This is a genomic window from Nocardia sp. JMUB6875 (assembly GCF_041154655.1).
In the GTDB taxonomy this organism is placed as follows: Bacteria; Actinomycetota; Actinomycetes; order Mycobacteriales; family Mycobacteriaceae; genus Nocardia.
Window position 1 is genome coordinate 1 of sequence record NZ_BAAFGR010000040.1, and the last position, 51,464, is coordinate 51,464.

Below are 51,464 nucleotides of genomic sequence, written 5' to 3' on the forward strand. Positions count from 1 at the left end.
GTGGGCAGGGCGTCGCCGGGGGTGGAATCGGCGAGGCCGGGCTGCGGGTTGGACTGCGGCGCAGTGGGATTGCCCGGAGTGCGGGTGTCGTTCGGCTTCGGCGCGGCTGACTGCGTCGAGGTGCCGTCCGCGACCTTGGCGGGCTGGTCGCTCGTATTCGAGCAGGCCACGGCCAGGACCAACGGGATGGTGCCTACGACGATCGCCCGCCGAGCCACATTGCTCTTGAATTCACGATTCCGACGAGGCACGTCGAAACACCCACCTTCCGAACATATTTCGTGTCACCGGTCCGGGGACCGGGCATTGCTACCGGTAATTCGCATGGGCCTCCGGCCGAGCTTGCCCGCATCCCGGGCGCGTCTGCGTCGTCGCAGGTCAGCGCCTCGAAGAGGGGGTGCGAAGTTTGCCCGGCCGGAGGAAAACGCTTGGGGGAGCGGTTAGAACGCGCCGCCGATGGCCGCGCCCGCGATGCCGCCGCCGACACCGCCGAGGACCGCCATCGGAATGCCGACCGCAGCCGCACCGAGGGCAGCGCCGCCGACCGCGCCGACAGCGGCACCCACGCCGAGGCCGATGAGCGCGCCGCCGCCGATGACCGGGATGGCCTCGGGCGCGGCGATGGCGGCGCCGATGCCGCCGGAGGCAGCGCCCGCGGCAGCCGCCGTGGCCGCCACGATGCCGACGCCGATCCCGGCGCCGATGGCCGCGCCGACACCGGCGCCGATGATGCCGCCGCCGATGCCGCCGCCCAGCGCGCCGGCCGCGGCGCCCGGGATGCCCAGCAGCGCGGCGCCGCCGACGGCCCCGGCCGCGGTCATGCCCGCGATCTTGTCGGAGCGCGACGGGTCGATGCCGACCGAATTCAGCGCGGTGGACAGGCCCGCCTCGGCATCGGCGGAGAAGCCGTTGACCGGGTTCAGGATCTCGTCCGGCAGCTGATCGGGGGCCGGGGTGTAGAAGTCGCCGACGCGCACGGTGCGCGGCGGGGGAGCGATGGGCGCGACCGGCTCGACCGGTTCGGGCGCGTGCAGCGACTGCCAATCGATGGCGGGCGCGGGCGCGGTGTCGGCCGGAATCGGCCGGTGATTCTCCGGCACCACGTAGTCGACCTGCGGGGACGACTGCGGCGGGGCCGGTTTGACGGTGGTTCCGGGCTGGGCCGGGGACGAGCTGGTGCCCGGCTGCGCGGGGCCGGTCGTCACTCCGGGCTGCGGAACGGCCTGTGCGGCCGCGGCGCAGGCGATGGCCAGGGCCAGCGGCAGCACGCCGACGGCGGGACGGATGGCGTGTCGCAGCACGCCGGTATTCATTTCACGATGCCGACGAGCCACGCCGAAAACACCACCCTCATCAGATTTTCCCGACTTCCCCCCCGTGTGACCCCCGATGGGCTCACACTTCGCCGGATGTTAACTGATTGAGAGCTTGTTGCTCTAGTCCCTGTTCGACGTTCCTATGCCTTGACGGTGAATCTCGAGACATATCGCACACTTTGCAGGTAGAAGGCTTTTTGCCTCTACCCGCAACATCAATTCTCTGATTTGCCGGACGTTGTCCCGCCTCGCATGAGTTCGGCCAGCGCCTCCCGATCGGTGACATCGAGCTTGATGCACGCCCGGTACAGATGCCCTTCCACGGTCCGCACCGACACGGTCAGCCGATCCGCGATCTGCCGGTTGGACAGCCCGGCCGACACCAGATTCGCGATCTCGCGCTCCCGGGCGGTCAGCGGCAGCGGCTGCGCGGACTGCCGCAGCGCCGGGGTCGAGGCCCCGCCGCAGGCGGCGGCCAGCCGGTTCGCGGTGGCCGCCGATTCCAGCAGTCGCCGCCGGTCCCCGCTGCGCTCGTGCGCGGAGGCCGCCTGCGCGGCCGCGTCGGCAGCCGAGAGCAAGGCCCCGATGCTCTCGAATTCCGCTGCGGCGGCGTCCAATCCGGGCCCGTCGTGGGCGGCGACCGCCACCGCGTGCCGGGCCTGCACCTGCACCAGGCGCCCGTCGATGCGGGCCGCCAGATCCGCGAGCCGCCCGGCCACAGTGTGATCGCCGAAGCGGGCGGCGGTGTGCAGCGCCATGGCCTCGATGGCGTGCTGATGGGTGCGCGCGGCAAGATCCGCGGCCCCGAGCGCCAGCCGGACGGCCGGTGTCGCGGTGCCCTCGGCCGCGGCCTGCATGGCGCGCGCCAGTTCGAGTAAGGGTTCGTAGACGGCGCTGTGCCGTCCGCCCCGGAAGGTCGCCGCCGCAATGGCTTCCGCTGCCTCGGTGGGTCGGCCGAGCGCCGAATACGCCTCCGCCAGGCGCAATTGCGCGGGGAACATCCAGGCCGCCGCGCCCTCGGTGGTGAGGGCGGCGAGTGCCTGTTCGAGATTGTCGATGCCCTGCGGGAATTGGCCCTGGGCGACGTCGACGGTGCCCTGCAGGATCTTGGTCATGCCCCAGGCCAGATACTGGCCGGGCGAGGAGTAGCTGAAATTGCTTCCGGCGCAACGCCGTGCGGCCTCCAGCTCGCCGGTGAAGGTGAGCGCCAGCACTTCCGCGTGCGTCAGCGTGAAGCGGTTGAGCGCGTCCACATGCTCCTCCACCTTGTGCCCGCGCTCGGCGTATCGGAGCGCGGCCTCCCCGCGTCCCATCATCGCCAGGGCGAGTCCGCCGCCGAAGGCGGCCCACCACACCGCCCACGGTGGGGCTTCGGAGCTCGCCATCACGGGTTCGGCGAGGGCGAAGGCGTCGTCCATCCGATTCTCGTTGACGGCCACCGCCGAGGCCAGGCCGTCCAGTGTCGCAACGACTTTCGGATGTTCCGCGCGCTGCCGCACGGTCTCGAGAACCTCGTCGGCGCGGTCGGCGTCACCCATGGACCACAGCAGGTTCGACACCCGGGTGCAGCCCCAGCGGGCCAGTTCCGTCTCGTTCAACTGGTCGGGATCGAAGCCCGCCAGTGTGCGTTCGGCTTCTATCCGATGTCCCTGCCACAGCAGTGCCCGGGCCAGCAGGTCCGCGGCCTCGACGCCGCCGCGGCGTTCCACCGCCGCCCGCGCGAACCGTTCTCCCAGTGGCAGATTCGCCAATGAGATGGCGTCCGCCGCGGCGGCCAGGAACAGTTCGAGATCCGCCGATTTATCACTGTCCAAGGCCAATTCGGCCAAGCGGATGCGCTCGGACGCGGAGTTGATGGGCCGGTCCCGGAGCGCCGAGTACAGCCGCCCGCGCAGCCGCCGCGCCGACGCGATCCCCAGCCGCCGCCGGATCACCTCGCCGAACAGCGGGTGGTTGTACCGCACCAGCAGCTGATGACTGTTCTCGACAATCCTTATGAGCCCGCGGGTTTCGGCCGATTCCACCGCCTCCTCACCCGCGATCTCCGACAGCACATCCAGATCGATGGGCTCGCAGAACGTCAGCAGCTCCAGCACCCGCAGCACGGATTCCGGCATCTGCTCGACCCGATCCTCCAGCAGCGCGGCCAATTCCGAGGTGACCGCCGCGCGCCCGCGCAGCTGCCACACCCCGTTGACCTGCCGCAGCGTCCCCGCCTCCAGCGCGCCCTCGACCAGGTGCCGCAGGAAAAGCGCGTTGCCCCCGGAGGATTCCCACATCAGGTTGGCGGTGAAGCCCTCGAGCTGCCCGCCCAGCATCGATTCCACCAATTCCACGCTCTGCCTTTGCGTGAACGGCTTCAGGTCGATGCGCAGCAGGTGCCCGTCCTTCCACAGCGAGGTCACCGCATCGGGCACCTGCACCCCGCTGCGCACGGTGCACACGATGTGGGCGGCGCGATCGATGGCCAGCTGCAGCAGCAGTGTCGCCGACAGTTGATCGAGCAGGTGCGCGTCGTCGACGCCGATGATGGTGTGCCCGTCGGCGAGCAACGCCTCGCGCGCCGCGGCCATGAAGGTCACCGGATCGTGGGCGGTGTACACCCCCACCATGTGCGCGAAGACCCCGAGCGGAATGCTCCGGGCGGATTCGGTCCCCGCTACCCATCGAATGTTTCCGCCGACGGCGGCGGTGGCCAGCCGCGCCAGCGTGGTTTTGCCGACCCCCGCGTCGCCGGTGAGCACCGCCCCGACGAAGTCGTCGCCGGTGAGCGCCGACCTGATCGATTCGAGTTCGCTCTCCCGTTCGACCATCGGCCAATTCCGAGCCATGGCTCAACTGTAGTGCGCCACGGCTCCTGTAGCAGGGTTAACGAAAGGCCCGGAACCTGCGGCTTTTATTCGTTGACCAGCCGCAATCCGGGTTGGCGGGCCTGTCGGCGGTCGACCAGCCAGACCATGACGGTCTGGTCGGCGGCCGGATCCAGGGTCTCGATCTCGACCTCCACCTCGCCGCGGAGCGGGTGCTGAATCCTCAGGACGACGGTTCGGAAATCGGTGAGCCGGTGTTCGCGCCAGCGTTGCTCGAATTCCGGATAGTGGCCCAGCCGGATGATGACGGCCTGCACATTCTGGTCGTCCGGGAATCGGGTGACGGCCGCGCGCAGCGACGACGCGACCATATCGGCGGCCGCGTCCCAGTTCAGGAAGGCCTTCCGGGCGCCGGGATGGGCGAAGACGTAAAGCGCGAAGTTGTTGTGCGTCTCCGCGTCGAACAGGCCGAGGGGTTCGGCGAAATCCCGGAAGGATGGGTTGCCGGCCAGCAGGTTCTGCCAGCGGCCGAGCACGAAGGCGGGGGTCGGTTGCAGGGCGTCGATGACCGCCTGAATGGTTTCGGAGACCTGCTCCCGGGCCTGTCCGGACGACGGGCAGGGCGCCTTCTGCTCCAGGCTCAGCGCCAGCTTGCCGAAGTGGTGCCGCTCGATCTCATTGAGCCGCAACGCATCCGCGAGGGCGGCCAGCACGGCCATGGAGGGGTTGGTGTCGCGTCCCTGTTCGAGTCGGGCAAGATAGTCGGCGCTGACCCCGGCGAGCGCGGCCACTTCCTCGCGGCGCAGTCCGGGCGTGCGGCGGCGCCGCCCGGCGGGCAGGCCGACGTCTTCGGGTTGCAGCTGCGCGCGGCGCGCGATCAGGAACTCGGCGAACTCGGATCTTGACACCTCTCCATAGTGCCTGGTCCTGGTTCCGTTATCCGCGCCCTGCCAGTACCCGGATAACCACGGCCTGGTTAAGCGGACCGCAGTCCACTTAATCTTCTGGCATGACGACTTCCGAGCAGACCCTCGCCCCCGGCGCCTGGACCCTCGACGCCAACCACTCCTCGGTCAGCTTCACCGTGAAGCACCTGGGGATTTCCAAGGTCCGCGGCCGCTTCAACCGCTTCGAGACCGGCTTCGTCGTGAACGACGCCGGCGAGGCGGCCATCGAGGCCACCATCTACTTCGATTCCTTCGACACCGGCAACGAGATGCGCGACGGCCACGTCCGCACCGCCGACATCCTCGATGTCGCCAACCGCCCGCACCTGACCTTCCGCGTTCCCGAGCCGGTCAAGCTGGCCGAGGAGTTCGAGGTCACCGGTGAGGCCACCATCGGCGGCATCACCAAGCCCGTCACCCTCGACGTCGAGTGGGGCGGCGTGCAGGTCTTCCCGCAGGACAACAAGGCGCACGCCGGTTTCACCGCCACCGGCACCATCAAGCGCAGCGACTTCGGCGTTGCCCCGGGCATGCCGAACGCCATGCTCAGCGACAAGATCGCCATCGAGCTCGACATCCAGCTCGTCGCCCCCGACGCCTGATAGCCACCGGGGCGGTCACGCCCTATGCATCGGAAAAGTCAACGCCCCCTGTGGAATCCACAGGGGGCGTTCGGCTGTCCGGGTAAAAGTCAGTCGGCCCAGACCGATTCGATCGGGGTGCCCTCGTTCGGGGGCGGGGTCGGCACGCCCGACGGAGTGCGCGAGAAGCGCGGCGCGGGCGCGTGCTGCACGACGCCGTCGATCTCGATGAGCCCGGTGCGCGCCTGGATGTGCGGATTCTGTTCCGCCTCGGTGAAAGTCAGCACCGGCGTGGTGCAGGCGTCGGTGTGCTCGAACACCGCCCACCACTCGTCACGCGTCTTGGTCTTGAACTTCTCGGTGAACAGCTTGCGCAGCTGATCCTGGCCCGCCGGGTCGAGCTGGTGCGGCAGGCCCTCGGGCGAGATCTCCAGCCCGGCAAGCAGTTCCGCGTAGAACTGCGGCTCGATGCAGCCGACCGCCATGTACTTGCCGTCGGCGGTCTCGTAGGTGTCGTAGAAGGCCATGCCGGTGTCGAGCAGGTTGGTGCCGCGCTCGTCGGACCACAGGCCCATGCCCTTCATGCCCCAGATCATGTGCGAAAGGGCAAGCGCGCCATCGATCATGGCCGAGTCGATGACCTGGCCCTTGCCGGAATTCTGACGTTCCACCAGCGCGGCGAGAATGCCGAAGACCAGGAACATGGAGCCGCCGCCGAAGTCGCCCACCATGTTCAGCGGCGGGACCGGGCGTTCGCCCTTGCGGCCGATGGCGTTCAGCACACCGGTCAGCGAGATGTAGTTGATGTCGTGCCCGGCGCGGTCGGCCAGCGGACCGTACTGGCCCCAGCCGGTCATGCGGCCGTAGACCAGGCGCGGATTGCGTTCCAGCGCGGCGTCCGGGCCCAGGCCCATGCGCTCGGTGACGCCCGGCCGGAAGCCCTCGATGAGCACATCGGCCTTCTCGATCAGCCCGAGCACCTGCTCGATATCGGCCGGATCCTTCAGATTGGCCTCGACGATGGTGCGGCCCCGCCACTGCGGGCGCTCCATGAAGCCCGGGAACCCGCCCGGCCGCTGCACCCGCACCACGTCCGCGCCGAGATCGGCGAGCAGCAGTGCCGCGTGCGGACCGGGGCCGATGCCGGCCAGTTCGACTACTCGGATGCCCGCGAGCGGGCCCTGCTTGGCGGTGGATGGAGTGCTCACGCCCTACCTCGGTTCGTCGTCGAATCCTGCGCACCGGCTCACAGAGCCGGTGTTGACGGTATGACAATAACGCGGATTCAGCGATCGACGATCGGGAGGGGCAGGGTATCCGGGGGAGGAAGTTTCGGCAGTTCCGAGCGCGGTAGCCGCAGGGTGGGGAGCTCGCCGGAGACCATGCGCGCGGTTTCCGGATCCTCCAGGGCGCGTTCCTTGGCGGGCAGTCCGTAGAAGGCGCGGGCATTGTCTTCCAGCACCTTGTGCAGATCGGAGCCGACCGAGTCGGCGATCAGGGAGATGTCGGAATCCCGGAACGGCCGCCCGGCCCGGGTGCCCGGCAGATCGGTGCCGAACATCAGGGCCTCGGGGTTGACGGTGTGGATCTTGCGCAGTGCCGCACCGACATTCATCGATACCCGCCCGAAGCCGGACGCCTTCACCTTGGCGCCCCGGTCGACCAGGTTGAGCAGATACGGCAGGCATTCGTCGGACATGCCCATGTGATCGATGGACAGCTTGGGCAGCTTGGTGATGACCGGCTCCAGCGAGCCCAGCATGGACCCGTCGATGTAGAGCTCCACATGCCAGCCGGCCAGCTCGTAGGCCCGCAGCGCCAGCATGGTGAGCCCGACGATATCCCCGCCCGCGCGCTTGAGATTGAACCGGATGGCCCGCACCCCGGCGCGGTTCAGATCGATGATCTGCGCGTCTGGGGCGTCCACCGGCAGCATGGTGACACCCACCCAGCCCTCGCCCAGCGCGTCGAGCGCCGCCAGCAGGTAGCTCTGATCGGTGCCCTGGAAGGACCCGCTGACCACGGCACCACCGTCGATATCGAAGCGGGACATCCGCTCGCGATAGTCGGCGATGGTGTACGGGTCGGGCAGGTGGCCCTCGTTCTCGACCAGCGGGAACCGCGGATCGAAGATGTGGAGATGGGCATCGAACACGTGATCAGCATGCCTCAGAACGGTGACATGTGCGGACAACCTTGTCCGCCAGGCGGATTCGCGCTGGTCAGCGCACCTTGTCGAAGTTAGAGCACCTTGTCCGGCTCGGAGGCGGCCAGCATGTCCTCGCGCTCGACGACCTTCACCCGCTCGCGGCCCTGCGGCTCGCCCAGCGCGCGCTCGTGCGCGTCGAGGCGGTACCAACCGGCCCACGTGGTGAACGGGATGCCCTTGCCCTCGAGGAACTCGGTCACGGCCTCCGGCTCCGGCTTGGCGGCCGGGACGAAGTCCGCGGCGTCGTCGAGCAGGCAGGCGATGGTCTCGTTGGCGTCGCCCTTGGTGTGGCCGATGAGGCCGACCGGGCCGCGCTTGATCCAGCCGGTGACGTAGGTGGCGGGCTCGTAGCGGTCCTTGCCGTCGGCGTCCTCGTTGACCAGCACGCGACCGGCCTCGTTGGGCACGGTCCCGGCCTGGTCGTCGAAGGGCAGCGACGGGATGTTCTGCGACAGGTAGCCGACCGCGCGGTACACGGCCTGGATGTCCCAGTCCTTGAATTCGCCGGTGCCCTTGCAGTTTCCGGTGCCGTCGAGCTGGGTGCGCTCGGTGCGCAGGCCCACGACCTTGCCGTTCTCGCCGAGGATCTCGGCGGGGTTCTCGAAGAAGTGCAGGAACAGCTTGTGCGGGCGGTCGCCGACATCGCGAATGGCCCACTGCTCCAAGGTGTTGCAGATCATGTCGACCTGCTTGGAGTGCCGGCGCGCGGCCTCGGAGCCCTCGTCGTAGTCGATGTCCTCGGGATCGACGATGACCTCGATGGTCGGCGAGTGGTCGAGCTCGCGCAGCTCCAGGGGCGTGAACTTGGCCTGGGCGGGACCGCGGCGGCCGAACACGTGCACTTCCAGGGCCTTGTTGGCCTTGAGGCCGTCGTAGACGTTCGGCGGGATCTCGGTCGGCAGCAGTTCGTCACCGGTCTTGGCCAGCACGCGTGCCACGTCGAGGGCGACGTTGCCGACGCCGAGCACGGCGACCTTCTCGGCGTCCAGGGGCCAGGTGCGCGGCACGTCGGGGTGTCCGTCGTACCAGGACACGAAGTCCGCGGCGCCGTAGGAGCCGTCCAGGTCGATGCCCGGAACCTCCAGGGCGCGGTCGGCATTGGCGCCGGTGGAGAAGATGACCGCGTCGTAGAACTGGCGCAGGTCCTCGAGGGTGATGTCGACGCCGTAGTCGATATTGCCGAGCAGGCGGACCTGATCCTTGTCGAGGACCTTGTGCAGCGCGGTGATGATGCCCTTGATGCGCGGGTGGTCCGGCGCGACGCCGTAGCGGATGAGGCCGAAGGGCGCGGGCATGCGCTCGTACAGGTCGATGCTCACCCCGGTGAAACCGGCCGGGGTGTCGGACTTCATCAAGGCGTCGGCGGCGTAAATACCGGCCGGTCCTGCGCCCACGATCGCAATGCGTAGCGGGCGGGTCGCTGCACTCTGTTCGGTCATTCTTCCGCGCACCCTTTGGGTCGAAACTAACTTGCCGTCTGAACTTAGCCGTCGTTCTTAGCTTAGGCTAAGTTGACGCCCTGGCCTCGGCGACCTCCATTGGCCCCCGACGCTGCAGCGTTGCTGCGTTGTCCTGCTATTCCCGCCGGGAGGGCGGAAATTCTGCTGATTCTATCGATGGCGCACGGCACCCCCTGCGCGCGGGCGGTGAAACTGCCGGAATGCCAGGCATGATCTACCCATGAGCGACGCCGAGGAGACAGTGGAGCAGCAGACCCCGATCCCGATCGATCAGAACGAAACCCGGAGCATGTGGCCGTTCCTGGTCGCCGCCGGTGTCATCGCGGTGGTGATCCTGGGCATCGTGATCGCCACGCTGGTCTCCCCGGTTGAGAACAATGTCACAGATCGCGATCGGCTCGCGGTCGCGGCGGGTGAGTTCATCAAGTCCCGTAGCGAGACCGGCAAATACGTTCCGGCCGTGGCCTGCAAGGGATTCGACGAGAACAACTCGCCGCTGAAGATCGCGGGCTCGACCGGCTCGAGCATCAACTTCGACAAGCTGGGCGACCCGGTCGTCGACGGCGACAAGGCCACCGCGCCGGTCACCTACAGCGTCGACGGCGCGCAGTCCACCTCGACTTGGCACTTCGTCAAGGAGAATTCGCGCTGGTTGGTCTGCAATTCGTGACAAGGTCCGAAGTCGCGGCCGGGGTTTGACACGGCGGCAGTTTTTTCGGCACTCTCATCCCAGGTCATGAGTACCAGCGCCAAGCCCCGGCTGGCTGGTCGGCAACCCTCCTCCGCGGTGGGGTGCTCCGGGTGACGACCTGGCCACGCATCGAGCACGCGGTGCGGCAAGTGCGGATTCACAGGAGGTACAGGTGAACTACGCGGGTGACATCACGCCGAAGCAGGCGTGGGAGTTGTTGCGCGACAATCCGGATGCGGTGCTGGTGGATGTCCGCACCGACGCGGAATGGCGATTCGTCGGGGTGCCCGACACCAGCGGCATCGGCCGGCCGACCGCGTTGATCGAATGGGTCGACGCCACCGGCACGCCCAATCCCCGCTTCGTGGACCAGTTGAAGCAGGCGCTCGCCGATCGCCCGCAGGATTCGGACGCGCCGGTGCTGTTCATCTGCCGCTCCGGCCAGCGCTCGATCGGGGCGGCCACCGCCGCCACCACCGTCGGCATCACCCCGTCCTTCAATGTGGTGGACGGCTTCGAGGGTGCGCTGGACGCCCAAGGTCATCGCGGCAGCACCGGCTGGCGCGCCGACGGACTTCCGTGGAGGCAGTCATGATCACCGGTGGCTCTTTCGACAAGCCGCTGCCCGAGGGCGTCGGCCCGGCCACGCAGGCCGTGCGCGGCGGCACCCGCCGTTCCGGTTTCGACGAGACCTCCGAGGCGCTGTTCCTCAATTCGGGTTTCGTCTACGAGAGCGCCGAGGCCGCCGAGGCCTCGTTCACCGGCGATATCGAGCACTTCGTCTACTCCCGCTACGGCAACCCGACGGTGGCCATGTTCGAGGAGCGGCTGCGCCTGATCGACGGTGCGGAAGCCTGTTTCGCGACCGCGTCGGGCATGTCGGCGGTGTTCACCGCGCTGGGCGCGCTGCTGTCCGCCGGTGACCGACTGGTCGCGGCGCGCAGCCTGTTCGGCTCCTGCTTCGTGGTGGCCAACGAGATCCTGCCGCGCTGGGGCGTGGAGACCGTCTTCGTCGACGGCGAGGACCTGGACCAGTGGGAGCAGGCGCTGTCCGTGCCCACCCAGGCCGTCTTCTTCGAGACCCCCTCGAACCCCATGCAGACCCTCACCGATGTGCGCGCGGTCTCCGATCTCGCGCACGCGGCGGGCGCGAAGGTGGTGCTGGACAACGTCTTCGCCACCCCGCTGCTGCAGCGCGGCTTCGATCTGGGCGCGGACATCACCGTCTACTCGGGCACCAAGCACATCGACGGCCAGGGCCGTGTGCTCGGCGGCGCGATCCTGGGACCGCACGACTACATCGACGGCCCGGTGAAAAACCTCATGCGCCACACCGGTCCGGCCCTGAGCCCCTTCAATGCCTGGACGCTGCTCAAGGGCCTGGAGACCATGCCGCTGCGCCTGCGCCAGTCGGTCGACTCCGCCCTGAAGATCGCCCAGTTCCTGGAGTCGCATCCGGCGGTGGCCTGGGTCAAGTACCCCTTCCTGTCCTCGCACCCGCAGTACGAGCTGGCCAAGCGCCAGATGTCCGGCGGCGGCACGGTGATCACCTTCGAGTTGAAGGCCACCGAGAACGAGGCCAAGAAGCGCGCTTTCGAGGTGCTCAACCGCCTGCGCATCATCGACATCTCCAACAACCTCGGTGATGCCAAGACGCTGATCACCCACCCGGCCACCACCACGCACCGCGCGATGGGCCCGGAAGGCCGTGCGGCCGTGGGTATTACGGACGGCGTGGTGCGTATCTCGATCGGTCTGGAAGACGTCGAGGATCTGCTCAACGACCTGGATCACGCGCTTAGCTAGGCTAACGGTCATTGACAGTATGCTGTCATTTTTGACAGCATACTGTCATGTTGAAAACCGTTCATATGGCCGTGTACGACACCTTCTCCGATTGGGAGGTGGGTCATGCGACCGCACACATCAACCGTGAACTCTGGCATCGGGAGCCCGGCACCTGGCAGGTGAAGACGGTTGGCATCACTGCCGATCCGGTCACTTCCATGGGCGGCATGCGGGTCCTGCCCGATCTCGTGATCGACGATTTGAAGCCCGCTGACAGCGCCATGCTGATCCTGCCGGGATTGGCCACCGAGTTCGATCCGGAGTCTCCGATCGGCGCCTTCGCGCGCAAGGCCCGGGAGTTCCTGGCCGCCGGGGTGCCGGTCGCCGCCATCTGCGGCGCGACCTTCGGGCTGGCGCGGGAAGGTCTGCTCGACGACCGCCCGCACACCAGCAATGACCCGGGATACCTTGCCTACTCGGGCTATTCGGGCGCCGAGCACTATGTCGCGAAGACCGCGATCACCGACGGTGATCTGATCACGGCCACCGGCACCCGTCCGGTCGACCTCGCCCGCGAGATCTTCGCCAGGCTCGGGATTTTCGAGCCGCACGTGCTGGAGTCCTGGTACAAGCTCTACGGAAACAACGATCCGGCGGGCTTCTACGAGCTGTACGAGTACGAGCAGCAGCAGGCGGCCGCACGATGACCCGGACCGGGCAGCAGCTCTTCGCCTCGGCGGCGGTCACCTCGTTCAAGCTGAACGGCCAATTCCTCGCCATCGCCGAGGAATTGGCCAAGCCCGCGGGGATCACGGTGGCCTGGTGGCAGGTGCTGGGCGCGGTGTTGCACGAGCCGCTGCCGGTGGCGGGCATCGCGCGCGAGATGGGCATCACCCGCCAGAGCGTGCAGCGCGTCGCGGATCTGCTGGTGGACAAGGGATTCGCCGAGTACCGCCCGAATCCGGCGCATCGCCGCGCCAAGCTGGTCGCCATCACCGAGGCCGGTCACGACGCGGTCCGGCGGATCGATCCGCAGCACGCGGCCTTCGCGAAACGCCTTACGGCGCAACTGGGTAAGCAGCGGCTGGCCGAGATCGTGGACGCGCTGACGGACCTGTCGGCCGCCCTCGAAGCGCTCGAGGACGACGCGACCGACGCGGCCTGACCGGATCCCCGAACTACGCCGAGAACGGATCCTTGGTCTTGCCGACCAGCGCCGCGACCGACGGCAGGATGGTGGTCGGGCGGTACGGGAACTGCTCGACCAGGGCGGGGGTGGAGATTCCGGTGGTGACGAGGATGGTGCGCATGCCCGCCTCCAGGCCCGCGATGACGTCGGTGTCCATCCGGTCGCCGATCATGACCGTGGACTGCGAGTGCGCGCCGATGCGGCGCAGCGCCGAGCGCATCATCAGCGGATTGGGCTTGCCCACGTAGTAGGGCTCCTTGCCGGTGGCCCGGGTGATGAGGGCCGCGACCGAGCCGGTCGCCGGGAGGATGCCCTCGCGGGAGGGGCCGGTGGCGTCCGGATTGGTGGCGATGAAGCGCGCACCCGCCGCGACGAGGCGGATGGCGGTGGTGATGGCTTCGAAGGAGTACGTGCGGGTTTCGCCGAGGACCACGTAGTCCGGATCGGAATCGGTGAGGATGTAACCGATTTCGTGCAGGGCGGTGGTGAGGCCGGATTCGCCGACCACGTACGCGGTGCCGCCCGGGCGCTGATCGTTGAGGAAGGTCGCGGTGGCCAGCGCCGAGGTCCAGATGGATTCGACCGGGATGTCGAGGCCGGTGTGCTTGAGCCGGGCCTGCAGATCGCGCGCAGTGTAGATCGAGTTGTTGGTCAGCACCAGGAACGGGATGTCGTTGTCGCGCAGTTCGGCGAGGAACTGGTCGGCCCCGGGCACCAGGTGGTTCTCGTGCACCAGGACGCCGTCCATATCGGTCAGGTAGGAGAGGATCGGATCTGCGCTCGAGTTGGTCACGCGCACATTCTCCGCTATCCCAGGACCGAGCGCTCATATATTCCTGCTCTTGTCGACCACCCGACCAGTCCGATCCTCGGAATACCGTTCCCCGACCCGGGGTTCGACGTCTTGGGTGTGACCCCTGCCGCACCGCCTCCCGCCGCTGACTATGGTGCGAGGTAAGTCCGTTTGCGGCGCCCGGCGCCGCAGACGACCGGCGGGAGGTTGGCCCGCACAACCCAAGCGCAGCAAGGCGACAGGAGTGCCCAGGTGAAGGACCTCAAGCTCGGATACAAGGCGTCCGCGGAACAGTTCGGCCCGCGCGAACTGGTGGAGCTGGCGGTGGAGGTGGAGGCGCACGGCCTCGACTCCGCCACCGTCTCCGACCATTTCCAGCCCTGGCGGCACAATGGCGGCCACGCCCCGTTCTCGCTGGCCTGGATGGCGGCGGTGGGCGAGCGCACCAAGCGCATCCAGCTCGGCACCTCGGTGCTGACCCCGACCTTCCGCTACAACCCGGCGGTCATCGCGCAGGCCTTCGCCACCATGGGCTGCCTGTACCCGGACCGCATCATGCTCGGCGTCGGCTCGGGCGAGGCGCTCAACGAGATCGCCACCGGCTACACCGGCGAATGGCCGGAGTTCAAGGAGCGTTTCGCGCGCCTGCGGGAATCCGTGGATCTCATGCGCGCGCTGTGGACCGGTGAGCGCGTCGACTTCGACGGCCAGTACTACAAGACCGTCGGGGCCTCGATCTACGACGTGCCCAAGGACGGCATCCCGGTCTACATCGCCGCGGGCGGTCCGCTGGTGGCCCGCTACGCCGGTCGCGCCGGTGACGGCTTCATCTGTACCTCGGGCAAGGGCATGGACCTCTACACCGAGAAGCTGATGCCCGCGGTCGCCGAGGGCGCGGCCAAGGTCGGCCGGACCGTCGAGGACATCGACCGGATGATCGAGATCAAGATCTCCTACGACACCGATCCCGTTCTGGCGCTGGAGAACACGCGCTTCTGGGCCCCGCTGTCGCTGACCGCCGAGCAGAAGCACTCCATCACCGACCCGATCGAGATGGAGGCCGCGGCCGACGCGCTGCCGATCGAGCAGATCGCCAAGCGCTGGATCGTGGCCAGCGATCCGGACCAGGCCGTCGAGCAGATCAAGCCGTACCTGGACGCGGGCCTGAACCACCTGGTCTTCCACGCGCCGGGCCACGATCAGCGCCGCTTCCTGGACCTGTTCCAGCGCGATCTGGCCCCGCGCCTGCGCGCCCTCTGACGGGTCGCACGTCACAGTCGAACGGGCGGTTTTCGGGGACGGACACCCCTTGCGGAATCCGGTCCCGGTATGCCGCCCGTTGGCTGAAAACCTGCCCCGGACCGGGACATATGTCATGTGATTGCAGTCTCGCGGCGGTGGCCGCGGGTATGGCTCGGCCGCAAAACCCCCGCTAGAGCGGGGGTTGACTTACTGATGGCAACTGTGCATAACTCGGCGCGAAAGTCGTGTTGCCAAGCGGACGCCGAAATTAGCCCATAACGGTCGGTAGTCTTCTGCTCATGGCTGCCTCACCGGTTTCCAGCGTCTACATCGCCTCCCCCGAGGGCGACACCGGCAAGTCGACGGTGGCACTCGGTGTCCTTCAGGCACTGGCCGCGACGACCCCCCGCGTGGGCGTGTTCCGCCCCATCACCCGGTCCGCGAACGGACGCGACTACATCCTCGAGCTGCTGCTCGAGCACTCCACCGCCGACGTGGACTACGACCAGGCGGTCGGCGTCACCTACGAGCAGGTGCACGAGGACCCCGACGCCGCGATCAGCGAGATCGTCATGCGCTATCACGCCGTCGCCAAGCAGTGCGACGCCGTGCTCATCGTCGGCTCCGACTACACCGACGTCGCCAGCCCCAGCGAGCTGCGCTACAACGCCCGCATCGCGGTCAACCTCGGGGCGCCCGTGCTGCTGGTGGTGCGCGGAATCGGCCGCACCTCCGACGAATTGGGCCAGCTGGTCGAGCTGTGCCGCGGCGAGCTGGTGGCCGAGCACGCCAAGCTGGTCGCCGTGATCGCCAACCGCTGCGAGCCCGATCAGATCGAGGCCGACGCCGAGGTCCTGAAAAAGGTTGCGGCCGTACCGTCCTGGGCGCTGCCGGAGGTGCCGCTGCTGCAGGCCCCGACCATGGAGGAGCTGCGCGACGCCATCGGCGGCGAAATGTACAGCGGCGACCCGGAACTCATGCAGCGCGAGGCCCTGGAGGTCATCGTCGGCGGCATGACCGCCGAGCACATTCTGGAGCGCCTCACCGACGGCGTCGCCGTCATCACCCCCGGCGACCGCTCCGACGTGCTGCTGGCCCTGGTGAACGCCCATGAGGCGGAAGGCTTCCCGTCGCTGGCGGGCATCATCATGAACGGCGGCATGCTGCCCGAGCCGTCCATCGCCAGGCTGATGGCGGGCCTCAAGCCCAAGCTGCCCATCCTCTCGACCGAGCTCGGCACCTTCGAGACCGCCAAGGCCACCGCGCTCACCCGCGGCCGGGTCTCGCTGTCCAGCATCCGCAAGGTGGACACCGCGCTGGCCGTCATGGAGGAGCGGGTCGATCCGCGAGAACTGCTGCGGCAGATCGAGGTTCCGATCCCGGATGTCGTGACCCCGCAGATGTTCGAGTACCAGCTCATCGAGCGCGCCCGCAACGACCGCAAGCGCATCGTGCTGCCCGAGGGCGACGACGACCGCATCCTGCGCGCCGCCGGCCGCGTGCTGCAGCGCAAGATCGCCGATCTCACCATTCTCGGCGAGGAGGCCACCGTGCGCGGCCGCGCCGCCGAGCTGGGCGTGGACATCGATGCCGCCGAGGTGCTCGATCCCAAGACCTGTCCGCTGCGTGACGAGTTCGCCGAGGAGTACGCCCGCCTGCGCGCCCACAAGGGCATGACGGTGGAGCGGGCCCGCGAATTCATGAGCGACATCTCGTATTTCGGCACCATGATGGTGCACATGGGGGTCGCCGACGGCATGGTGTCGGGTGCGGCGCATACCACCGCGCACACCATCCGGCCGTCCTTCGAGATCATCAAGACCACGCCGGGCGTCTCCACGGTGTCCAGCGTCTTCCTCATGTGCCTGGCCGATCGTGTTCTGGTTTACGGCGACTGCGCCGTGGTCCCGGACCCGACCTCGGATCAGCTGGCCGATATCGCGGTCTCCTCCGCGCGCACCGCCGCCCAGTTCGGCATCGATCCGCGCGTGGCCATGCTCTCGTACTCCACCGGTGAATCCGGTTCCGGCGCGGACGTCGACAAGGTCCGCACCGCGACCAAGCTGGTCCACGACCGTTCCCCGGAACTGTTGGTGGAGGGCCCGATTCAGTACGACGCCGCCATCGAACCCGCGGTGGCCAAGACCAAACTGCCGAACTCCGCCGTGGCGGGTCAGGCGACGGTCTTCATCTTCCCGGATCTCAATACGGGTAACAACACCTACAAAGCGGTGCAGCGCAGCGCCGGAGCGGTCGCCATCGGCCCCGTGCTCCAGGGTCTGCGCAAGCCGGTCAACGACCTCTCTCGCGGCGCGCTCGTCGCGGACATCGTCAACACCGTCGCCATCACCGCCATTCAAGCCCAACAGGAGGCGCAATGAAGGTACTGGTGATCAACTCCGGTTCCTCGTCCATCAAATATCAACTGCTGGAACCGGAATCGGCCGAGGTGGTGGCCTCGGGCGTGGTGCAGCGCATCGGTGAGGACGTCGCCGGCGACGTGGTGACCGTCGAGCACAAGTGCGGCGGTGAGACCTTCGAGTACAAGGGTCCACTCGCCGATCACGCGGCGGGTCTGCATGTGGTGTTCGACCTGTTCAGCGCGTCGGGCCAGGATCTGGCGCAGGCCGATCTGGGCGCGGTCGGGCACCGGGTGGTGCACGGCGGCGAGGTCTTCTACCAGCCCACGCTCATCGACGACGATGTGGTGAAGGCGATCATGGATCTGTCTTCACTTGCCCCGCTGCACAATCCGCCGAACGTCATCGGCATCGAATCCGCGCGGGCGCTGCTGCCGGACGTGCCGCAGGTCGCGGTGTTCGACACCGCCTTCTTCCACAATCTGCCCGCCGCCGCCAAGACCTACGCCCTCGACGCGGAAACCGCTGTCGCGCACGGCATCCGCAAGTACGGCTTCCACGGCACCTCGCACGACTACGTGTCGGGCCAGGTCGCGGCGTTCCTCGGCAAGGATCGCGCCGAGCTGAACCAGATCGTGCTGCACCTGGGCAACGGCGCGTCGGCCTCGGCCGTGCGGGCCGGGCAGGCGGTGGACACCACCATGGGCCTGACCCCGCTGGAGGGCCTGGTCATGGGCACCCGCTCCGGTGATCTGGACCCGGGCATCATCTTCCATCTCATCCGCACCGCGGGCATGAGCGTGGACGACGTCGACAACCTGCTCAACCGGCAGTCCGGCATCAAGGGCATCTCCGGGGTCAACGACTTCCGCGAGCTGGGCCAGCTCATCGAAACCGGCCATCCCACCGCGAAATTGGCGTTCGACGTCTACATCCACCGGCTGCGCCGCTACCTCGGCGCGTACCTGATCGACCTGGGCAAGGTGGACGCCATCACCTTCACCGCCGGTGTGGGCGAGAACGACTCCCATGTCCGGGCCGAGGCGCTGGCGGGGCTGGAGAACTACGGCATCCGCATCGACGAGGCGCGCAATGCCGAGCGTTCCCGTGTGGCCCGGCGCATTTCGACCGACGACTCCCCGATCGCGGTGCTGGTCGTGCCGACCAACGAGGAGCTTGCCATCGCCCGCGCCGCCTCCGACCTGGTGGGCTGAGCCACTCTCTTCACGAAATAATCATGATGCCCTTGGCATTGTGATTGATGGACCGAGGTTCCTCCCAGGTCCACCGGAACCCGTGTCGCACCACGCACAACTGCGGTAGGGATCGACCCTTCCCTCGCCGTTCCCGTGATCTCCGGCTGCCCCCGAGATCGCCGCAGGCGGCACGGGCCCTTTCCGGTCTCGAAGCCGGTGTCAGAACCAGGATTTCGCGCGCACGGCATTGGCCAGATCGACCAGGGCGTAGCGATGCGCACGTGCGGGCGCCGAGCGGGCCAGCCCGCGCAGGCCGGTCTCGATGCCGCGGCGCAGATCCCGTTCGGTGAACGGGGAGCCGAAGAGCTTGGCGCCGGCCGACTTCGGCCGCTTCCCGGCCTGCACCCAGCCCAGTGCGATGCCCAGGGTGAGAATCCGCAGCTGTGCCGCGCGGCCCTCACCCGGCGGCAGGTTCTGCACCCGCGCGGCCGCCACCTGCAGCGTCGATTCATCCAGATCCGCCGCGGGAGCACAGGTCAGCAGCATGAGAATGGCCGTCATGCGGGCCTCGGCGTAGTGCCGCGACGCGGGCGGCACCTGATCCAGGGCGTGCACCGCCGCGGTGATGTTCCCCGCCGCCGCGAGCTGGCGCGCCAGCCCGAACGCGGCGCTCACCACGCCCCGGTCGGTGCGCCACACGGTCGCGTAGTAGCTCTCCGCGTACGCCCGCCACTCCTCCGGATCCGGCGAATCCCAATGCTGCAGAATCAGTTCCGCGGTGGCCGCCAGCGCCAGCTTGGGCGCGATCTCGCCGGGCAGCGCCTCGAGCACCGCGTTGAAACGGGCGAACGCGAGCTCGTACTCCAGCTCCAGCAGCTCGGTCAGGCCCAGATACCAGTCGATGCGCCAGTCCCGGCCGGGCGGCTGCGGCTCGTCGCCGAGACGGTTCAGCAGCAGGCGCGCGGCGGCGGGCTCGTCGAGATCCAGGTGTGCACGGGCCTCGGCGAGGGTCACCTCCAGCTCGAAAGTCTCCGGCGCACCGCCGGGTTCGGCGGCGGCGCGCTGCCGCGCGTGGCGTAGCTCGTCGAGGGCGTGGCGGGGTTCGGGGTGCGCCGCGCCGGCCAGCAGCGGTGCGGACGGATCGCCAGGATCGATGATCGGCACCGGCAGTGCCGCCACCACGTCGCCGGGTTGGAGCAGGGTGTCGCGGGCGATGCCGTCGATGATGCCGTCGGTCTGCGCGATCAGTTCGGCGGTGCCGAAACTGGTGCGCGGCGGGCTGAAAAGCGTTGACAGCTGCGGATGTTCGTTGCCGGTCTCCACCGCCAGGATCTCGCGCAGCACCCCGGTGAGCTGGGTGCCCAGCAGTCGCGCCGAGGGGAAGCGCTGGTCCGGATCGGGATGGGTGGCGCGCAGCAGCAGCCGGTACAGGAATTGGTGCCGGGCCAGGATCGGCTCGTCCTTGGGATCCGGGATGCCGTCCACGTACGCGCCCCGCTCCATGGGCAGGTGCAGGGTGAGCACGGCCAGGGTGCGGCCCGCGGTGTAGATGTCCGAGGCCACCGTGGGCCCGGTGTGCGCGATCTCGGGGGCCTGGAATCCCCTGGTGCCGTAGAGGTTTCCGTACGCCTCGAACTGGCTGACCGCGCCCAGGTCGATGAGCTCCACGCGATCGGTGGTGATCATGATGTTGTCGGGCTTGAGGTCGTTGTAGGCCAGCCCCACCGAATGCAGATAGTCCAGTGCCGGAAGGATTTCCAGCAGATACGCGATGGCCACCGTGACCGGCATGCGGTCGGGCGCGTAATGATCGAGCAGATCGCGCAGCGAATGCCCGCCCACGTACTCCATGACGATGTAGCCGATGGGCTCCCCGTCCGGACCGGCGTGCTCCACGAAATTGTGGATCTTCACGATGCTCGGGTGCACCACCTCGGCCAGGAACTGCCGCTCGGCCACCGCGACCGCCTGCGCCTCGGCGTCACCGGCGTGCAAAAGGCCCTTGAGCACCACCCAGCGGTCGCTCACATTCCGGTCGATGGCCAGATAGATCCAGCCCAGTCCGCCGTGCGCGATACAACCCTGGATCTCGTACTGCCCGGCCACCCGATCGCCCGGATGCAGCGACGGCCGGAAATCATAAGGCGCACCGCAGGTTTGACAGGTGCCCGTGGTCGACGACGGCGCGGTCGGCGTGGCCCGCCCCACCGGTTTGCCGCAGCGCCAGCAGAACCGCCGCCCCTCGGCGACCACCGGATCCTCCAGCACGGCCTTCTCCGGATCCACCGGCTCCACCGCGGGAATCGGCACCAGCCCGGCGCCGAGCCGCCGCACGGTCGGCCGCGGCCGCGTCATCCGTGCCGTGCGCTGCGAGGGCCGCGTGGGCGTCCGCGTCTCCCCGTCCGAACCGCCCTGCCCCGCCGCAGCCGCGTCCGAAATGTCCGGTGTGCGTGGCGTCGCCTCGGTCCGCGGGGTCAGCTCGGTGCGCGGCGTCAGCTCGGTCCGTCGCGTGGCCTGCGTCGCCTCGAATTCCGCACTGCCACCGTCGGGTTCGGGTCGCGCGGTGACCTCGGTCCGGGCCGGCCAGTGCGGTCCCATGACCGGCTCGGGCCGCTCGACGGCCCGGGTGCCGTCGTCGTCCGCCGCGTCGGTGTCGCGGGGTTCGGGGTGGTTCGGATCGGACGGTGTGGTCATCGTCAGTCCTGGTACCTCGGGGACGGTGGCACGGCCGCGTCACCCAGCTCGGCGGACAGCCAGCGCCGGTAGAGCCGGTTCCAGGTGCCGTCGGCGCGAATGCGTTCCAGCGTGCCGTTCACGAAGCGGACCAGATCGTCGGAGCCCTTGGAGATGCCGATGCCGTACTGCTCGGTGCTCAGGTTGGGCCCGACCACCTCGGTGGCCGGATCCTGTTCGGCGAGCCCGGCCAGCACGGTGTCGTCGGTGCTGACCGCGTCCACCTGCCGCTGCTGCAGCACCACCAGGCAGTCGGCCCAGCTGGGCACGGTGAGGATGGAGGCGGCGGGCTGCTGGCGGCGGATCAGGTCGAGCGAGGTGGTGCCGCTGGCCACGCACACCCGCCGTCCGGCCAGATCGGTGAGCCCGGCGATCCCGGAGTCGCGCACGGTCAGCACCCGCTGATGCGCCTGCAGATAGGAGGTGGAGAAGGTAACCGTCTGCCGCCGTTGGCAATTGATGGTCATGGTCTTCACCACGACGTCCACGGTGTGCTCCACCAGGGCCTTCTCGCGGTCGGCCGAGCTCAGGATCCGGTACTCGATCGCGCCCGGATCGCCCAGCAGATCGCGGGCCAGCTCCTTGGCGATATCCACGTCGAAACCCGCCAGCGTGCCGCTGGTCGGATCCCGGAAGCTGAACAGATTGCTGCCCGGATCCAACCCGACCAACAGTCGCCCGCGCGCCCGGATGGCATCGATATCGGGCCCGTTCCTGGTTCCGTTCGGCCGCAGGCTCGCGGTGGCGTCCCCGCAGTCCGGCGGCGGGGGCGGCGGGGTCGCCTGGGTCTGCGCCGCAACGGCTCCCGAGGGCAGCGGCGGTTCGATATAGCTCGGCACCCGGGTCGAGGGAGCGGGCGGCGGGGCGTCGTCGCCGCAGGCGGCCGTGAACAGGACCGCCGCGGATAGGCCCGCCACGGTGAGGGATCGGATCGGTCTTCGGGTCATCGGTACTCCCGCAGCCGCGGCCAGAGTCCGGCGGCGACCAGCACGGCCGCCGCGGTGCTCAGCACCAGGGCGCCCGGCCCCAGCAGATCGAGGGTGCGCGCGGCGTGCGAGGTGTCGGCGCGCAGCATGTTCCGGGTGTCGCCGATACCGTCGCCGAGGGCGCGGTCCAGCGCGTCGGTCTGGGCGGTGGCCTCGTTCGCGCCGGGCCCGGTGGCCACCGCGGCCGCGCCGATGAAATCGCCCTTGGACAGCGCGTCGTTCATGCGCTGATGCGCGGCCCGCCAGCGGTCCAGGGCGGCCGCGGCGGTCTTCACGTCGTTCGCGCCGGGCTTGTCGGATCCATAGCCGGACAGGATCTTCCGCAATTTCCCGATGGCCTGGTCGTAGGTGCGGTCGTAGTCGGCGCTGGTGTCGCGGCGCACCAGCTTGAGGGTCTCGGCGGTGCGGGCCTGCTGGGCCAGGATGCGGCTCTCGGTGAGCGCGGCGGTCGGAATGCTGCCGTCGTCGCGGGCGTGGGTGGTGTCCACCGCGGAGATGAAGCCCGCCACCACCGTCCAGGCCAGCAGCACCACCATGGTCCCGGTGGCCAGCAGCAGGCCCAGATTGAGCACCCGGTGCCAGCGCCGGAACAGGAACAGCTGCGCCGCGATCAGGGCGGCCACCGCGATCAGCGGCAGCAGGATGGCGGGCCACGGCGGCCGCACGTGATTGCGCTGGGTGGCGGTGATGGCCGCGGACCGATGCTCCTGCAGTTCCTGCGCCATCGGCAGCAGCGTCTTCTGCATGAGGTTGGAGCCCTCGCTCAGATAGGCCGCGCCCACCGGCTGCCCGCCGCGATTGTTGGCCCGCGCGGTCTCCACGATGCCCGCGTACACCGGCAGTCCGGTGGCGATGCCGCTGCGCAGATGCGTATCCGCGTCCCCGTCACTGCGATTGGACTGGGTCACCAGTTCGGCGGCCGCCTCGCCGACCGCCTGGTTGTAGCGGTCGCGCACCGGCTTGGGTTCCAGCCCACCGGAAATGAAGGCGGTCCCGGCCGAGGCGTCGGCCACCGACAGCGAGGTGTAGAGCCGCTGCGCCGAGTACGCGTCCGGCTCGGACTCGGTGAGCAGCACGTCGAGGGCGTGTTGCCGGTTGGTCACCGCGGTGGCGGTGACGATGCCCGCGGCCACGCACAGGCTCAGCAGGACCAGGCCGACGGCGATCAGCTTGGCGGGCGAGGAGCGCGCGAAGGAGCGCAGTTCCGTGGTAGCCAGGCGTTCCCGCCAGGCCGCGGCGGCTGCGCTCGGGGACGGCTCCGCCACCAACGCTTCCTCGGTACGAGCCATCCTCACCTCCCACTGACCGAAAACGAACGACCAACTTGCTGCGTCCGGATGAGCTTATTGTGGACGTACCTCCGTCGTGACGCGGGAATCCCCGCGGCGGTTCTCGGCGGGGTCGGATGATGGGATTGCGAAGATGCGTGGTGACGGTGACGGTTGGGCGGAAAGCCCGGATGGCTCCCGTCAATGGGGTCGCTTCGGGGCTGCCGGATTGTTGCTGCGCGCCCCGCTGATCGGCGGCGGCTCGGCCGTCCTGCTGCATCACCGGGCCGCCTGGACCCATCAGGGCGGCACCTGGGCACTGCCCGGCGGCGCCCGCGATTCCCACGAGACCACCGTGCACGCCGCGGTCCGCGAGGCCGAGGAGGAGGCGGGCATCGCACCCGGCTCGATTCGCGTGCGCGGCTCCCGGGTGACGGCGACCGCACCCAGCGGCTGGACCTACACCACGGTCATCGCCGATGCCGCGGACCGGCTCGAGACCCGCGGCAATATGGAGAGCCAGGATCTGGTGTGGGTGCCCGAGGACGAGGTCGAGGACCGGCCGCTGCATCCCGGCTTCGCCGCCGCCTGGCCGTCCCTGCGCGCCACCCCCGCCCGGGTCAGCCTGGCCGGAATCCCGGCTCGCCGCGCGATGGCGGCCGCGTTGCCGCGCACCCTGGATCTGGCTGAGCGCGGTTTCGTCTGGCTGCACTCCAATGGCGACGGCAACGGCCGCACGGCCCGCATCTGCCCGGGGGCGGCGACCGAATCCGGCCCGAAACAGACCGAATTGGCCGGAAATGTGTTGTTCCTCACTCCCGGCCAGGTGTTGTCTTGAGGGCGTGAGCACGCGCGAGCTTCCCACGTACTGCCGGATCTGTGAGCCCCTGTGCGGACTGATCGCCACCGTCGAGGACGGGAGGCTGATTCAGCTGCGCGCCGACAAGGAGCATCCGCTCTCCCGCGGCAATGCCTGCCCCAAGGGCATCGCCTTCACCGAGATCCAGAACGATCCGGACCGCGTGCTGTATCCGCTGCGGCGCACGGCATCCGGTGAGTTCGAGCGGATCTCCTGGGATACCGCGCTGGACGAGATCGGCGAGCGGCTGCGCGGGCTCATCGACGAGCACGGAATTCGCAGCCTCGGCTGGTATTTCGGCAATCCGTCCTCGTTCTCCTATTCACACACCCTGTGGATGCTGGGCTTCCAGATGGCCGCCGGGCTGACGCACGTGTATTCGGCGGGCTCCCAGGACATCAACAATCGGTTCGTCGCCAGTCAACTGCTCTACGGTTCGCTGACCACGGTGCCGGTGCCCGACCTGGACCGCACCGACTTCCTGCTCATGCTGGGCGCGAATCCGCTTGTCTCACACGGCAGTGCGATGAGCGTGCCGCGGGTGCGCGACAAGCTCACCGCCATCACCAGGCGCGGCGGCCGCGTGGTGGTGGTCGATCCGCGAAACACCGAGACGGCCAAGCTGTTCGAGCACGTCGGTGTGCGTGCGGACGGCGATGCCTGGCTGCTGGCCGCGTTGCTGCAGGTCATCTTCGACGAGGGCCTGGAGGACACCGAGGCGCTGCGTCGCCAGGCCACCGGGGCGCGCGAATTGCGCGACGCCGTAGCGCGATTCACCCCGGAGGCGACGGCCGAGATGACCGGTCTCGAACCCGATCGGGTGCGTGCCCTCGCCCGGGATCTGGCGCGCGCGGAGTCCGCCACCGTCTACGGCCGCACCGGCACCTGCCTGGGCCGCCACGCCACCCTGGTCGCCTTCCTCATCGACGCGCTGACCCTGGTCACCGGAAACCTCGACCGGCCGGGCGGTTCCGTCTTCGGCAAGGAGCTGGTGGCGGTCTCCAAGCTGAACGCCCGCCTCGGCCTGGTCGGCTACGACAAGAACCGTTCCCGCGTCGGCGGTTTCCCGGATGTGCTGGGCACCTTCCCGGCCGCCATCATGGCCAAGGAGATCACCACGCCCGGCCCGGGCCGCCTGCGCGCGCTGTTCACCTCGGCGGGCAATCCGGTCTCCTCGGTCCCGAACGGTCGCGAATTGGCTTCCGCCATGGAACAACTCGACCTGTTCGTTTCCATCGACATCTATGTCAACGACACCAACCGGATGGCCGACTACATCCTCCCGGCCACCACTTTCCTGGAGCGCGACGACATTCCGCTGCCGTTCACCGCGCTCTCCCCGACCCCGTACACCCAGTACACCGAGCGCGTGGTCGAACCGTACGGCGAGGCCCGCGAGGAGTGGCGGATCGTCGACGACATCGCGACCCGGATCGGCGTGCAGCCCTTCGCGACCGGACCGGCCCGGCCGGTCGGCCGCCTGCTGAGCGGGCTACGCCGCCGCGTGCCCCGCCTGCCCGCCCGGCCGACGCCGCAACTGCTGGTGGACATGGCCGTGCGCACCGGCCCGTACGGCGACCTGTTCGGCCTGCGCCGCGGCGGTCTCAGCCTGCGCATGCTGCGCCGCCACCCGCACGGCGTGGTGCTGGCCGACAGCATCACCACCGGCGTGCTGCGAGAGGTGGTGGCGCACAAGGGCGGTCGCGTGCACCTGGATCCCGACGAGATCATCGGCGAACTGCGCGGCCTCACCGACCGCCCGGCCGACCCCACCTATCCGCTGCGCGTCATCGGCCTGCGCGAGCTCAAGTCCCACAACTCGTGGATGCACAATGTCGAGCCGCTCATGCGCGGCGACCGCGAGCACGCCGCCCGCATCAACCCGAAGGACGCCGCGGCCGCGGGCATCCTGGACGGCGACCGCTGCCGCGTCACCTCGGCGCACGGTTCCATCGAGGTGACCGCCCGCCTCACCGGGGACATGACCGAGGGCACCGTCGCCATCCCGCACGGCTGGGGACACCGCGGCGGCTGGCAGCGCGCCAATGCCGCGGGCGGGGCGAACGTGAACGATTTGATGTCAACGGATCTGGCCGATGTGGAACGCCTCGCGGGCATGTCCAACCTGAACGGCATCCCGATCCGCCTGGACCCCGTCGCCTGACGCGGGGTCCGGTCAGTTGTCGTTCTCGAGGATCCGCTGCTTGATGGCCCGCGCCGCGGCCGTTGGGTCGTCGGCCTCGGTAATGGCCCGCACCACCACGATTCGGGTCGCACCCGCGGCCAGCACCTCGGGCAGGCGCTCGTCGTCGATGCCGCCGATGGCGAACCACGGCCGCTTGGTGTGCGAATCGGCGGTCGAGCGAACCAGTTCCAGGCCCGCGGGCGTGCGGCCCGGCTTGGTCGGGGTCGAGTAGACCGGGCCGGTGCAGAAGTAGTCGATGTGCTCGTCCACCGCGGCCAGCCCGGCCTGCGCGCGATTGTTGGTGGAGCGGCCCAGCACCACGTCGCCGCCCAGGATCTGGCGCGCGTACCAGGGCGGCAGGTCGCCCTGGCCCAGGTGCAGCACGTCGACTCCGGCGGCGAGCGCGATATCGGCGCGGTCGTTGCAGGCGACCAGCGCGCCGTGGCGGCGGGCGGCCGCCTTCAGTTCGGCCAGCGCACCCAGTTCGGCCTTGGCCTCGAGCGGGCCGAACTGCTTTTCCCCGCGCGAGCCCTTGTCGCGCAGCTGGATGATGTCGACGCCACCCGCCAGCGCGGCCTCGGCGAACTGCGCGAGGTCGCCGGTGTCGCGGCGGGCATCGGTGCACAGATAGAGGCGTGCGGTCGCGAGACGTTCCCGAGGGGATACCGGTCGGTTCGGGTGGGAGGGTTGCACAGCCTCGACGGTAGTCGCGCTACGGTGGTTGAGTCGAAACGACCCGTGGGAGCGCCTCGAGCTCGACGCCGCGCGACGCCCCCGGTGAATTTCCCGTTTCGAGACGTATATATGCAGGTCCCGGACGTCCCGGGTCGGGTTAGGTGGAGTCAATGCGGAGTGTGGCCGTCGTCGGCGGCGGAGTGATCGGTCTGTCGGCGGCCTGGAAGGCCGCCGGAGCTGGCTTTACCGTCACCCTCTTCGACCCGGCCGTCGGCTCCGGATCCTCCTGGGTGGCGGGCGGCATGCTCGCGCCCCTGTCGGAGGGCTGGCCCGGCGAGGACGAGGCCCTCGCCTTCGGCGCCGCCTCCCTGACCCGCTGGCCCGGCTTCGCCGCCGAACTGAAGGCGATCACCGGCACCGATGTCTTCGTCGCCGACGAGACCCTGACCGTCGCCCTCGACGCCGCCGACGCCGCGGACCTGCGCACCATCGCCGACTGGGTGAACGCCCGCGGCCACGAACTGCGCGTGCTGGACCGCGCCGGGGTGCGGGAAGCCGAACCGGGCCTGGGCCGCGCCGTCCGCGCCGGACTCCTCGCGGCCACCGAACCGGCCGTGGACAACCGCGCCCTGGTCGGCGCGCTCCGAACCGCCTGTGCCGCAGCCGGAGTCGAGTTCCGCGCCGAACGGGTCGAATCCCTCGCCGACTTGCCCCATGACCGCATCGTGCTCGCGACCGGAGCCGCCGCCGCGCAGCTGTGGCCCGGGCTGCCGATCCGCCCGGTGAAGGGCGAAATCCTGCGCCTGCGCCGCCGCCCCAGCGCACCCACCCCGCCGAAGCGCGTGATTCGCGCCCGCGTGCACGGCCGCCCGGTCTACCTGGTCCCGCGCGGCGACGGAATCGTGCTGGGCGCAACGCAATACGAGGTCGGCTTCGACGATGCCGTCACCGTGGCGGGCGTCCGCGACCTGGTCACCGACGCCGAGGCCGTGCTCCCCGGGATCGGCGAGTACGAATTCGCCGAGGCCATCGCGGGACACCGCCCCGGCTCGCCGGACAATCTGCCGCTCATCGGCTATCTCGACGACCGCGTGATCGTGGCGGCGGGCCACGGCCGCAACGGCATTCTCGACACCCCCGTCACCGCCGACGCCGTCCTCGCCCTGCTCGCCGATGCCGAGCTGCCCGAGGCCGCGTCCGCGCATCCGGCGCGGTTCACACGCGAATCCGCTACCGCTACACCGCTTCACCCAGGAGGAGTTCGATGACGATTCCGGTCGGCGTGACCGTGAACGGCCAGGACCACATGTTCCCCGAGCCGCTCACCGTGCGCGAGATGATGGAACGCCTGAACCTGCCGTGTCAGGGCGTGGCCCTGGCCATCGACGGCGCGGTCTTCCCCAAGTCCCGCTGGGACGAGCCGGTCGGCCGCGGCTGGGAGATCGAGGTGCTGACGGCGGTGCAGGGTGGCTAGCCCCGCAAGCCCGGTGACGCCGCTGGTCATCGCGGGCCGCGAATTCGGTTCACGGCTCATCATGGGCACCGGTGGCGCGGAGAACCTGGCCGTGCTGGAGGAGGCCCTGGTCGCCTCGGGCACCGAGCTCACCACGGTCGCCATGCGCCGGGTGGACGCCGCGGGCGGCACCGGCGTGCTCGACCTGCTCAAGCGCCTCGAGATCGCCCCGCTGCCCAATACCGCCGGCTGCCGCACCGCCGCCGAGGCCGTGCTCACCGCGCAGCTCGGCCGCGAGGCCCTCGAAACCGATTGGGTCAAGCTGGAAGTCATCGCCGACGAGCGCACCCTGCTGCCCGACGCCATCGAATTGGTCGCCGCCGCCGAGCAATTGGTGGACGACGGCTTCACCGTGCTGCCCTACACCACCGACGACCCGACCCTGGCCAAGCGCCTGGAGGACATCGGCTGCGCCGCGGTCATGCCGCTGGGCTCGCCCATCGGCACCGGCCTGGGCATCGGCAATCCGCACAATATCGAGATGATCGTGGCCGCCGCGGGCGTCCCGGTGATCCTCGACGCGGGCATCGGCACCGCCAGCGATGCCGCCCTGGCCATGGAACTCGGCTGCTCGGCCGTGCTTTTGGCGACCGCGGTCACCCGCGCCCGGCGGCCCGCGCTGATGGCCGCCGCCATGGCCCGCGCCGTCGAGGGCGGTTGGCTGGCCCGCGAGGCCGGTCGCATCCCGAAGCGTTTCTGGGCGCAGGCGTCTTCCCCCGGATTCTGAACCCGGGGTCCGCTCCGGGCCGTAGTCATCCCTGAGGATGAGCGACGCGCGACCAAATAGCGATAGTGCGCGCTCCGATTGTGGGGAAGACTGGTCGTCATGATCGAACTGAGAGGTCTGACCAAGCACTACGGCCAGACGGTTGCGGTGTCGGATCTGTCCTTCACGGTTCAACCGGGGCAGGTGACCGGCTTCCTCGGCCCGAACGGGGCGGGCAAGTCGACCACCATGCGCATGATCCTGGGGCTGGACACACCGACCTCCGGGACCGCGCTCATCAATGGCAAGCCGTACCAGGAGCTGAAGAAGCCCCTCGAAACCGTCGGCGCGCTGCTGGACGCGAAATGGGTGCACCCCAATCGTTCCGCGCGCTCGCATCTGCGCTGGATGGCCGCCTCCAATGACATTCCGCAGTCCCGGGTCGAGGAGGTGCTGCGCCTGGTCGGCCTCACCGAGGTGGCCGGCAAGAGCGCGGGCGGCTTCTCCCTGGGCATGTCGCAGCGGCTCGGCCTGGCCGGGGCCCTGCTCGGCGATCCGCAGGTGCTGCTGTTCGACGAACCCGTGAACGGCCTGGATCCCGAGGGCATCCTGTGGATCCGCCGCTTCATGCAGCGGCTGGCCGCCGAGGGCCGCACCGTGCTGGTGTCGAGCCACCTGCTCAGCGAAATGGCGCAGACCGCCGAACATCTCGTGGTGATCGGCCGGGGCAAGCTCATCGCCGACACCACCACAAAGGATTTCATCGAGAAGGCGTCGGAACAGTCTGTGCGCGTGCGCAGTCCGCAGCTGGATCAGCTGCGCAGCCTGCTCACCTCCAACGGCATGACCGTGCGCGAGGACGGCGCGGAATCCGACGGCCCGGCCCTGGTCGTGGCCGGTGTCACCAGTGACGCGGTCGGAAAACTGGCCGGCGCCAACGACATCACGCTCTACGAGCTCTCCCCGCAGCGCGCCTCGCTGGAGGAGGCGTTCATGCGCATGACCGGAGGCGCGGTGCAGTACCACGGCGAAGGCTTCGATCAGGTTATGGGAGGTGCGCTCTGATGGGAGTGCTGACCGCGGAACGTATCAAGCTCACCTCGACCCGTTCGCCGTGGTGGTGCTCGGCCATCGTGGTGGTGCTGGGCATCGGCCTGGCGGTGCTGGCGGCGGCGGTGGCGCGCTCGGCCAAGGGCGAGCACACCCACGTCTACACCGTCTCCGACGCGGTGTCGGGGGTGAGCGGTTTCGGCGTGCTGGTCCTGATGATCATGGCGACGCTGTCGGTGACCAGCGAGTACCGCTTCGGCGTCATCCGCACGTCCTTCCTGGCCACGCCGAACCGCACCCGGGTCATCACGGCCAAATCGATCCTGCTGGCGGTGTACGCCACCGTGCTGACCGCGGTGCTGAGCGTGCTCGCCTATGTGCTCTTCCGTGCCATCTACGGCTCCGGACCCGGCCTGGAACTGTCGACCTCCGAGGAGTGGCGAGCCCTGATCGGGGTGCCGGTCTACGCCCTGCTGTGCGCCGTGCTGGCGATAGCTGTAGGTGTGCTGGTGCGCCAGTCCGCGGCCGCGATCTCCATCCTGCTGCTGTGGCCGCTCATCATCGAGACCCTGCTGAGCTCGTTCGGCAGTTTCGGCCGCAATGTGGGCCCACTGTTGCCTTTTCACAACGCGCAGCGATTCTTCACCATGGGAGATGTCTCGGGGAACTGGCACTGGGGCGCGTGGGGGAGCCTGATCTACTTCGCGATCTTCGTCGGATTGATCTTCGGGGCGGCGATATTCGTGGTAAATAAGCGCGACGCGTAACGCGTCGCAGAGACCCTGCCCGGGGAGCCGCCGGCCACTGCCCGGCCCGGCGGCACGCATCGGCCCGATACGGATTTCCGTATCGGGCCGATGTAATTCTCGAGCAGGGGGTTAAGGCTGTGTGAGAACTTTCCCGTCCGGCCGGATTCTTCTGGTCACCGGACCTGATGGTCTGTAGCATCGCCTCAGCAACCAAAACACTCAAACATCGGCGGGTCCAACGAAGTGGCCGCTAGCACCGATCGGGAGGTGTCAGGTGGCAATCATTAATCCATCCCATGACGGAGCGCTGGGATACGCTCTGGGCGTGAGCGAACGACCCTCCGACGGCGGTGAACGCGCCAACGACGCGAACCGCACGGACGGACTGGGAACCGATCGCAACCGGTCGCGGGACGCGGCCGGCAGCCGGGCGCGGGAACCCCGCATCGACCCGGATGTGGTCATCCCCCTGATCCCCGCCGAACTCTCCGAGGACAGCGACGATTCCGCGGGCCAGCCCCGCCGTCGCGGCCGCTTTCCCGGTCAGATCTCGGCCCTGGTCAATGCCGCCAATCAGCGCGGCGACATCATCGGCGTCATCCGCAAGGCCCGCGAGAACCTGCCCGGCGATCCCGCCTTCGGTGACCCGCTGTCCATCTCCGGTCCCGGCGGGGTGCGCGCGGTGGCCCGCGCGGCGGACAAGCTGGTCGGCGATTCGCCCAGTGCCGCACGCGAATTGGGGCTGGGCGCCATGCAGGTCTGGCAGGCCATGCTGGAGCGGGTCGGCAAGGGCCGCGGCGCGCAGGAGATCACCATCATGTTCACCGATCTGGTGGCGTTCTCGAGCTGGTCGCTGACGGTCGGCGACGAGGTGACGCTGGATCTGCTGCGCCGGGTGGCCAAGGCCATCGAGCCGCCGATCGTGGATCGCGGCGGCCAGGTGGTCAAGCGCATGGGCGACGGTGTGATGGCCATCTTCCCGTCCGCGGATCGCGCGGTGCGGGCCGCGGTGGCCGCCAAGGAGAATCTGACGGCGGTGTCGGTGGACGGCTATCGTCCGCAGATGCGCCTGGGCATGCACACCGGCAGCCCGCGCGAGATCGGCGGCGACTGGCTCGGCATCGACGTGAATATCGCCGCGCGCGTGATGGAGGCGGGCGGCAATGGCAACACCATGCTCTCGGGCGCGACGCTGGACGCGCTGAAGCCGGAGACCCTCGAGGAACTCGGCCTGGGCATCAAGCCCTACCGCCGCAGCTTCTTCGCGGCGCCGTTGAGCGGTGTGCCGGAGGATCTGCGAATCTTCCGCCTCGAAGCGGAATAAGGGGTTTCAGGGGAAGCCCCCTGACGGTCAGCTCGTCATGTAGAGAATCGCGCCCACCGCCGCGAGGACGCCGCAGGCGCCGAGCGCGATGGCTACCGGGCGCGAGTTCTTGAACAGCGAATAGGCCCCGCCGAGCAGGAATCCGGCGAGGGCGAGCAGCACGATCGCGGTGACGTCTGTGGACACGCGATCAGTCTGCCTGACAGTTGCCGCGACACCGGGCACCGGTCCCCACCTGGGATTCTTCCAAATAACAAGCACGCGGGCTTGCTTTTTTCGGGGGTGGATGTGACCCTGTAACCGACCGCAGCGCCGAGGCTGCGCCGGCTGCGCCCATGACAAGAGTGGGTGTGCACAGGAGGCCCTTCATGAGTCAGCTCGCCGACACTCCGGATGTCATCCGGATCGGCAACTGTTCCGGGTTCTACGGCGATCGATCGAGCGCCATGCGGGAGATGCTCGAGGGCGGGCAGCTCGACGTATTGACCGGGGACTATCTGGCCGAGCTCACCATGCTGATCCTGGGGCGGGATCGCATGAAGGATCCGAATCTCGGGTACGCCAAGACCTTTGTGAAGCAGTTGGAGAGCAGTCTCGGGCTCGCTCTCGACCAGGGCGTGAAGATCGTCGTGAACGCGGGCGGGCTGAATCCCGCGGGGCTGGCGCGGCGCATTTCCGAGGTGGCCGAAAAGCTGGGCCTGGCACCGGAAGTCGCGTATGTGACCGGTGACGATCTGCTGCCGCGGGCCGCCGAGCTCGGGCTGGGCACGCCGCTCACGGCCAATGCCTACCTGGGCGCGTGGGGCATCGCCGCGGGGCTGAACGCGGGCGCGGACATCGTGGTGACCGGGCGCGTCACCGACGCCTCGCTGGTGGTGGGACCGGCCGCCGCGCACTTCGGCTGGGGCCGAACCGATTACGACGCGCTGGCCGGGGCCGTGGTGGCGGGGCACGTGATCGAGTGCAGCACGCAGGCCACCGGCGGCAACTATGCCTTCTTCACCGAGATCGCCGATATGGGCCGGCCGGGCTTCCCGATCGCCGAGGTGCGGCGCGACGGCAGCAGTGTGATCACCAAGCACGCGGGCACCGGCGGCGCGGTCACCGTGGACACGGTGAAAGCCCAGCTCATGTACGAGATTCAGGGCGCGCGCTACGCGGGCCCGGATGTGACCACGCGCCTGGACACCATCGAGGTGAGCCAGCAGGGCCCGGATCGGGTGCTGATCAGCGGGGTCACCGGTGAGGCGCCGCCGCCGCGCACCAAGGTGTCGATCAATACCATCGGCGGCTTCCGCAACGAGATGGAATTCATCCTCACCGGCCTGGATATCGAGGCCAAAGCCGCACTGGCGCAGCGACAGCTGGAGTCCTGGCTGCCGCAGCGGCCCGCCGAACTGGACTGGACCCTGGCCCGGCTGGATCGGCCGGACGCCGAGACCGAGGAGCAGGCCAGCGCGCTGTTGCGGTGTGTGGTGCGCGATCCCGATCCGAACAAGGTGGGGCGCGCCTTCTCGAGTGTCGCGGTGGAATTGGCGCTGGCCAGCTACGCGGGCTTCTCGCTGACCTCGCCGCCCGGAAACGGCGGCCCGTACGGCGTTTTCAAGCCGGGCTACGTGGATTCGGCCCTGGTCCCGCACAAGGTCGTCCTGCCGAACGGCGACGAGGCCGACATCGTGCCCGCCGCCGAGACGCTGGAATTGGCCGAGGTCGCGGAACCGCTACTGCCGCAGCCGCTTCCGGTGGGCGAGACCAAGCGGGTGCCGCTGGGCACCATCGCGCTGGCCCGCAGCGGCGACAAGGGCGGCAACGCCAATATCGGCGTCTGGGTGCGCACCGACGAGCAGTGGCGCTGGCTGGTGCACGCGCTGACCGTCGACGAGCTGCGCCTGCTGCTGCCCGAGACCGCCAAACTGCCCGTCACCCGGCACGTGCTGCCGAAGCTGCGGGCGCTGAACTTCATTGTCGAGGGTCTGCTCGGGGAGGGCGTGGCCTATCAGGCGCGCTTCGATCCGCAGGCCAAGGGGCTCGGGGAATGGCTGCGGGCCCGGCACATCGAAATTCCTGTGGAGTTGCTGCCATGAGCTATGTGAATCCCTGGAGCACGCCGGAGCGACGCGAATTACGCGCCACCGTGCGCGGTTTCGCCGAACGCGAGGTGCTGCCGTACCTCGACGAGTGGGAGCGGGCGGGGGAGATCCCGCGCGATCTGCACAAGAAGGCGGGCGCGCTGGGACTGCTGGGCATCCAATTCCCCGAAGCCGTGGGCGGTTCCGGCGGCGACGGCATCGACGCGGCCATCGTGTGCGAGGAGATGCACTACGCGGGCTGCTCGGGCGGGCTGTTCGCCTCGCTGTTCACGTGCGGGATCGCGGTGCCGCACATCGTCGCGTCCGGGAATCCCGAGCACATCGAGCGCTGGGTGAAGCCGACGCTGGCGGGGGAGAAGATCGGTTCGCTGGCCATTACCGAGCCGGGCGGCGGGTCGGATGTCGGGCATCTGCGCACCAGCGCGGTGCGGGATGGCGACGAGTTCATCGTGAACGGAGCCAAGACCTTCATCACCTCGGGCGTGCGCGCCGACTACGTGGTGACCGCCGTGCGCACGGGTGGCTCCGGCGCGGCCGGTGTTTCGCTGCTGGTGGTGGAGAAGGGCACGCCCGGATTCACGGTCAGCCGCAAGCTGGAGAAGATGGGCTGGCTGGCCTCCGATACCGCCGAGCTGTCGTATGTGGATGTGCGGGTGCCGGTTTCGAATCTGGTCGGCCCGGAGAACTCCGGATTCTCCCAGATCGCACAGGCTTTCGTGAGCGAGCGGGTGGGTCTGGCCGCGCAGGCGTACGGGCACGCGCAGCGCTGCCTGGACCTGACGCTGCAGTGGTGCCGGGATCGCGAGACCTTCGGCCGCCCGCTGATCAGCCGCCAGGCCGTGCAGAACACCCTGTCCGAGATGGCGCGTCGCATAGATGTCGCCCGCGTCTACACCCATCATGTGGTGGAGCGCGCCGCGCACGGGGAGACCGATCTGATCGCCGAGGTCTGCTTCGCCAAGAACACCGCCGTAGAAACGGCCGAATGGGTCGCGCACCAGGCCGTGCAGCTCTTCGGCGGCCTCGGCTACATGCGTGAGTCCGAGGTCGAACGCCATTACCGGGATGTCCGAATCCTGGGCATCGGCGGCGGCACCAACGAGATCCTGACCAGCCTCGCGGCCAAGCGATTGGGGTTCCAGTCTTGAGTATTCTGCGCACTTCCGTAGACCCGAATTCGGCGGACTATCAGGCCGCCGCCGAGGCCATGACCGGCAAGCTCGCCGAGGTGGAGGCCGAGTACGCCAAGAACATCGCGGGCGGCGGCCCGGACAAGATGGCGCGGCATCGCAAGCGCGGCAAGCTGACCGCGCGCGAGCGCATCGAGCTGCTCATCGACGAGGATTCGCCGTTCCTGGAGCTGGCCCCGCTGGCCGCCTGGGGCAGCGACTTCCACGTGGGCGCGAGCGTGATCGCGGGCATCGGCATTGTCGAGGGCGTCGAGTGCATGATCGTGGCGCCGGATCCGACCGTGCGCGGCGGCACCTCGAATCCGTGGACGCTGCGGAAGAACCTGCGCATGAACGACATCGCGCTGGAGAACCGGCTGCCGGTGATCGGGCTGGTGGAGTCGGGCGGCGCGGATCTGCCGACGCAGAAAGAGGTCTTCGTTCCCGGCGGGCGCATGTTCCGGGACCTGACCCGGCTCTCGGCGGCCGGAATCCCCACCATCGCACTGGTTTTCGGCAATTCGACCGCCGGTGGCGCGTACATCCCGGGCATGTCGGACTACACGGTCATGATCAAGGAGCGCTCCAAGGTGTTCCTGGGCGGGCCGCCGCTGGTGAAGATGGCCACCGGTGAGGAATCCGACGACGAGTCGCTGGGTGGTGCCGAAATGCACGCTCGGGTATCGGGTTTGGCGGATTACCTGGCCGTGGACGAGCAGGACGCGATCCGGCTGGGCCGGTCCATCGTCAAGCGCCTGAACTGGCAGAAGCAGGGTCCGGCGGCGCGTCCGGTCGATCAGGTCATCGAGCCGCTCTACGACCAGGAGGAGCTGCTCGGCATCGTGCCGGGCGATCTCAAGATCCCGTTCGATCCGCGCGAGGTCATCGCCCGCGTGGTGGACGGCTCCGACTTCGACGAGTTCAAGCCGCTCTACGGTTCCAGCCTGGTCACGGGATGGGCGGAGCTGCACGGGTATCCGGTCGGCATCCTCGCCAACGCGCGCGGCGTGCTGTTCTCCGAGGAAGCGCAGAAGGCCGCGCAGTTCATTCAGCTGGCCAACCAGAAGAACACGCCACTGCTGTTCCTGCACAACACCACCGGCTACATGGTCGGCAAGGAGTACGAGCAGAAGGGCATCATCAAGCACGGCGCGATGATGATCAACGCGGTCTCGAACTCGAAGGTCCCGCACATCTCGCTGCTCATGGGCGCCTCCTACGGCGCCGGGCACTACGGCATGTGCGGTCGCGCCTACGATCCGCGCTTCGTCTTCGCCTGGCCCAGTGCGAAATCCGCCGTCATGGGCGGTGCGCAGCTGGCGGGTGTCATCTCCATCGTGGGCCGGGCCGCCAACGAGGCGCGCGGCATCCCGTTCAACGAGGAGCAGGACGCCGGGCTGCGCGCCATGATCGAGGCGCAGATCGAGGCCGAATCGCTGCCCATGTTCATGTCGGGCCGCCTCTACGACGACGGCGTCATCGATCCCCGCGACACCCGCACGGTATTGGGAATGGCCTTGTCCGCCATTCACAATGCCCCGATCAAGGGCGCCGAGGGCTTCGGCGTCTTCCGGATGTGAGGCCCGATATGAGCATCACCAACGTTCTGGTCGCCAACCGTGGCGAGATCGCGCGACGGGTTTTCGCCACCTGCCGTCGCATGGGCATCGCGACCACCGCGGTCTATTCGGATGCCGACGCGAACGCTCCGCACGTGGCCGAGGCCGATGCGGCGATCCGCCTGCCCGGCAATACCCCCGGTGAGACCTACCTGCGCGGCGAGTTGATCATCGAGGCCGCGCTGGCCGCCGGTGCCGACGCCATCCACCCCGGTTACGGATTCCTTTCCGAGAACGCCGAATTCGCACAGGCCGTGCAGGCCGCCGGACTCACCTGGATCGGCCCGCCGGTCGCGGCCATCGAGCAGATGGGCTCCAAGGTCGAGTCCAAGAAGATGATGGACGCCGCCGGAGTTCCCGTCTTGAAGCAACTGGACCCGGCCGAGGTCACCGCCGACATGCTGCCGGTGCTGATCAAGGCGTCCGCCGGTGGTGGCGGTCGCGGCATGCGCGTGGTGCGCGATGTCGCGGATCTGAACGATCAGATCGAGGCCGCGCAGCGGGAAGCCCAGTCCGCCTTCGGCGATCCGACCGTGTTCTGCGAGCGCTACCTGGAGACCGGCCGCCACATCGAGGTGCAGGTCATGGCCGACACCCACGGGACGGTGTGGGCGGTCGGCGAGCGCGAGTGCTCGATTCAGCGCCGCCATCAGAAGGTGGTCGAGGAGGCTCCGTCGCCGCTGGTCGAGAAGATCGACGGGATGCGGGCGCGGCTGTTCGAGGCGGCCCGGCTGGCGTCGGAGGCCATCGGTTACGAGGGTGCTGGCACCGTCGAATTCCTGGCCGACGAGAAGGGCGACTTCTTCTTCCTGGAGATGAATACCCGTCTGCAGGTGGAACATCCGGTCACCGAGCAGGTCACCGGCCTGGATCTGGTGCGCCTGCAGTTGCAGGTCGCGGCCGGTCGCCCGCTGCCCGCGCGGCAGCCGGAGATGCGCGGCCACTCCATCGAGGTGCGGCTGTACGCCGAGGATCCCGCGCACGACTGGCAGCCGCAGTCCGGTCCGGTGCACAAGCTCGACATCCCGGGCACCCTGGGCGAATTCACCGTGCTGACCGAGCCGGGTGTGCGCCTGGACACCGGTGTGGTGGACGGTTCGGTGGTCGGGGTGCACTACGACCCGATGCTGTCGAAGGTCATCTCCTTCGCCGACACCCGCGACGAGGCCGCGCACCTGCTGGCGAGCGCGTTGCAGCGGGCCAACATTCACGGCCTGGTCACCAACCGCGATCTGCTGGTGCGGGTGCTGCGGCATCCGGCGTTCCTGGCGGGCGACACCGATACCGCGTTCTTCGCGACGCACGATCTCGAAAATCTCTCCGCCCCACTGGTGTCCGAGGACGACGAGAAGCTGGCGATCGTCGCGGCCGCGCTGTCCGACGCCGCCGCCAATCGGCAGTCGGCCCGGATCGGCCGCGGCCTGCCCAGCGGCTGGCGCAATCTGCCGTCGCAGCCGCAGTCCAAATCCTACGAATCCCGGCTGACCGGCAAGCACGAGGTGCGCTACCGCCTCACCCGCGCCGGACTCGAGGTCGAGGGCCGGGACGGGCTCGAATTGGTCGAGGCCACACCGGATCTGGTGATTCTCCAGGTGCCCGGCGAACGCGGTCCGGTGCGCCGCCGCTTCGAGATCGCCCGCTACGGCGACCTGGTGGCGGTCGACTCCCCGCTCGGCCCGGTGGCCGTGCGTCGCCTGCCGCGCTTCGAGGATCCGGCCGACCAGGTGGCGGAGGGTTCGCTGCTGGCCCCGATGCCGGGCGCGGTCATCCGCCTGGGCGCGGCGGTCGGCGATCGGGTCGAGAAGGGCCAGCCGATCCTGTGGCTGGAGGCGATGAAGATGGAGCACACCATTGCCGCGCCCGCCGCGGGCGTCCTCGCCGAATTGAACGTTTCCGCCGGCCAGCAGGTCGAGGTCGGCGCAGTTTTGGCCATCGTGCACAGCGAAGAAGCCACCGCGCAGAGCGAAGAGCAGGAGTAGGCAATGAGTTTCATCGAAACCGACGAGCAGAAGGCGCTGCGCGCGGCGGTGGCCAAACTGGCCGCCAAGTACAACTTCCGCGACTACGCGGGTCCGAAGGCGCGCCGCAACGAGCCCTTCGACGAGCTCTGGGACGAGGCGGGCAAGCTCGGCTTCCTGGGCGTGAACCTGCCCGAGGAGTACGGCGGCGGTGGCGCGGGCATCTACGAACTCGCCCTCGTGCAGGAGGAATTGGCGGCGCAGGGCTGCGGTCTGCTGCTCATGGTGGTCTCGCCCGCCATCTGCGGCACCATCATCACCAAGTACGGCACCGAGGCGCAGAAGCAGGAGTGGCTGACCAAGCTGGCCGACGGCAGCGGCAAGATGGTCTTCGGTATCACCGAGCCGGACGCGGGCTCCAACTCGCACAAGATCACCACCACCGCGCGGCGCGACGGCGAGGACTGGATCCTCAACGGCCGCAAGATCTTCATCTCCGGCGTGGACCAGGCCGAGGCCGTGCTCATCGTGGCGCGCTCGGAGAACGCCAAGACCGGCAACCTGCAGCCCGCGCTGTTCATCGTCCCCGTCGACACCCCCGGCTTCGTGAAGACGAAGCAGGAGATGGACATCATCGAGCCGGACAACCAGTTCACGCTGTTCCTCGACGAGGTCCGGCTGCCCGCCACCGCCCTGGTCGGCCAGGAGGACGCGGCCATCGCGCAGCTGTTCGCGGGGCTGAACCCGGAGCGGATCATGGGCGCGGCCATGGCGGTCGGCATGGGCCGCTACGCCATCGACGCGGCGGTGAAGTACGCCAAGGAGCGCGCGGTGTGGAAGGGCGCGCCGATCGGCTCGCACCAGGGCATCTCGCATCCGCTGGCCCAGGTGAAGATCGAGCTGGAACTGGCCAAGGTCATGATGCAGAAGGCCGCGTTCCTCTACGACTCCGGCGACGACTTCGGTGCCGCCGAGGCCGCCAATATGGCGAAATACGCTGCGGCCGAGGCCAGTATCAAGGCCCTCGATCAGGCGATCCAGACCCACGGCGGCTCCGGCCTGACCTCCGATGTCGGCCTGGCGGGCATGCTGGCCGCCGCCCGCATCGCCCGGGTCGCCCCGGTCAGCCGCGAGATGATCCTGAACTTCGTCGCGCAGCATTCGCTGGGATTGCCGAGGTCCTACTGATGAGCGACGCGCCCGCGGGCCCGTTCGTCCGCTACGAGGTGGCGGACGGATTCGCCACGCTCACACTGGATTCCCCGCACAACCGCAACGCGCTGTCGTCGCGGCTGGTGTCGGAATTGCTCGAAGGCCTGGGCCGGGCGGCCGCCGACGACGCCGTGCGCGGCGTGGTGCTCACCCACACCGGCAACACCTTCTGCGCGGGCGCGGATCTCAAGGAGGCGGTGGACGCCGACCCGGCGGCCGCCGCCGATATCCGCACCCGCTGGATGATCTCGGTGCTGCGCGACATCCTAGCCATGCCGAAACCCGTTGTGGCGCAGGTGAACGGCAATGTGCGGGCGGGCGGCATGGGCATCATCGCCGCCTGCGATCTGGTGGTCGCCGGGCCGGAGAGCAGTTTCGGCCTGACCGAGGTGCGCATCGGCCTGGCCCCGTTCATGATCTCGCTGACCCTGCTGCCCCGCATGTCCCCGCGGGCGGCGGCGCGCTACTTCTCGACCGGCGAGATCTTCGACGCCGCCGAGGCCGAACGGGTCGGCCTGGTCACCGTGGTGGCCGCGGACCCGGCCGCCGAGACCGCCCGCCTGCGCGGCGAACTGCGCAAGGGCGCGCCGCAGGGCCTGGCCGAGGCCAAGGCGCTCGTCAATGCCGAGCTGCTGGCCGCCTTCGACCGGTCCGCCGAGGACCTGGCCAAGCGTTCGGCGAGCTTCTTCGGCACGCCGGAGGTGATCGAGGGCATCACCGCGTTCATGCAGCGCCGCCCGGCGAGTTGGGCGGAATAGACAACTCGGCAGAATAGGCAACCATGGCGACACCCCACGAACCCAAGCAGGACCGCAGCCGGGCCACCCGGCAGCGGCTGCTGGAAGCGACCATCGACTGCCTGGCCCAGACGGGCTGGGCGGCCGCCACGGTCGCCGTGGTCGCCGAACGCGCCGGGGTGTCGCGCGGTGCCGCCCAGCATCATTTCCCCACCCGGGAAGACCTGATCACCGCCGCCCTCGAGTACATGTTCGAAACCCGGATGGATCAGGCCAAGGCCGACGCCCTCGCGGTTGCCGAGGTGGCCGAGGGCGTCGCCCGCACCGAGGCCGTGGTCTCGGGCCTGGTCGAGTCCTACACCAGCCCGCTGTTCAAGGCGGCCCTGCAGGTCTGGACCCATGCCGCCGCCGACCCGGCCCTGCGCGAACGAATCGTGCCCATGGAGGCCCGCTTCGGCCGCATCTCGCACCGCATGGCCGTCGAGGCGCTCGGCGTCGACGACTCCGATCCGGTGGCCCACCACCTGGTCCAGGCCACCCTGGACCTGGCCCGCGGCCTCGGCCTGGCCGACGTCCTCACCGACGACTCCCTGCGCCGCAAGGAGATCGTGGCCCAGTGGTCGGCCACGCTCCACACCGCCCTGACCGCCACCCGCTGACCGGACCACCCACCGAGTCTCAGTGGTGGGTTCCGTGGTCGGCACGGATGTGACCGGCGCGCTGCGAATTTAGCGTTATGGGCATGGAAATCAACGCGAACACCAGCACCGATATCAACGTCCAGCTCGAGGTGGCCGACCCTGAGGCCTCCGCCGCGATCTACGAAGCTGCCTTCGGCCTCGGCGACCGCCTCGGCTTCCGGGCCTCGGAGACCCCCAGCACCGGCTTCCGCGGATTCCTGCTCTCCCTGGTGGTCTCACAGCCCTCCACCGTCGACAGCCTGGTCGGCACCGCCGTCGACGCCGGCTTCACCGTCCTCAAGCCCGCGAAGAAGAACCTGTGGGGCTACGGCGCGGTGGTGCAGGCCCCCGAGGGCACGATCTGGAAGATCGCCACCTCCAAGAAGAAGGACGAGGCCCCCTTCACCCGCGAGGTCGACGACGTCGTGCTGCTCATGGGCGTATCGGATGTGAAGGCCAGCAAGCAGTTCTACACGGACCGCGGCCTGACCGCATCGCGGAGCTTCGGCGGCAAGTACGCCGAGTTCGCGAACCCGAGCTCCCCGATCACCCTCGCCCTGTACCCCCGCAAGGCCGCCGCCAAGGAGGCGGGAGTCCCCCTGGAGGGCACCGGATCCCACCGCATCGTCATGGACAGCGGCATCGGCTCCTTCACCGACCCCGACGGCTTCGTCTGGGAGGCGACGGCCTGATCAGCCCCGCGCCGAGTAGTTTTCGCCTTGACCCGACCGACAGGAGACAGATCATGAAGTTCCGCACCCACGTCGAGCCCCCCGAGCCCATGCGCGGCCTGGAGGTTCCGCCCGAGGTGGTGGAGGCGCTGGGCGAGGGTGCGCGGCCGCCGGTGACCATCACGCTCAACGGGCACACCTGGAAGAGCCGGGTCGCCCTGATGCGCGGCCGCTACCTGCTCGGCCTCAGCAACGCCAACCGGCAGGCCGCGGGCGTCGAGATCGGCGAGGAGGTCGAGGTCGACCTGGAACTCGACACCGAGCCCCGCGTCGTCGTCGAACCCGCGGACTTCGCCCAGGCTCTCGACGCCGATCCCGCCGCCCGCGCCGCCTACGACCGCCTCTCCCACAGCCGTAAGCGCGAACACGTCCACGCCATCGAGAGCGCGAAGAAGCCCGAAACCCGCCAGCGCCGCATCGAAAAGGCCATCGCCACCCTCGGTCGCTGACGCGTACGGCGGTCGGTCAGAAGCCGAATATCTCTGCCAGGTCGATGGATTCGTCGTCCCAGCGGCGTTCGATGGCTTCGCGCTCCGCGGTCGGCAGGTCCGGATCCCAGCCGGACCTGCGCCAGAAGGCTTCTCGGTGCTCATCGCTGAGGGGGTGCGTGCTCATGCGGGGTCCCTGGATCGTGACGGGCGTCACATTCAGCTTATCGATGAGTGAGATCAGTTGCGGCGGACCGGGATCACCGCCGCACACCGGTTATGTGGTCTTGGGGGAGGTCAGGTCGTAGAGGGTGATGCCGTCCACCTCTTGGGAGTTGAAGTGGTCCTTGACCCAGGCGGTGATTTGGGAGCTCTGGCTCTTGGTGCTGCCGTTGCCGCCGCGGTCGCCGCCCATCTGGCTACCCGCGATGAAGTAGTGGATGCGGCCCACCTGGACGTACTCCTGGAACTGGGCCAGGGTGGGGGACGGGTCGCTGCCATTGAAGCCGCCGACCGGCATGACCGGCAACTGGGTCGCCAGCTGGAAACCGGCCGCCGAGTTGGAGCTGACGGTGGCCGCCACCCAGGTGTAGTCGGAGCCGTCGGCCTTCAGCAGGGCGGTGACCTCGGCGCTCGGCTTGCTCGCCATCATCATGTTGCCCGCGCCGCCGAACTCGCCGGGGCCGCCCGCTTCGAATCTATTGCCGGGCATGCCGTTCGGGCGGTCGCCGCCGCCGTGCGGGCCGCCGGGGCCGAAGCCGCCGCGCACCGCGGGTCCGGCCGAGGGCATCGGACCCTGATGCGCCGTGGCGATGCCGTCGATCGCGTAGGCGGCCGGTCCGGCCAGGCCCACCAACAGTGCGGCCGACGCGGAGGCCAGTGCCGCCCTGCGGGGCAGGCGGATGAGCAACAGCACGGTCCCGACGATGCCGCCCACCAGGATCACCCATCGCAGCCACGGCACGAAGGAAGTGCTGCGGGACAGGATGATCCATGCGGTCGCGGTGGTCAGCGCGAGTGCCAGAGCGGCGGACAGACGCACCCACGGGCGGTCGCGGTGCTGCCACGCCAGTACCGAGCCCGCGCCGATCAGCGCCGCCACGCCGGGTGCCAGGGCCACCGTGTAGTACGGGTGGAAGATGCCCTTCATGAAGCTGAACACCAGACCGGTGCCCAGCAGCCAGCCGCCGAACAGGACCAGCGTCGCCCGCCGCGGATCGGTGCGGGTCAGCTTGCCGCGCAGGGCGATACCCACGACCAGCAGGACCAGTGCGGCCGGGATGAGCCAGGCGATCTGACCGGCCTGCTGCGGCTGGAAGAGCCGGTCGATGCCGGGTGAGCCCCACATGCCGCCACCGCCGGTCGGCAGCTGCTCGCCGCCGCCGAAGCCGCCGACGCTGCCGGTCTCGTCGCCGTTCAGGCGGCCCAGGCCGTTGTAGCCGAGGGTCAGTTCGATGATCGAATTGTGCTGCGAGCCACCGAAGTACGGCCGATCCGAGGCGGGCCACAGTTCGGCCAGCAGCACCCACCAGCCGGCGCCGATTACCAGGCCCGCGAGCGCGCCGAACAGTTGCGCGATGCGCTTGCCCAGCTTCGGCGGCCCCGCGATCAGGTAGGTCAGCGCGAGCGCGGGCACCACCAGCAGCACCTGCAATTGCTTGGCCAGGAAGCCGAGTCCGATGAACGCGCCGGTCAGCAACAGCCAGCGCCAGCGTCCGTCGGCCACCGCGCGGGTCATGGCCCAGGCCGCGGCCAGCATGAGGAACACCAGCATCGCGTCCGGGTTGTTGAACCGGAACATCACGGCCGCAATGGGAGTCAGCGCCAGCACCAGACCCGCGAGCAGTCCCGCGCTCGCCCCGAAATTGCGCCGCACGATCGCCCACAGCAGCGCCACCGATGCCACGCCCAGCAGGGCCTGCGGCAACAGCATGCTCCAGCTGTGCAATCCGAAGATCCGCACGCTGATCTCCATGGGCCACAACGACAGTGGCGTCTTGTCCACGGTGATGGAGTTGGCGGCATCAGAGGAGCCGAAGAAGAACGCCTTCCACGACACCGAACCCGCCTGCACCGCGGCGGCGTAGAAGGAATTCGCCCAGCCGTTGGCGGACAGATTCCAGATGTAGGCGATGCCGGTGCCGATGAGCAGCGCCGCCAGCGCCAGCCACTCCCGCCGGTCGGTGCGGGCCGCGGGCGGCTCGGCCGGTGGCGGGGTGAGCCGGGGTTCGTTCAGTGTCGCGGTCATCGGACCTCCTCCGTCGCGGTGCGCCCGGCATTGCGGAAGACCCAGCGCAGGCCGACGAACCGCAGCAGTGTGGCGACCAGGTTGGCGACCACCAGCACCAGCAGTTCGAGATGGACCGACGCGTCCGGAGCCCAGTGGTGCAGGGCGAACAATGATCCGCTGGTCAGCGCCAGGCCGACGCCGAAGATGACCAGACCCTGGAAGTGATGCGAGACAGCCTGATTGGATCCGCGTACCCCGAAGGTGAAGGCCCGGTTGGCCGCGGTATTGCCGATCGCGGTGATCAGCAGCGCCAGGAAGTTGGCCGCCTGCGCGCCCGTGATCCCTTGCAGCACAACATAGAGCAGCAGATAGGCGAGCGTCGAGGTGACGCCGACAATGCCGAACCGCACCAGCTGCCCGATCATGCCCAACGGCACCCCCTCGACCAGCGGCTCCCGCCCGATGGCGGCGCGCAGGTCGTTGATGGGCAGCCGCCCGGTGGTCAGCGCGCGGCCGACCCGCCAGATGCCCCGCAGGTCCTTGCGGGCGGTATCGACGATGTCCACCCGCGAGTCCGGGTCGTCGATCCAGTCCACCGGCACCTCGTGAATGCGCAGCCCGATCCGTTCGGCCAGCACCAGCAGTTCGGTGTCGAAGAACCATTCGCCGTCCTCGACCAGCGGCAGCACCAGCCTGGCCACCTGGGAGCGCATGGCCTTGAACCCGCATTGCGCGTCGGAGAACTTGGCCTGCAGCGAGGTACGCAGGATGAGGTTGTAGCAGCGGGAGATGATCTCGCGCTTGGGTCCGCGCACCACCCGCGACGAGGAGGCCAGCCGGGTGCCGATGGCCACGTCCGAATGCCCGGACACCAGCGGCGCGACCAGCGGCAGCAGCGCGTTCAGATCGGTGGACAGGTCCACGTCCATGTAGGCGACGACCTGTGCGTCGGAGGACTGCCACACCTCGCGCAGCGCCCGCCCGCGGCCCTTGCGGTCCAAGTGCACCACGCGCACGCCGTCCAGCTGATCGGCCAGCTGCTTCGCCACCGCCAGTGTGCCGTCCGTGGAAGCGTTGTCGGCGATGGTGATTCGCGCCGTGAACGGGAAGCCGAGGGTAAGGAACGCGTGCAGTCTGCGCACGCACGGCCCGAGGTCGACCTCTTCGTTGTAGACCGGAACGACCACATCCACCACGGGCGCGGTCACTGCTGCTGCGGGTTCCGCCGCCCGCACGGCGGTCACGGTGTCGTTCATGGTGACCAATCTCGATCACCAGACTCACATCAATCTGCGTCCCGCCTGGGAGGTTCCTGGGAGCGGAGCGGCGTTGTGGCCGTGGGTGCCTCGGCTAGCGGGGTCCGAGGTGCAGCCGCCACAGCGGCGAGACCGGACCGTGGCCCGCGCCCAGGTCGTAGGACGCCTCCAGACTGCGGAAGGTCCACTCCTTGGCAAAGGCGACCGCGTCCGGGACCGAATAGCCGTGTGCCAGTGCGCAGCAGATGGCGGCCGCCAGGGTGTCGCCGCCGCCGTGATCGTTGCCGGTGTTGAGCCGCTTGGCCGGGAGCTCGTGGAAGGTGTCGCCGTCGAAGAGCAGATCGGTGGACTGTTCGGAGGTGCGCAGGTGACCGCCCTTGACGATGGCCCAGCGCGGGCCCAGCGCGATCAGCGATTCGGCGGCCTTGCGCGCGGAGCCGTCGTCCACCACGTCGATGCCGGTGATGAGCCGGACCTCGTCGAGATTGGGGGTGACCACGGTGGCCAGTGGAATCAGCGTGTTGCGCACGGCGTCCAGGGCCTCGGCGTGCAGCAGGGCGTCGCCGTGCATGGAGGCGGCGACCGGGTCCACGACCAGCGGGATCTCGCCGTCGCGCCCGATGCCGACCTCGCGGCACACGCCCGCGACCGCCTCGATGATGGCGGTGGAGGCCAGCATGCCGGTCTTGGCCGCGCCGATTCCGATGTCGCCCACCACGGTTCGCACCTGATCGGCCACGACCTGCGGCGGGATCTCGTGGAACCCGCTGACGCCGAGGGTGTTCTGCACGGTCACCGCGGCCACCGCCACGCAGGCGTGCACGCCGCACATGGCCATGGTGCGGGAGTCGGCCTGGATGCCCGCGCCGCCGCCGGAGTCGGTGCCCGCGATGGTGAGGGCGCGAACCGGGGTGGTGCCGTTCGGTGCAAGCGGTAGGAGTTCCACGTCACAGACCCTAGTGGGGACGAATCGGGCCGCGATACCCACCCTAAATGAAAACCGTTATCATTAACCGCATGACTTCGGAGCCCATTCAGAACCCGCTGCCCGTGACCGTGCTGTCCGGCTTCCTCGGAGCGGGGAAGACGACGCTGCTCAACCACATCCTGGCCAACCGGGACGGCCGCCGGGTGGCGGTCATCGTGAACGACATGAGCGAGGTGAACATCGACGCCGCCCTGGTCGCGGGTCAGGGACACCTGGACCGGACCGAGGAGCGTCTGGTCGAGCTCACCAACGGCTGCATCTGCTGCACGCTGCGCGAGGACCTCATCGAATCGGTGGGCAAGCTGGCGCGGGAGGGTCGATTCGATTCGCTGGTCATCGAATCCACCGGCATCTCCGAACCCATGCCGGTGGCGGCCACCTTCGAGTGGGAGTTCGAAGACGGCTTCCGGCTGGGCGAGCTGGCACGGCTGGACACCATGGTGACGGTGGTCGACTGCTCGACGTTCCTCGCCGAGGTGGTGAAGGGCCAGGCCCTCGCGGAGCGGGATCTGCAAGCGGGAGAAGGGGATGCGTGCACCATCGCCGATCTGCTGGTCGATCAGGTGGAGTTCGCGAATGTCCTGGTGCTCAACAAGACCGACCTCGTCAGCGCGAATGCCCTCGGGACGGTGGAGGCCACGATCCGCCGGCTGAATCCGACTGCCCGGATCGTGCATTCGGCCCACGGCGTCGTGGACCTGGCCGACGTTCTCGACACCGGCCGCTACAACCCGGACCTCGCGGCCCAATTCGACGGCTGGGACGAGGAATTGGCGGGCGGACACACCCCCGAGACCGAGGAATACGGGATCAGCAGCCTCACCTTCACCGCCGACCGCCCCTTCCACCCCGAACGTCTCGAATCCGCCCTGGCGCAACTCCAGAGACTGCTACGCAGCAAGGGTTTCTTCTGGCTCGCGAGCCGTCCCGGCCTGGCCGCCATCTGGTCCCAGGCGGGCCCGAACCTCACCTTCGAGGCGGGCGCGTACTGGGACGCCCTCGACATGCCGCCCGGTCAGGAGATCGTCTTCATCGGCATCAAACTGGACCGGCCGCATGTCCGGGATCTGCTGAACTCCGCGCTGCTCACCGACGCCGAGTTGGAAGCCGGGCCGCAGGCGTGGCTGCGGTACCCGGATCCCTTCCCGTCCTGGGGCGGTGTGCACGAACACGCGTAGTCCGGATCAATTGGAGATGCCGGGCGTGCGGCGCAGGTAGGTGTCGTCGGTGAGCTGTTCCACCAGGAAGTTCGCGATATCGGCGCGCGAGATCTTCAGGGACAGACCGGGTTCCGTGGCGGGGAAGCCGCGCCGGTAGGTGCCGGTGGCCGGGCCGTCGGTGAAGGCGCTGGGGCGGACGATGGTCCAGTCCAGATCGCTGGCCTGGACATACTGCTCCTGCACCACGTGGTCGGCGTAGGCCTGGCGCAGCAGCATGCCGAACATGAGGTATTTCCAGACGAAGTTGAGGTTGCCGCGGCTGTCGCCGACGCCGAGTGAGGACTGGCAGATCAGGCGCTTGACGCCGGTCCGCTCCATGGCCTCGATGATGCGGCGGGTGCCCTCGGCCCTGACGACGCCCTTGCGGCCCGCGCCGAGCGTGATGATGACCGCGTCCTGACCGATGACCGTGCGCTCCACCGCGGCGGGGTCGAGGACGTCGCCGACCTCGACGCGCAGTCGCTTGTCTTTGACGGTCAGGTTGGCGGCGTTTCGCGTCAGCACGGTCACCTCGTGCCCGGCCGCGAGGGCCCGTGCGACGACCTGGCGACCGATGGTCCCGGTGGCTCCGAAAATTGCGACCTTCATGTGTCTCACCTCGTGTTTTCCGTTGTTGCGAAGGTGAATTCAGTACATCAACGCAGCCGCTCGCGGAACATCGCCCGGCGTCTCGCGAACATGCGGGAGGGTCCAGGCATGCGTGTGGCCCGCATCCGGTCGGGATGCGGGCCACGGGCATCGAATCAGCTCAACCGGGCGAAGAATTCGCGGATATCGGCGATCAGCACCTCGGGCGCCTCGTACGCGGCGTAGTGCCCGGCGGCGTCGTTGGCGCTCTCCGAATGCATCGACCGCACGTCGTAGGCGTGCCAGCTCACGATGTTCTTGTGATCCCGATCGGCGAACCGGCGGATCGACTGGAAATCACCCTTGAACATGGCCAGTGCCAGCGGCACGGTGGTCGGGCCCGGGGTGCGCTCGGTGTCGTGGGCGTCCTCCCAGTAGAAGCGGATCGACGAGGCGGCGGTCCCGGTCAGCCAGTAGATCGCGGTATTGCCGACGATGAACTCGGCGTCCAGGCTCTCGCCCATGAGCTGAGAGTTCCAGCCCAGCAGGCCGACCGGCGAATCCGAGATGGCGAAGGCCAGGGTCTGCGGCTGCTGGCTGTGCAGGGTGTTGAAGGCGAACTTGTTGTCCATGAACCACTGCAGGTGGCCCAGCGCCGCCAGGTCCTCCTCGGACAGGTCCGCCATCTCGGCCGGATCGCCCGACGGGAACGAGAACAGCTGCGTCACATGGGCTCCCAGCAGCCGATCCGGCGCGATGCGGGCAATCTCCGGCACCACCATAGAGCCGGCGTCATTGCCGATGGCGCCGTAGCGCGCGTAGCCGAGCCGGTCCATCAGCTCCACCCAGGCGCGGGCGGTGCGGCGGGTGCCCCAGCCGGTCGAGCGGGTCGGGCCGGAGAAGCCGAAGCCGGGCAGCGACGGGATGACGAGGTGGAAGGCCGGGGCCGAGGCGTCGGCCGGGTTGGTGAGCGGCTCGATGACCTTCAGGTACTCCAGGATCGAGCCCGGCCAGCCGTGGGTCAGGATCGCCGGGACGGCATCCTCGCGCGGCGAGCGCACGTGCAGGAAGTGGATGTCCTCGCCCTCGATCTCGGTGGTGAACTGCGGGTAGGCGTTGAGCTCGGATTCCAGTGCCCGCCAATCGAACTCCTCCAGCCAGTACTGCGCGAGCGCCTGGACGCGGTCCTTGGTGACGCCGTACGCGTCGCCCACGCCCGGCAGCTCGTTCGGCCACAGCGCCTTGCGCAGCCGCTCGTTCAGATCATCGAGCTGGGCCTGGGGGACGTCGATGCGGAAGGGGCGGATGGCTGCGGTGGCGGACTGGGCGTTCATCTTGCTCTCCTTGTTGGAACGGAATGTTTCGTTCTGTTTCAAGAGTAGCGGAACGGATCATTCCGTTCAAGTGGTATTCTGAATTCATGCCGAAGACAGCCGAACCCGCAGCTCAGCGCGCCCTGCCCGGTCGCAAGGCGCAGGCCGCCCGCAATGACGAGGTCATCCTCGCCGCCGCCCGCGAGGTCTTCCTCGCCGAACCGAAGGCCCCGATCTCCGCGGTCGCCGAGCGCGCCGGCGTCGGCATCAGCGCCCTCTACCGCCGCTACCCGAGCAAGGAGGAGCTGCTGCGCACCCTCTGCTACGACGGCCTGCACCGCTACAACGCGGAAGCCGAAGCGGCCCTGTCGAATTCCGACGGCTGGGCGGTCCTGACCGACTTCCTGCGCCGAGTGGTCGACGCGGACGTCCATTCCCTGGTCGTCCACCTCGCGGGCACCTTCACCCCGGACGAATCGATCCTCCCCGAGGTCCACCGCTCATCCGACCTGAACACCCGAATCCTCCGCCGCGCCCAGGAATCCGGCCGCCTCCGTCCCGGCGTCACCGTCGCCGACTTCGGCCTCATCCTCGAATCCTGCGCCGCCAGGCCCCCGTCCGGGTCGCGCTCTACAC

Annotated in this window: 47 protein-coding genes and 1 riboswitch; of the genes, 28 read left to right on the forward strand and 19 right to left on the reverse strand. The window is 68.9% G+C overall.

All coding sequences use genetic code 11. From position 1 onward, the window contains the following. The 4 genes from ACAM49_RS12775 to ACAM49_RS12790 all read right to left on the reverse strand — a co-directional run. On the reverse strand, nucleotides 1-251 hold a 251-nt coding region (locus ACAM49_RS12775; RefSeq protein WP_369635686.1), incomplete at its 3' end, for a hypothetical protein. Between the two features lie 189 nt (nucleotides 252-440). Further along, complete coding sequence (locus ACAM49_RS12780) at nucleotides 441-1,313, reverse strand: hypothetical protein (RefSeq protein WP_369635687.1); 873 nt, start codon at nucleotides 1,311-1,313, stop codon at nucleotides 441-443. A 218-nt stretch (nucleotides 1,314-1,531) separates the two neighbouring features. Continuing rightward, a complete protein-coding gene (locus ACAM49_RS12785) occupies nucleotides 1,532-4,147 on the reverse strand; it encodes a LuxR C-terminal-related transcriptional regulator (RefSeq protein ID WP_369635688.1) in 2,616 nt (871 codons plus the stop codon). A gap of 65 nt (nucleotides 4,148-4,212) precedes the next feature. After that, entirely contained in the window at nucleotides 4,213-5,034 is an 822-nt protein-coding gene (locus ACAM49_RS12790; RefSeq protein ID WP_369635689.1) for a helix-turn-helix domain-containing protein, read from the reverse strand. A gap of 101 nt (nucleotides 5,035-5,135) precedes the next feature. Here ACAM49_RS12790 and ACAM49_RS12795 point away from each other — a divergent pair, with 101 nt between their 5' ends. Then, nucleotides 5,136-5,675 carry a YceI family protein gene (locus ACAM49_RS12795; protein ID WP_369635690.1) on the forward strand — a complete coding sequence of 180 codons (540 nt, stop codon included), beginning with the start codon at nucleotides 5,136-5,138 and terminating at the stop codon, nucleotides 5,673-5,675. Between the two features lie 89 nt (nucleotides 5,676-5,764). Here ACAM49_RS12795 and ACAM49_RS12800 read toward each other — a convergent pair whose 3' ends face one another. From ACAM49_RS12800 to ACAM49_RS12810, 3 genes are all read right to left on the reverse strand, one after another. After that, the gene (locus ACAM49_RS12800; RefSeq protein WP_369635691.1) at nucleotides 5,765-6,862 is read right to left on the reverse strand and encodes a CaiB/BaiF CoA transferase family protein; all 1,098 of its coding nucleotides are present in this window, start codon (nucleotides 6,860-6,862) and stop codon (nucleotides 5,765-5,767) included. 77 nt (nucleotides 6,863-6,939) lie between these two features. After that, a complete protein-coding gene (locus tag ACAM49_RS12805) occupies nucleotides 6,940-7,809 on the reverse strand; it encodes an amidohydrolase (protein WP_369635692.1) in 870 nt (289 codons plus the stop codon). A gap of 86 nt (nucleotides 7,810-7,895) precedes the next feature. Then, on the reverse strand, nucleotides 7,896-9,302 hold the full coding sequence (locus ACAM49_RS12810; RefSeq protein ID WP_369635693.1) for an FAD-dependent oxidoreductase: 1,407 nt from the start codon (nucleotides 9,300-9,302) through the stop codon (nucleotides 7,896-7,898). Between the two features lie 241 nt (nucleotides 9,303-9,543). Between ACAM49_RS12810 and ACAM49_RS12815 the strand changes: the two genes are divergently transcribed. The 5 genes from ACAM49_RS12815 (at nucleotide 9,544) to ACAM49_RS12835 (ending at nucleotide 12,967) form a co-directional block, all read left to right on the forward strand. After that, the gene (locus tag ACAM49_RS12815) at nucleotides 9,544-9,993 is read left to right on the forward strand and encodes a hypothetical protein (protein WP_369635694.1); all 450 of its coding nucleotides are present in this window, start codon (nucleotides 9,544-9,546) and stop codon (nucleotides 9,991-9,993) included. Between the two features lie 62 nt (nucleotides 9,994-10,055). Continuing rightward, nucleotides 10,056-10,172, forward strand: a riboswitch (SAM riboswitch). A 14-nt stretch (nucleotides 10,173-10,186) separates the two neighbouring features. After that, entirely contained in the window at nucleotides 10,187-10,609 is a 423-nt protein-coding gene (locus ACAM49_RS12820) for a rhodanese-like domain-containing protein (RefSeq protein WP_369635695.1), read from the forward strand. Beyond that, on the forward strand, nucleotides 10,606-11,820 hold the full coding sequence (locus ACAM49_RS12825; RefSeq protein WP_369635696.1) for an O-succinylhomoserine sulfhydrylase: 1,215 nt from the start codon (nucleotides 10,606-10,608) through the stop codon (nucleotides 11,818-11,820). Before ACAM49_RS12820 ends, ACAM49_RS12825 begins: the two co-directional genes overlap by 4 nt. Nucleotides 11,821-11,867: 47 nt before the next feature. Further along, nucleotides 11,868-12,509 carry a type 1 glutamine amidotransferase family protein gene (locus tag ACAM49_RS12830; protein WP_369635697.1) on the forward strand — a complete coding sequence of 214 codons (642 nt, stop codon included), beginning with the start codon at nucleotides 11,868-11,870 and terminating at the stop codon, nucleotides 12,507-12,509. After that, complete coding sequence (locus tag ACAM49_RS12835) at nucleotides 12,506-12,967, forward strand: MarR family winged helix-turn-helix transcriptional regulator (protein WP_369635698.1); 462 nt, start codon at nucleotides 12,506-12,508, stop codon at nucleotides 12,965-12,967. Before ACAM49_RS12830 ends, ACAM49_RS12835 begins: the two co-directional genes overlap by 4 nt. Before the next feature lie 13 nt (nucleotides 12,968-12,980). Here ACAM49_RS12835 and ACAM49_RS12840 read toward each other — a convergent pair whose 3' ends face one another. Continuing rightward, nucleotides 12,981-13,739 carry an HAD-IIA family hydrolase gene (locus tag ACAM49_RS12840; RefSeq protein ID WP_369635730.1) on the reverse strand — a complete coding sequence of 253 codons (759 nt, stop codon included), beginning with the start codon at nucleotides 13,737-13,739 and terminating at the stop codon, nucleotides 12,981-12,983. Nucleotides 13,740-14,036: 297 nt separating this feature from the next. Here ACAM49_RS12840 and fgd point away from each other — a divergent pair, with 297 nt between their 5' ends. From fgd to ACAM49_RS12855, 3 genes are all read left to right on the forward strand, one after another. Continuing rightward, nucleotides 14,037-15,044: a glucose-6-phosphate dehydrogenase (coenzyme-F420) gene (fgd, locus tag ACAM49_RS12845; protein ID WP_369635699.1), complete on the forward strand. Its 1,008-nt coding sequence runs from the start codon at nucleotides 14,037-14,039 to the stop codon at nucleotides 15,042-15,044. Nucleotides 15,045-15,325: 281 nt separating this feature from the next. Then, nucleotides 15,326-17,407, forward strand: a complete 2,082-nt coding sequence (pta, locus tag ACAM49_RS12850) for a phosphate acetyltransferase (RefSeq protein ID WP_369635700.1) — start codon at nucleotides 15,326-15,328, stop codon at nucleotides 17,405-17,407. Then, nucleotides 17,404-18,600, forward strand: coding sequence for an acetate kinase (locus ACAM49_RS12855; protein ID WP_369635701.1), 1,197 nt, complete (start codon nucleotides 17,404-17,406; stop codon nucleotides 18,598-18,600). The genes pta and ACAM49_RS12855 overlap by 4 nt, the downstream gene beginning before the upstream one ends. A gap of 201 nt (nucleotides 18,601-18,801) precedes the next feature. Here the strand turns inward: ACAM49_RS12855 and ACAM49_RS12860 are convergent, their stop codons facing one another. From ACAM49_RS12860 to ACAM49_RS12870, 3 genes are read right to left on the reverse strand one after another with little or no spacing between them, the layout of a single operon-like run. Then, nucleotides 18,802-21,276, reverse strand: coding sequence for a serine/threonine-protein kinase PknG (locus ACAM49_RS12860; protein WP_369635702.1), 2,475 nt, complete (start codon nucleotides 21,274-21,276; stop codon nucleotides 18,802-18,804). Nucleotides 21,277-21,278: 2 nt separating this feature from the next. Further along, nucleotides 21,279-22,262: a glutamate ABC transporter substrate-binding protein gene (locus ACAM49_RS12865; protein ID WP_369635703.1), complete on the reverse strand. Its 984-nt coding sequence runs from the start codon at nucleotides 22,260-22,262 to the stop codon at nucleotides 21,279-21,281. Next, nucleotides 22,259-23,590, reverse strand: a complete 1,332-nt coding sequence (locus ACAM49_RS12870) for a hypothetical protein (protein WP_369635704.1) — start codon at nucleotides 23,588-23,590, stop codon at nucleotides 22,259-22,261. The genes ACAM49_RS12865 and ACAM49_RS12870 overlap by 4 nt, the downstream gene beginning before the upstream one ends. Nucleotides 23,591-23,723: 133 nt before the next feature. Between ACAM49_RS12870 and ACAM49_RS12875 the strand changes: the two genes are divergently transcribed. Continuing rightward, a complete protein-coding gene (locus ACAM49_RS12875) occupies nucleotides 23,724-24,407 on the forward strand; it encodes an NUDIX domain-containing protein (protein ID WP_369635705.1) in 684 nt (227 codons plus the stop codon). A 4-nt stretch (nucleotides 24,408-24,411) separates the two neighbouring features. Then, nucleotides 24,412-26,592: a molybdopterin-dependent oxidoreductase gene (locus ACAM49_RS12880; RefSeq protein ID WP_369635706.1), complete on the forward strand. Its 2,181-nt coding sequence runs from the start codon at nucleotides 24,412-24,414 to the stop codon at nucleotides 26,590-26,592. A 12-nt stretch (nucleotides 26,593-26,604) separates the two neighbouring features. On the opposite strand, the gene thiE is transcribed toward ACAM49_RS12880, so the two are convergent. After that, nucleotides 26,605-27,306: a thiamine phosphate synthase gene (gene thiE, locus ACAM49_RS12885; RefSeq protein WP_369635707.1), complete on the reverse strand. Its 702-nt coding sequence runs from the start codon at nucleotides 27,304-27,306 to the stop codon at nucleotides 26,605-26,607. A 152-nt stretch (nucleotides 27,307-27,458) separates the two neighbouring features. Here thiE and thiO point away from each other — a divergent pair, with 152 nt between their 5' ends. The 6 genes from thiO to ACAM49_RS12915 all read left to right on the forward strand — a co-directional run bounded on the left by thiO (nucleotide 27,459) and on the right by ACAM49_RS12915 (nucleotide 32,630). Further along, nucleotides 27,459-28,556, forward strand: a complete 1,098-nt coding sequence (thiO, locus tag ACAM49_RS12890) for a glycine oxidase ThiO (protein WP_369635708.1) — start codon at nucleotides 27,459-27,461, stop codon at nucleotides 28,554-28,556. Continuing rightward, nucleotides 28,553-28,762: a sulfur carrier protein ThiS gene (thiS, locus tag ACAM49_RS12895; protein ID WP_369635709.1), complete on the forward strand. Its 210-nt coding sequence runs from the start codon at nucleotides 28,553-28,555 to the stop codon at nucleotides 28,760-28,762. The genes thiO and thiS overlap by 4 nt, the downstream gene beginning before the upstream one ends. Beyond that, the gene (locus tag ACAM49_RS12900) at nucleotides 28,755-29,528 is read left to right on the forward strand and encodes a thiazole synthase (protein WP_369635710.1); all 774 of its coding nucleotides are present in this window, start codon (nucleotides 28,755-28,757) and stop codon (nucleotides 29,526-29,528) included. The genes thiS and ACAM49_RS12900 overlap by 8 nt, the downstream gene beginning before the upstream one ends. Nucleotides 29,529-29,627: 99 nt before the next feature. Beyond that, nucleotides 29,628-30,572, forward strand: a complete 945-nt coding sequence (locus ACAM49_RS12905; RefSeq protein ID WP_369635711.1) for an ABC transporter ATP-binding protein — start codon at nucleotides 29,628-29,630, stop codon at nucleotides 30,570-30,572. Continuing rightward, a complete protein-coding gene (locus ACAM49_RS12910) occupies nucleotides 30,572-31,324 on the forward strand; it encodes an ABC transporter permease (RefSeq protein WP_369635712.1) in 753 nt (250 codons plus the stop codon). Before ACAM49_RS12905 ends, ACAM49_RS12910 begins: the two co-directional genes overlap by 1 nt. A gap of 529 nt (nucleotides 31,325-31,853) precedes the next feature. Then, complete coding sequence (locus ACAM49_RS12915; protein WP_369635731.1) at nucleotides 31,854-32,630, forward strand: adenylate/guanylate cyclase domain-containing protein; 777 nt, start codon at nucleotides 31,854-31,856, stop codon at nucleotides 32,628-32,630. 27 nt (nucleotides 32,631-32,657) lie between these two features. Here ACAM49_RS12915 and ACAM49_RS12920 read toward each other — a convergent pair whose 3' ends face one another. Next, on the reverse strand, nucleotides 32,658-32,816 hold the full coding sequence (locus ACAM49_RS12920; protein WP_369635713.1) for a hypothetical protein: 159 nt from the start codon (nucleotides 32,814-32,816) through the stop codon (nucleotides 32,658-32,660). Nucleotides 32,817-32,998: 182 nt separating this feature from the next. Between ACAM49_RS12920 and ACAM49_RS12925 the strand changes: the two genes are divergently transcribed. The 9 genes from ACAM49_RS12925 (at nucleotide 32,999) to ACAM49_RS12965 (ending at nucleotide 43,275) form a co-directional block, all read left to right on the forward strand. Next, nucleotides 32,999-34,714 carry an acyclic terpene utilization AtuA family protein gene (locus ACAM49_RS12925; RefSeq protein WP_369635714.1) on the forward strand — a complete coding sequence of 572 codons (1,716 nt, stop codon included), beginning with the start codon at nucleotides 32,999-33,001 and terminating at the stop codon, nucleotides 34,712-34,714. A 5-nt stretch (nucleotides 34,715-34,719) separates the two neighbouring features. Beyond that, on the forward strand, nucleotides 34,720-35,868 hold the full coding sequence (locus ACAM49_RS12930) for an acyl-CoA dehydrogenase family protein (RefSeq protein WP_369635732.1): 1,149 nt from the start codon (nucleotides 34,720-34,722) through the stop codon (nucleotides 35,866-35,868). Continuing rightward, on the forward strand, nucleotides 35,865-37,469 hold the full coding sequence (locus ACAM49_RS12935; RefSeq protein WP_369635715.1) for an acyl-CoA carboxylase subunit beta: 1,605 nt from the start codon (nucleotides 35,865-35,867) through the stop codon (nucleotides 37,467-37,469). The genes ACAM49_RS12930 and ACAM49_RS12935 overlap by 4 nt, the downstream gene beginning before the upstream one ends. A gap of 8 nt (nucleotides 37,470-37,477) precedes the next feature. Then, nucleotides 37,478-39,487 carry a biotin carboxylase N-terminal domain-containing protein gene (locus ACAM49_RS12940; protein WP_369635716.1) on the forward strand — a complete coding sequence of 670 codons (2,010 nt, stop codon included), beginning with the start codon at nucleotides 37,478-37,480 and terminating at the stop codon, nucleotides 39,485-39,487. Between the two features lie 3 nt (nucleotides 39,488-39,490). Then, on the forward strand, nucleotides 39,491-40,654 hold the full coding sequence (locus tag ACAM49_RS12945; RefSeq protein ID WP_369635717.1) for an acyl-CoA dehydrogenase family protein: 1,164 nt from the start codon (nucleotides 39,491-39,493) through the stop codon (nucleotides 40,652-40,654). Continuing rightward, nucleotides 40,654-41,436, forward strand: a complete 783-nt coding sequence (locus ACAM49_RS12950; protein ID WP_369635718.1) for an enoyl-CoA hydratase family protein — start codon at nucleotides 40,654-40,656, stop codon at nucleotides 41,434-41,436. Before ACAM49_RS12945 ends, ACAM49_RS12950 begins: the two co-directional genes overlap by 1 nt. 23 nt (nucleotides 41,437-41,459) lie before the next feature. Next, nucleotides 41,460-42,074 (forward strand): TetR/AcrR family transcriptional regulator, encoded by a 615-nt coding sequence (locus tag ACAM49_RS12955; RefSeq protein ID WP_369635719.1) that lies wholly within the window; start codon nucleotides 41,460-41,462, stop codon nucleotides 42,072-42,074. 83 nt (nucleotides 42,075-42,157) lie between these two features. Next, nucleotides 42,158-42,787, forward strand: a complete 630-nt coding sequence (locus ACAM49_RS12960; RefSeq protein WP_369635720.1) for a glyoxalase — start codon at nucleotides 42,158-42,160, stop codon at nucleotides 42,785-42,787. Between the two features lie 53 nt (nucleotides 42,788-42,840). Continuing rightward, nucleotides 42,841-43,275, forward strand: coding sequence for a YdeI/OmpD-associated family protein (locus ACAM49_RS12965; RefSeq protein ID WP_369635721.1), 435 nt, complete (start codon nucleotides 42,841-42,843; stop codon nucleotides 43,273-43,275). 16 nt (nucleotides 43,276-43,291) lie between these two features. On the opposite strand, the gene ACAM49_RS12970 is transcribed toward ACAM49_RS12965, so the two are convergent. The 4 genes from ACAM49_RS12970 to thiD all read right to left on the reverse strand — a co-directional run bounded on the left by ACAM49_RS12970 (nucleotide 43,292) and on the right by thiD (nucleotide 47,686). Next, the gene (locus ACAM49_RS12970) at nucleotides 43,292-43,441 is read right to left on the reverse strand and encodes a hypothetical protein (protein ID WP_369635722.1); all 150 of its coding nucleotides are present in this window, start codon (nucleotides 43,439-43,441) and stop codon (nucleotides 43,292-43,294) included. 90 nt (nucleotides 43,442-43,531) lie between these two features. Then, complete coding sequence (locus ACAM49_RS12975; protein WP_369635723.1) at nucleotides 43,532-45,502, reverse strand: ArnT family glycosyltransferase; 1,971 nt, start codon at nucleotides 45,500-45,502, stop codon at nucleotides 43,532-43,534. Next, nucleotides 45,499-46,740, reverse strand: a complete 1,242-nt coding sequence (locus tag ACAM49_RS12980) for a glycosyltransferase (RefSeq protein ID WP_369635724.1) — start codon at nucleotides 46,738-46,740, stop codon at nucleotides 45,499-45,501. The genes ACAM49_RS12975 and ACAM49_RS12980 overlap by 4 nt, the downstream gene beginning before the upstream one ends. 94 nt (nucleotides 46,741-46,834) lie before the next feature. Next, on the reverse strand, nucleotides 46,835-47,686 hold the full coding sequence (thiD, locus tag ACAM49_RS12985; RefSeq protein ID WP_369635725.1) for a bifunctional hydroxymethylpyrimidine kinase/phosphomethylpyrimidine kinase: 852 nt from the start codon (nucleotides 47,684-47,686) through the stop codon (nucleotides 46,835-46,837). Between the two features lie 71 nt (nucleotides 47,687-47,757). Between thiD and ACAM49_RS12990 the strand changes: the two genes are divergently transcribed. Further along, nucleotides 47,758-48,906, forward strand: a complete 1,149-nt coding sequence (locus ACAM49_RS12990; protein ID WP_369635726.1) for a GTP-binding protein — start codon at nucleotides 47,758-47,760, stop codon at nucleotides 48,904-48,906. Nucleotides 48,907-48,912: 6 nt separating this feature from the next. Here the strand turns inward: ACAM49_RS12990 and ACAM49_RS12995 are convergent, their stop codons facing one another. Both ACAM49_RS12995 and ACAM49_RS13000 read right to left on the reverse strand, forming a co-directional pair. Further along, nucleotides 48,913-49,536, reverse strand: a complete 624-nt coding sequence (locus tag ACAM49_RS12995; RefSeq protein WP_369635727.1) for an NAD(P)-dependent oxidoreductase — start codon at nucleotides 49,534-49,536, stop codon at nucleotides 48,913-48,915. Nucleotides 49,537-49,691: 155 nt separating this feature from the next. Next, nucleotides 49,692-50,849 (reverse strand): epoxide hydrolase family protein, encoded by a 1,158-nt coding sequence (locus ACAM49_RS13000; RefSeq protein ID WP_369635728.1) that lies wholly within the window; start codon nucleotides 50,847-50,849, stop codon nucleotides 49,692-49,694. Between the two features lie 86 nt (nucleotides 50,850-50,935). Here ACAM49_RS13000 and ACAM49_RS13005 point away from each other — a divergent pair. Continuing rightward, nucleotides 50,936-51,464 (forward strand): TetR/AcrR family transcriptional regulator (locus tag ACAM49_RS13005; RefSeq protein ID WP_369635729.1); only part of this gene is annotated, 529 nt, incomplete at its 3' end.

Bases quoted from the DNA above. Each gene is read 5' to 3' on its own strand.
- ACAM49_RS12780 (WP_369635687.1), bottom strand. From the start codon at position 1,313: ATGAATACCGGCGTGCTGCGACACGCCATCCGTCCCGCCGTCGGCGTG.
- ACAM49_RS12785 (WP_369635688.1), bottom strand. From the start codon at position 4,147: ATGGCTCGGAATTGGCCGATGGTCGAACGGGAGAGCGAACTCGAATCG.
- ACAM49_RS12795 (WP_369635690.1), top strand. From the start codon at position 5,136: ATGACGACTTCCGAGCAGACCCTCGCCCCCGGCGCCTGGACCCTCGAC.
- ACAM49_RS12810 (WP_369635693.1), bottom strand. From the start codon at position 9,302: ATGACCGAACAGAGTGCAGCGACCCGCCCGCTACGCATTGCGATCGTG.
- ACAM49_RS12815 (WP_369635694.1), top strand. From the start codon at position 9,544: ATGAGCGACGCCGAGGAGACAGTGGAGCAGCAGACCCCGATCCCGATC.
- ACAM49_RS12825 (WP_369635696.1), top strand. From the start codon at position 10,606: ATGATCACCGGTGGCTCTTTCGACAAGCCGCTGCCCGAGGGCGTCGGC.
- ACAM49_RS12830 (WP_369635697.1), top strand. From the start codon at position 11,868: ATGTTGAAAACCGTTCATATGGCCGTGTACGACACCTTCTCCGATTGG.
- ACAM49_RS12835 (WP_369635698.1), top strand. From the start codon at position 12,506: ATGACCCGGACCGGGCAGCAGCTCTTCGCCTCGGCGGCGGTCACCTCG.
- ACAM49_RS12840 (WP_369635730.1), bottom strand. From the start codon at position 13,739: ATGGACGGCGTCCTGGTGCACGAGAACCACCTGGTGCCCGGGGCCGAC.
- pta (WP_369635700.1), top strand. From the start codon at position 15,326: ATGGCTGCCTCACCGGTTTCCAGCGTCTACATCGCCTCCCCCGAGGGC.
- ACAM49_RS12855 (WP_369635701.1), top strand. From the start codon at position 17,404: ATGAAGGTACTGGTGATCAACTCCGGTTCCTCGTCCATCAAATATCAA.
- ACAM49_RS12860 (WP_369635702.1), bottom strand. From the start codon at position 21,276: ATGACCACACCGTCCGATCCGAACCACCCCGAACCCCGCGACACCGAC.
- ACAM49_RS12865 (WP_369635703.1), bottom strand. From the start codon at position 22,262: ATGACCCGAAGACCGATCCGATCCCTCACCGTGGCGGGCCTATCCGCG.
- ACAM49_RS12870 (WP_369635704.1), bottom strand. From the start codon at position 23,590: ATGGCTCGTACCGAGGAAGCGTTGGTGGCGGAGCCGTCCCCGAGCGCA.
- ACAM49_RS12875 (WP_369635705.1), top strand. From the start codon at position 23,724: ATGCGTGGTGACGGTGACGGTTGGGCGGAAAGCCCGGATGGCTCCCGT.
- thiO (WP_369635708.1), top strand. From the start codon at position 27,459: ATGCGGAGTGTGGCCGTCGTCGGCGGCGGAGTGATCGGTCTGTCGGCG.
- thiS (WP_369635709.1), top strand. From the start codon at position 28,553: ATGACGATTCCGGTCGGCGTGACCGTGAACGGCCAGGACCACATGTTC.
- ACAM49_RS12905 (WP_369635711.1), top strand. From the start codon at position 29,628: ATGATCGAACTGAGAGGTCTGACCAAGCACTACGGCCAGACGGTTGCG.
- ACAM49_RS12910 (WP_369635712.1), top strand. From the start codon at position 30,572: ATGGGAGTGCTGACCGCGGAACGTATCAAGCTCACCTCGACCCGTTCG.
- ACAM49_RS12925 (WP_369635714.1), top strand. From the start codon at position 32,999: ATGAGTCAGCTCGCCGACACTCCGGATGTCATCCGGATCGGCAACTGT.
- ACAM49_RS12940 (WP_369635716.1), top strand. From the start codon at position 37,478: ATGAGCATCACCAACGTTCTGGTCGCCAACCGTGGCGAGATCGCGCGA.
- ACAM49_RS12945 (WP_369635717.1), top strand. From the start codon at position 39,491: ATGAGTTTCATCGAAACCGACGAGCAGAAGGCGCTGCGCGCGGCGGTG.
- ACAM49_RS12950 (WP_369635718.1), top strand. From the start codon at position 40,654: ATGAGCGACGCGCCCGCGGGCCCGTTCGTCCGCTACGAGGTGGCGGAC.
- ACAM49_RS12955 (WP_369635719.1), top strand. From the start codon at position 41,460: ATGGCGACACCCCACGAACCCAAGCAGGACCGCAGCCGGGCCACCCGG.
- ACAM49_RS12960 (WP_369635720.1), top strand. From the start codon at position 42,158: ATGGAAATCAACGCGAACACCAGCACCGATATCAACGTCCAGCTCGAG.
- ACAM49_RS12965 (WP_369635721.1), top strand. From the start codon at position 42,841: ATGAAGTTCCGCACCCACGTCGAGCCCCCCGAGCCCATGCGCGGCCTG.
- ACAM49_RS12970 (WP_369635722.1), bottom strand. From the start codon at position 43,441: ATGAGCACGCACCCCCTCAGCGATGAGCACCGAGAAGCCTTCTGGCGC.
- ACAM49_RS12975 (WP_369635723.1), bottom strand. From the start codon at position 45,502: ATGACCGCGACACTGAACGAACCCCGGCTCACCCCGCCACCGGCCGAG.
- ACAM49_RS12980 (WP_369635724.1), bottom strand. From the start codon at position 46,740: ATGAACGACACCGTGACCGCCGTGCGGGCGGCGGAACCCGCAGCAGCA.
- ACAM49_RS12990 (WP_369635726.1), top strand. From the start codon at position 47,758: ATGACTTCGGAGCCCATTCAGAACCCGCTGCCCGTGACCGTGCTGTCC.
- ACAM49_RS12995 (WP_369635727.1), bottom strand. From the start codon at position 49,536: ATGAAGGTCGCAATTTTCGGAGCCACCGGGACCATCGGTCGCCAGGTC.
- ACAM49_RS13000 (WP_369635728.1), bottom strand. From the start codon at position 50,849: ATGAACGCCCAGTCCGCCACCGCAGCCATCCGCCCCTTCCGCATCGAC.